This is a genomic window from uncultured Gemella sp., from assembly GCF_963525875.1.
In the GTDB taxonomy this organism is placed as follows: domain Bacteria; phylum Bacillota; class Bacilli; order Staphylococcales; family Gemellaceae; genus Gemella.
In genome coordinates this window covers 1-57671 of the sequence record NZ_CAURMG010000001.1, presented here as the reverse complement: position 1 = coordinate 57671, position 57671 = coordinate 1, and the positions used below count along the sequence as shown (strand labels likewise).

The 57671-nt window shown below is 30.7% G+C and carries 46 protein-coding genes, 1 pseudogene and 1 riboswitch (1 of these 48 running past the window's edge); of the genes and pseudogenes, 14 read left to right on the top strand and 33 right to left on the bottom strand.

The window, feature by feature from the left end; all coding sequences use genetic code 11:
* The 4 genes from RWQ73_RS00235 to gnd all read right to left on the bottom strand — a co-directional run.
* Positions 1-948, bottom strand: the 5' portion of a protein-coding gene (locus tag RWQ73_RS00235) for an asparaginase (RefSeq protein WP_314406103.1). It extends 15 nt beyond the left edge of the window; the window shows 948 of its 963 coding nt (coding positions 1-948); the start codon lies at positions 946-948; its stop codon lies off the left edge, out of view.
* Positions 949-964: 16 nt separating this feature from the next.
* Positions 965-1540: a carbonic anhydrase gene (locus RWQ73_RS00230; protein ID WP_314406102.1), complete on the bottom strand. Its 576-nt coding sequence runs from the start codon at positions 1538-1540 to the stop codon at positions 965-967.
* 162 nt (positions 1541-1702) lie between these two features.
* Positions 1703-3127 (bottom strand): glucose-6-phosphate dehydrogenase, encoded by a 1425-nt coding sequence (zwf, locus tag RWQ73_RS00225; RefSeq protein ID WP_314406101.1) that lies wholly within the window; start codon positions 3125-3127, stop codon positions 1703-1705.
* Positions 3066-4478 (bottom strand): decarboxylating NADP(+)-dependent phosphogluconate dehydrogenase, encoded by a 1413-nt coding sequence (gnd, locus tag RWQ73_RS00220; RefSeq protein ID WP_314406100.1) that lies wholly within the window; start codon positions 4476-4478, stop codon positions 3066-3068. Before gnd ends, zwf begins: the two co-directional genes overlap by 62 nt.
* A gap of 449 nt (positions 4479-4927) precedes the next feature.
* Between gnd and aldA the strand changes: the two genes are divergently transcribed.
* On the top strand, positions 4928-6379 hold the full coding sequence (gene aldA / locus RWQ73_RS00215) for an aldehyde dehydrogenase (protein WP_314406099.1): 1452 nt from the start codon (positions 4928-4930) through the stop codon (positions 6377-6379).
* 103 nt (positions 6380-6482) lie between these two features.
* On the opposite strand, the gene RWQ73_RS00210 is transcribed toward aldA, so the two are convergent.
* Entirely contained in the window at positions 6483-7214 is a 732-nt protein-coding gene (locus RWQ73_RS00210; RefSeq protein ID WP_314406098.1) for a hypothetical protein, read from the bottom strand.
* A gap of 702 nt (positions 7215-7916) precedes the next feature.
* Here RWQ73_RS00210 and RWQ73_RS00205 point away from each other — a divergent pair.
* From RWQ73_RS00205 to ribE, 5 genes are all read left to right on the top strand, one after another.
* On the top strand, positions 7917-9260 hold the full coding sequence (locus RWQ73_RS00205; protein ID WP_314406097.1) for a sodium-dependent transporter: 1344 nt from the start codon (positions 7917-7919) through the stop codon (positions 9258-9260).
* A gap of 106 nt (positions 9261-9366) precedes the next feature.
* Positions 9367-9491, top strand: a riboswitch (FMN riboswitch).
* A gap of 181 nt (positions 9492-9672) precedes the next feature.
* Entirely contained in the window at positions 9673-10728 is a 1056-nt protein-coding gene (gene ribD / locus RWQ73_RS00200; protein ID WP_314406095.1) for a bifunctional diaminohydroxyphosphoribosylaminopyrimidine deaminase/5-amino-6-(5-phosphoribosylamino)uracil reductase RibD, read from the top strand.
* Positions 10713-11324, top strand: a complete 612-nt coding sequence (locus RWQ73_RS00195) for a riboflavin synthase (protein WP_314406094.1) — start codon at positions 10713-10715, stop codon at positions 11322-11324. The genes ribD and RWQ73_RS00195 overlap by 16 nt, the downstream gene beginning before the upstream one ends.
* Entirely contained in the window at positions 11317-12492 is a 1176-nt protein-coding gene (ribA, locus tag RWQ73_RS00190; protein ID WP_314406093.1) for a GTP cyclohydrolase II, read from the top strand. Before RWQ73_RS00195 ends, ribA begins: the two co-directional genes overlap by 8 nt.
* 13 nt (positions 12493-12505) lie before the next feature.
* A complete protein-coding gene (ribE, locus tag RWQ73_RS00185; protein ID WP_314406092.1) occupies positions 12506-12967 on the top strand; it encodes a 6,7-dimethyl-8-ribityllumazine synthase in 462 nt (153 codons plus the stop codon).
* 58 nt (positions 12968-13025) lie between these two features.
* Here the strand turns inward: ribE and guaB are convergent, their stop codons facing one another.
* The 8 genes from guaB to RWQ73_RS00145 form a co-directional block, all read right to left on the bottom strand.
* Positions 13026-14489, bottom strand: coding sequence for an IMP dehydrogenase (guaB, locus tag RWQ73_RS00180; protein ID WP_314406090.1), 1464 nt, complete (start codon positions 14487-14489; stop codon positions 13026-13028).
* Between the two features lie 17 nt (positions 14490-14506).
* Positions 14507-15097 carry a xanthine phosphoribosyltransferase gene (locus RWQ73_RS00175; RefSeq protein WP_314406089.1) on the bottom strand — a complete coding sequence of 197 codons (591 nt, stop codon included), beginning with the start codon at positions 15095-15097 and terminating at the stop codon, positions 14507-14509.
* Between the two features lie 109 nt (positions 15098-15206).
* The gene (hslO, locus tag RWQ73_RS00170; protein ID WP_314406088.1) at positions 15207-16082 is read right to left on the bottom strand and encodes an Hsp33 family molecular chaperone HslO; all 876 of its coding nucleotides are present in this window, start codon (positions 16080-16082) and stop codon (positions 15207-15209) included.
* Positions 16083-16297: 215 nt separating this feature from the next.
* Positions 16298-16855 carry a TIGR00730 family Rossman fold protein gene (locus tag RWQ73_RS00165; protein ID WP_314406087.1) on the bottom strand — a complete coding sequence of 186 codons (558 nt, stop codon included), beginning with the start codon at positions 16853-16855 and terminating at the stop codon, positions 16298-16300.
* A 98-nt stretch (positions 16856-16953) separates the two neighbouring features.
* Positions 16954-17727, bottom strand: coding sequence for a type III pantothenate kinase (locus tag RWQ73_RS00160; protein ID WP_314406086.1), 774 nt, complete (start codon positions 17725-17727; stop codon positions 16954-16956).
* A gap of 163 nt (positions 17728-17890) precedes the next feature.
* Positions 17891-19069, bottom strand: a complete 1179-nt coding sequence (locus tag RWQ73_RS00155) for an AraC family transcriptional regulator (RefSeq protein WP_314086379.1) — start codon at positions 19067-19069, stop codon at positions 17891-17893.
* Between the two features lie 28 nt (positions 19070-19097).
* Positions 19098-19919 (bottom strand): ABC transporter permease subunit, encoded by an 822-nt coding sequence (locus tag RWQ73_RS00150; protein ID WP_314406084.1) that lies wholly within the window; start codon positions 19917-19919, stop codon positions 19098-19100.
* Entirely contained in the window at positions 19919-21145 is a 1227-nt protein-coding gene (locus RWQ73_RS00145) for an ABC transporter ATP-binding protein (RefSeq protein ID WP_314406083.1), read from the bottom strand. Before RWQ73_RS00145 ends, RWQ73_RS00150 begins: the two co-directional genes overlap by 1 nt.
* Before the next feature lie 517 nt (positions 21146-21662).
* Between RWQ73_RS00145 and RWQ73_RS00140 the strand changes: the two genes are divergently transcribed.
* Both RWQ73_RS00140 and RWQ73_RS00135 read left to right on the top strand, forming a co-directional pair.
* Positions 21663-22244, top strand: coding sequence for a 5-formyltetrahydrofolate cyclo-ligase (locus RWQ73_RS00140; RefSeq protein ID WP_314406082.1), 582 nt, complete (start codon positions 21663-21665; stop codon positions 22242-22244).
* A complete protein-coding gene (locus RWQ73_RS00135) occupies positions 22204-22974 on the top strand; it encodes a class I SAM-dependent methyltransferase (RefSeq protein ID WP_314406081.1) in 771 nt (256 codons plus the stop codon). Before RWQ73_RS00140 ends, RWQ73_RS00135 begins: the two co-directional genes overlap by 41 nt.
* Before the next feature lie 3 nt (positions 22975-22977).
* Here the strand turns inward: RWQ73_RS00135 and RWQ73_RS00130 are convergent, their stop codons facing one another.
* The 4 genes from RWQ73_RS00130 to RWQ73_RS00115 all read right to left on the bottom strand — a co-directional run bounded on the left by RWQ73_RS00130 (position 22978) and on the right by RWQ73_RS00115 (position 30306).
* Positions 22978-23244: a UPF0223 family protein gene (locus RWQ73_RS00130; protein WP_314086861.1), complete on the bottom strand. Its 267-nt coding sequence runs from the start codon at positions 23242-23244 to the stop codon at positions 22978-22980.
* An 8-nt stretch (positions 23245-23252) separates the two neighbouring features.
* A complete protein-coding gene (locus tag RWQ73_RS00125) occupies positions 23253-23927 on the bottom strand; it encodes a response regulator transcription factor (RefSeq protein ID WP_314086862.1) in 675 nt (224 codons plus the stop codon).
* Between the two features lie 104 nt (positions 23928-24031).
* Positions 24032-24400 (bottom strand): VanZ family protein, encoded by a 369-nt coding sequence (locus tag RWQ73_RS00120; RefSeq protein WP_314086864.1) that lies wholly within the window; start codon positions 24398-24400, stop codon positions 24032-24034.
* A gap of 467 nt (positions 24401-24867) precedes the next feature.
* Positions 24868-30306, bottom strand: a complete 5439-nt coding sequence (locus RWQ73_RS00115; protein WP_314406079.1) for a putative Ig domain-containing protein — start codon at positions 30304-30306, stop codon at positions 24868-24870.
* A gap of 654 nt (positions 30307-30960) precedes the next feature.
* On the opposite strand from RWQ73_RS00115, the gene RWQ73_RS00110 reads away from it, so the two are divergent.
* Positions 30961-31278 (top strand): DUF1904 family protein, encoded by a 318-nt coding sequence (locus RWQ73_RS00110; protein WP_314406078.1) that lies wholly within the window; start codon positions 30961-30963, stop codon positions 31276-31278.
* Positions 31279-31347: 69 nt separating this feature from the next.
* Here the strand turns inward: RWQ73_RS00110 and RWQ73_RS00105 are convergent, their stop codons facing one another.
* The 3 genes from RWQ73_RS00105 to RWQ73_RS00095 all read right to left on the bottom strand — a co-directional run bounded on the left by RWQ73_RS00105 (position 31348) and on the right by RWQ73_RS00095 (position 35532).
* Entirely contained in the window at positions 31348-33081 is a 1734-nt protein-coding gene (locus RWQ73_RS00105; protein ID WP_314406077.1) for an ABC transporter ATP-binding protein, read from the bottom strand.
* Entirely contained in the window at positions 33068-34831 is a 1764-nt protein-coding gene (locus tag RWQ73_RS00100; protein ID WP_314406076.1) for an ABC transporter ATP-binding protein, read from the bottom strand. The genes RWQ73_RS00105 and RWQ73_RS00100 overlap by 14 nt, the downstream gene beginning before the upstream one ends.
* Before the next feature lie 89 nt (positions 34832-34920).
* A complete protein-coding gene (locus tag RWQ73_RS00095) occupies positions 34921-35532 on the bottom strand; it encodes a ribonuclease H family protein (RefSeq protein ID WP_314406075.1) in 612 nt (203 codons plus the stop codon).
* 454 nt (positions 35533-35986) lie between these two features.
* Here RWQ73_RS00095 and RWQ73_RS00090 point away from each other — a divergent pair, with 454 nt between their 5' ends.
* The 3 genes from RWQ73_RS00090 (at position 35987) to RWQ73_RS00080 (ending at position 43934) form a co-directional block, all read left to right on the top strand.
* Positions 35987-41635, top strand: coding sequence for an LPXTG cell wall anchor domain-containing protein (locus tag RWQ73_RS00090; protein ID WP_314406074.1), 5649 nt, complete (start codon positions 35987-35989; stop codon positions 41633-41635).
* A 419-nt stretch (positions 41636-42054) separates the two neighbouring features.
* A complete protein-coding gene (murC, locus tag RWQ73_RS00085) occupies positions 42055-43359 on the top strand; it encodes a UDP-N-acetylmuramate--L-alanine ligase (RefSeq protein WP_314406072.1) in 1305 nt (434 codons plus the stop codon).
* 59 nt (positions 43360-43418) lie between these two features.
* Positions 43419-43934 (top strand): DUF948 domain-containing protein, encoded by a 516-nt coding sequence (locus RWQ73_RS00080; protein WP_314406071.1) that lies wholly within the window; start codon positions 43419-43421, stop codon positions 43932-43934.
* A 134-nt stretch (positions 43935-44068) separates the two neighbouring features.
* Here RWQ73_RS00080 and RWQ73_RS00075 read toward each other — a convergent pair whose 3' ends face one another.
* Complete coding sequence (locus RWQ73_RS00075; protein ID WP_314406070.1) at positions 44069-44938, bottom strand: LytTR family transcriptional regulator DNA-binding domain-containing protein; 870 nt, start codon at positions 44936-44938, stop codon at positions 44069-44071.
* A 324-nt stretch (positions 44939-45262) separates the two neighbouring features.
* Between RWQ73_RS00075 and mscL the strand changes: the two genes are divergently transcribed.
* Complete coding sequence (gene mscL / locus RWQ73_RS00070; RefSeq protein WP_314406069.1) at positions 45263-45634, top strand: large conductance mechanosensitive channel protein MscL; 372 nt, start codon at positions 45263-45265, stop codon at positions 45632-45634.
* Between the two features lie 266 nt (positions 45635-45900).
* On the opposite strand, the gene RWQ73_RS00065 is transcribed toward mscL, so the two are convergent.
* The 12 genes and pseudogenes from RWQ73_RS00065 to RWQ73_RS00010 form a co-directional block, all read right to left on the bottom strand.
* The gene (locus tag RWQ73_RS00065) at positions 45901-46899 is read right to left on the bottom strand and encodes a D-2-hydroxyacid dehydrogenase (RefSeq protein WP_314406068.1); all 999 of its coding nucleotides are present in this window, start codon (positions 46897-46899) and stop codon (positions 45901-45903) included.
* A 112-nt stretch (positions 46900-47011) separates the two neighbouring features.
* Positions 47012-47710 carry an HAD family hydrolase gene (locus RWQ73_RS00060; protein WP_314406067.1) on the bottom strand — a complete coding sequence of 233 codons (699 nt, stop codon included), beginning with the start codon at positions 47708-47710 and terminating at the stop codon, positions 47012-47014.
* Between the two features lie 101 nt (positions 47711-47811).
* Positions 47812-47958, bottom strand: coding sequence for a hypothetical protein (locus tag RWQ73_RS00055; RefSeq protein WP_314086469.1), 147 nt, complete (start codon positions 47956-47958; stop codon positions 47812-47814).
* A gap of 38 nt (positions 47959-47996) precedes the next feature.
* Positions 47997-48668, bottom strand: a complete 672-nt coding sequence (locus tag RWQ73_RS00050; protein WP_314086467.1) for a transaldolase family protein — start codon at positions 48666-48668, stop codon at positions 47997-47999.
* On the bottom strand, positions 48649-49326 hold the full coding sequence (locus RWQ73_RS00045; RefSeq protein WP_314086465.1) for an HAD family phosphatase: 678 nt from the start codon (positions 49324-49326) through the stop codon (positions 48649-48651). Before RWQ73_RS00045 ends, RWQ73_RS00050 begins: the two co-directional genes overlap by 20 nt.
* Positions 49327-49424: 98 nt before the next feature.
* Positions 49425-50222, bottom strand: a complete 798-nt coding sequence (locus tag RWQ73_RS00040) for an SDR family oxidoreductase (RefSeq protein ID WP_314086463.1) — start codon at positions 50220-50222, stop codon at positions 49425-49427.
* Positions 50223-50237: 15 nt separating this feature from the next.
* Complete coding sequence (locus RWQ73_RS00035) at positions 50238-50594, bottom strand: PTS glucitol/sorbitol transporter subunit IIA (protein WP_006364084.1); 357 nt, start codon at positions 50592-50594, stop codon at positions 50238-50240.
* A gap of 91 nt (positions 50595-50685) precedes the next feature.
* Complete coding sequence (locus RWQ73_RS00030; protein WP_314406066.1) at positions 50686-51693, bottom strand: glucitol/sorbitol-specific PTS transporter subunit IIBC; 1008 nt, start codon at positions 51691-51693, stop codon at positions 50686-50688.
* Between the two features lie 17 nt (positions 51694-51710).
* Positions 51711-52256, bottom strand: coding sequence for a PTS glucitol/sorbitol transporter subunit IIC (locus tag RWQ73_RS00025; protein WP_006364082.1), 546 nt, complete (start codon positions 52254-52256; stop codon positions 51711-51713).
* A gap of 19 nt (positions 52257-52275) precedes the next feature.
* Positions 52276-52716 (bottom strand): transcriptional regulator GutM, encoded by a 441-nt coding sequence (locus RWQ73_RS00020; protein WP_314086457.1) that lies wholly within the window; start codon positions 52714-52716, stop codon positions 52276-52278.
* A gap of 15 nt (positions 52717-52731) precedes the next feature.
* On the bottom strand, positions 52732-54642 hold the full coding sequence (locus tag RWQ73_RS00015; RefSeq protein WP_314086454.1) for a PRD domain-containing protein: 1911 nt from the start codon (positions 54640-54642) through the stop codon (positions 52732-52734).
* 205 nt (positions 54643-54847) lie between these two features.
* Positions 54848-56455, bottom strand: a pseudogene (locus tag RWQ73_RS00010) (1-deoxy-D-xylulose-5-phosphate synthase).
* A 510-nt stretch (positions 56456-56965) separates the two neighbouring features.
* On the opposite strand from RWQ73_RS00010, the gene RWQ73_RS00005 reads away from it, so the two are divergent.
* A partial coding sequence (locus RWQ73_RS00005; protein ID WP_314406065.1) for a DegV family protein occupies positions 56966-57671 on the top strand: 706 nt, incomplete at its 3' end.

Sequence of the window (57671 nt, the reverse complement as noted above, 5' to 3'; positions counted from 1 at the left end):
TAATCTCTCACGAGGGATAGCTGCCTCTAATAAAATCATTAATTTTATTCTAGCCTTTTGTCCACTCAAACCCGTTGTGAATATAACCCCATCTTGTTGAAATCTTTTCCCCCCACCTTCATAATCATAAACATCTTGAGTGACTCCATTAAATGCACGCGATACAAAAACTACAGGCATATCATTTTTTATACATTCTCTAATAGCTGATACAGTTTTTGGGGGTAAATTCCCAGCTCCTAAAGCTTCGATAACTAATCCATCTGCTCCTAATTTAAGCACTGCATTTATAAGTTCGTCTCCCATACCTGCATATGCTTTTAACAAATAAACCTTTTTCCCCACAGTATTAACATTATAATGCTCTTCTCTTACTAGTTTTTGAAAATAAATAACTTCATTCTTAGAGACTAATCCAATAGGTCCAAATGTCGGCGTTTGAAATGTTGCTACGTTAGTCGTGTGAGTTTTTGTTACATAAGTAGCTGTATGAACTTCATCATTCATAACTACTAGTACTCCTTTGTCACAGCTATCTTCACTAGTTGCAACCACTAAAGAACTCCTCAAATTAGCTAATCCATCAGCCCCTATTTCATTACTTGAGCGCATAGCTCCTGTTACTACAACAGGTATATCTATATTTAATGTTAATTCTAAATAATAAGCAGTTTCTTCAAGTGTATCCGTACCATGTGTTATGACAATTCCGTTATATCCTTCTTTTACCGCTTCTTCAATTCTATTTTTTATTCCCAGCACTTCCCTTTCAGTAATTTGAGGCGAAGCAAGGTGGTAAAGATCCTCTACATATAAATCTCCCATATAAGAAAATAAATTTCCACCTATTCCAATTGGATTACTATCTGTTGGAGAAACTTTTCCAGTTGTTTGATCTTCGCTCATAGAGATAGTTCCACCAGTATTTAATATCAATATTTTTTTCAATTCAAATAACTCCTCTCTATTTTCTTAGATTATCGTAACCATTAACTACCAACTCTACCTTCCCATTACTTGGATCTATCACTAATCCATGAACGGGTACATCTTTTGGAATCAATGGATGCTTAGTTATCATGTTTACATCGTGTCCGACGCTTTCCTCTACATCGTCAAATCCATGCAACCATGTATTTAAATCAAGTCCAGAATATTGTAAAATATCTAAAGTTTCTTGCCCTATACCCCTGTCTTTCATTTTTTCCATGATTAAGTTAGTATTAATATTTTGCATTCCACAATCATGGTGCCCCATTACTATAATTTCATCAGCTTTTAACATATATACTGCAATTATCAAACTTCTCATAATCGATCCAAATGGATGCGTCAAAATTGCCCCTGCATTTTTTACTACTTTAACATCACCCGAAGATAGATTCAAAGACTTTGTTGCAAGCTCAACCAGTCTTGTATCCATACAAGTAAACATCACTACCCTCTTAGCAGGATACTTATCTTCTGTTTTATATTTTTCATACTCTTCAAATTTTACAAAGTACTCATTGTATTCTAACATTGAATCTAACAGTCTCATTTTAACTCCTCATGAAAATCATTATTTATAATTTTACTTACATTTTCATTATACTATACTTAACGCTTAACGTAAACTTTCCTAACTAATTAACTGGTTAAAAATGCTTATATTCAAAAAGATGTATCGCATGACTTTAAGTCATACAATACATCTTAATAATTATTTAACCCAATTTACTAGCTCATCTGCCTCTTTTGGACCTTTTGAACCTTGTTCATATGTGTATAATGGAGAACCTTGCTCTTCATATCTAGCTATTAACTTATTAATAAATGTCCAAGATTCTACTATTTGATTCCATTGTGAGAATAATGCTCTATCTTCTCTAAAGCAAGCATCAAGTAATCTTTCATAAGCTTCCGGTGTATTTATTATATTTTCTAATATACAACTTTGACAGAAGTCTAATGAAATTGGTTGTAACTCTTGTTCTGTACCTGGCTTTTTAGCATTAAATTGGAAATACACACCTTCTTCAGGTTGAATTTTTATTATTAATACATTACCAGGAGAGTTTCCAACAGATTTGAACTGAACAACTACTTGAGTTTCACGTTTTTCTAATTTTTTACCAGTTCTAATAAAGAATGGCACACCTTCCCATCGCTTATTATCTACAAATAATTTAAGAGCAACGTATGTTTCTGTTTTAGAATCTGCAGGAATATTCTCCTCTTGAAGATATCCTTCATATTGTGCCATCACTAAACTATCATGAACATCCTCAATCGGTTTAATTGCAGAAAGAAGATTATATTGACTCTCGTGAATACCACGACTTCCTTCTTCTTTCGGTTCTTCCATAGCTACTAATGACAGAACTTGTAATAGGTGGTTTTGAACCATATCTTTTAAAGCACCACTCTTATCATAGTAACTGGCTCTAGTTCCAACACCAACCGTTTCGGCTGCAGTTATTTGAACATTTTCTACAAAATCTTTATTCCAAATGCCTTTAAAAATAATATTTTCGAAACGTAATGATAGAATATTTTGAATCATTTCTTTACCTAAATAATGGTCAATATGATAAATTTCATCTTGATTAAAGAATTTTGCAAGTTCATCATTTAATATTCCAGCTTTTTCTAAATCTTCTCCAAACGGCTTTTCAATTATAACTTTTGCATTATTATCTGCACAATGTTTTTTCAATCCATTTGTTATTGTTATAAAAAATGATGGCGCTACGGCAAAATAATATACATGATTTTCTATACCTTGCTCACCATAAAATGCCTGTAACATTTCATAATCATCTTCGTTTGTCATATCCATTTTGAAATAAATAATTCTTTTAGCATATTCATCAAATTGTTCATCGTCGAACTTAGTACGTGCATATTCTTTAACCCATGTACGAGCTATATCTATGTAATCTGATTGTGTATATGCCCTACGACCTATCACGACAACCTTAAAATCATCAGCTAATTTCCCTAATACATTTAGATTATATAATGCAGGTAACAGTTTTCTATATGTAAGATCTCCTGTCCCTCCAAAAAGTGTTATTGCTGTTTTATTTTCCATTGTTACCAACCCAGTCATAGTGATAATTTCCTTCTTTATCAGTTCTTTCAAAAGTGTGTGCTCCAAAATAGTCACGTTGTGCTTGAATTAAATTAGCTCCACTATTAGCAGTAGTATAAATATCTAAGTACGATACTGCTGAAGTCATAGCACTAAGTGGCAGTCTATTAGTAATTGCTAAGGCAGCAACTTCACGTAAGCTATCTTGTCTTGTTTCGATTATTTCTTTGAAGAACAGATCAAAAATTAAGTTTTCTAATTTCGGATTATTTTGGTACGCTTCTATAATATTTTGTAAAATTTTCGCTTGAATAATACATCCACCACGGAAAATTTTAGCAATTTGCGAATAATCAAATGTCCAATTATATTCTTTTTCAGCAGCTTGAAGTAGTTTAAATCCTTGAGCATAAGATACTATTTTTGAGATAAATAATGCATCTTTTACAATAGTTTTTAGTCTTTCTTTATCTTCTACAACTGCATATGGTTTACGTGTGAATTCTTGTTCCGCACGAACACGCTCTTCTTTAAGATTTGACATATATCTTCCATTTAAGGCAGCTGTAATAACAGATACATCGATTCCTAAGTCAATAGCTTGCTCATTAGTCCATTTACCAGTACCTTTTTGTTGTGATTTGTCTAATATTTTATCTACTAAGTAGCTACCATCTTCTTCTTTAACTTTGAAGATATTTGCAGTAATTTCGATTAGATATGATTCTAATTCACCTTTATTCCACTCTTCGAAAGTTTCTTGTAATTCTTCATTAGAGAACCCACCTAGATGTTTAAGTACTTTATATGCTTCTGAGATTAATTGCATATCTCCATATTCAATACCATTGTGCACCATTTTAACATAGTGCCCAGCTCCTCCTGTAGAAGTATAGCTACAACATGGAACATCGTTAACTTTAGCAGCAATTGCTTCTAAAATCGGACGAATTTCTTCATAAGCTTTTTCATCTCCTCCAGGCATTAATGCAGGACCAAATCTAGCTCCTTCCTCGCCTCCAGATACACCTACACCAAAATAGTTAATTCCTTTTTCTAATAATAAATCATATCTTCTTTGAGTATCTTTGAAGAATGAGTTTCCTCCATCAATAATAATATCACCTTTTTCAAGTAATGGTGTTAGTTGCTCGATTAAACTGTCAACAGCGAAACCTGCTTTAACCATTAAAACTATTTTCCTAGGCTTTTCTAAACCGTCTATTAGTTCTTGTAGTGAATATCTACCTACTACATTATTATGTGGGTGTTCTTCTAACATTTTATCAACTACTGTAGTTGTTCTATTGAATACTGCAACTTTAAATCCGTTGTCCGCAATATTCAAAGCAAGATTACTTCCCATTACTGATAAACCAATAACTCCTATGTTCTGTTTCATTAATGAACCTCCTAATTATTTCTTATGCTAAAATTATACCACTAAATACATTACTAATGGAAATAATTTTGCTCAGAAAAATTTTTTACTATTATTTACTTTAGTTACTTAATGCATTAAATAAATAATTCAGCACGTATCTGTAATAAATAAAAACTTTTTTCGCCGTATAAATAACTATTATTATTTTATAATATATGCGTTTTATTTGCTATATTACAGATAATTCTAATGATTTATTTTTAGGTAATTTTCTAAAATTACTACTTCACATTAAAATTGTATATACATAATTTTTTTAATAAAAATAGAGAGTGATATATTTAAATATACAAATATATATCAAAAAATACAAACAAAGCACTTGATTTACTCTTCCGGATAATATATAATGATAAAAAAGTAATGATAGCGTTTACTTTAAAAAACAGAAAAAGGAGTTTTATACTATGAGTGAAGTTAAAGTTTTAAAAAATTTTATCAATGGAGAATTTGAAAATATTTCGAATTATGATTATCTTGACGTGCTAAATCCATCAACTGAAGAAGTAATCGCAAAAGTGCCTTCTTCAACTAGAGAAGATGTAGACCGTGCAATTGATATCGCAGAAGTTGCACAACGAGACTGGGAAAAATTACCAGCAGTTGAAAGAGGCGCATACCTAAGAAAAATTGCAGAGCGTATTCGTGAACGTGAACCTGAAATTACTCAAACTATCGTTAACGAAGGTGGTAAAACTTTTGATTTAGCAAAAGTAGAAGTACTATTTACTGCTGATTATTTAGATTATATGGCTGAATGGGCTAGAAGATATGAAGGAGAAATTATCCAAAGTGATAGAAAAGACGAGCATATCTTCCTATTCAAACGCCCTCACGGAGTAACTACTGGTATCTTACCATGGAACTTCCCATTCTTCTTAATTGCTAGAAAAGCAGCACCTGCTCTATTAACTGGTAACTCAATTGTTATTAAGCCTAGTCAATTAACACCAATTAATGCTGACATTTTCGCTGAGATTTGTATTGAAGTAGGTTTACCAAAAGGTATCCTTAACATAATTCACGGACGTGGATCTGTTGTAGGAAACAGATTAGCTTCTAACCCTAAAGTTGGTTTAGTAAGTTTAACAGGAAGCCTAACTGCTGGACAAGAAGTAATGAAAGCAGCTGCTGAAAATATTACTAACGTATCTCTAGAACTTGGTGGAAAAGCTCCGGCAATCGTATTCAAAGATGCAGACTTAAATCTTGCTGCAAAAGCAATCGTAGCTTCTCGTGTAATTAACTCTGGACAAGTATGTAACTGTGCAGAAAGAGTATATGTTCACGAAGACGTTAAAGATGAGTTTGAAAAATTATTATTCGCTGAACTTGATAAAGTTAAATTCGGTGATCCAAATAAAGAAGGTGGTGTAGATTACGGTCCACTTATCGAAAAACGTGCTGTAGACGCTGTTTCTGAAAAAGTTGCTTACGCAGTAAAACAAGGAGCGACTCTATCTTACGGTGGAACTCGCGATGAAAATCAAGTTGGATACTTCTTTGGACCAACTGTACTTACAGATGTAACTAATGACATGAGAATCATGAAAGAAGAAACATTTGGACCTGTAATTCCAATCGCTACATTCAAAACTTTAGAAGAAGTATTAGAATACGCTAATGATTCAGAATATGGATTAACTTCATCAGTATATACTACTAATCTTAACACTGCATTTAAAGCAGTTAACGGTCTTAAATTCGGTGAAACATACATCAACCGTGAAAACTTCGAAGCAATGCAAGGATTCCACGCTGGACGTCGTAAATCTGGTATCGGTGGAGCAGACGGTAAACATGGTTTAGAAGAATACTTAACTACTCAAGTTGTTTACATGCAATTAGATAACGAATAAAAAAGAAAAAAACAGATTCTAGATTTCTAGAGTCTGTTTCTTAAATATTATTAAAAAGAATTATGAGTTTTAAATCCATAATTCTTTTCAACGTACTTTTTTATTAGTTAAAAGTTATTCCCACTGAGCCAGGATCAATTACAGATGTATCATCAAGTCTAAATACCCCGTTATTTCCAGGTTGTGATCCTGGAGTCGGTTTTGGTTCCGGTTTTGGAGCTGGCTGTATTCTTGGTAGTGGAACTCGTTTTGGTTCCGGTTGTGGTTCTGGGAACGAAAGTGGTTCCGGTTGTGGTTCCGGAGTTGGAGCTGGTTTTAATATATCTCCAATTCCTGGACGATCTCCTGGTGTTCCTGGGTCTACTTTGTGACCATCGTTTCCTGGAGTTGGTTTAATCACTGCTTTACCATCTTCATATTTGTAAGAAACTGTTGCTCTTACTAAGTGAGAGTTGACAGTTTTTGAGATTGTAACGTGATCAGCTACTACTGAAGTTTTTGGTAATGCTTTTGGTGCAAATCCCTTACCAGCTTCACCTTCAACGTTGAAAGGTACTAATTTAGTTTCACCTTTTTTAAGATCTCCTACACTTACTGTGTATTGACCTTTTCCATCTACAGAAATCGTTACTTTTGCAGCTAATACATCTTGAGTCGCTGTAACTTGCACGAAGTTACCTTCCTCATTTTGTACGAATTTAGCTAAAACGTGTTTTGATTGAGCTTGTTCTGCTGCATGCGCTGTTGGCGCGTAAGTTTGAGCTGCAACTGGTGCTACTGCTAATCCAGCAACAACTGTAGCTGCTACTACTTTTTTAATGTTTTTGTTCATCATAAACTTCCTCCTATTAATTATGAAAACATAATTTATGTATTAAATTTCATATAGGTATAATAATATCATATATTAAATATCAATGCAATAGTTTACGTAAATTTTTTAATTTTTTTTATAATATTTTTTAATTTATACCCTATATTAAATTAAGTAAGTTGTATTTTACCCGTTATAATAAGCTTTTTGTAACTTCATATAAACAGTTTTATAAACTTATTAAATTTTTAACATATCACATATTTGATAATATTTATCAATTAATTACATAAACTATATAATCTCATTAATTTTATATTTATATATTAACCTGCAACTTATATTTTACAACAATCATGTAAGTTAAATATATCATTCTCAATTTTTTTTCACTAATTATTTTCAAAAAAAGATTGACAAATTTTCAGATAAATGTTAATATTTTATCAACAATTAATAAAAGGAGCTACTCAATAATGAAAAATATTATTTTAACTAGTACAAGAGAATACTTTTTTGTGCCATTTTAGCAGCACTTATATCTCATAGCATTGTAGATATAAGTGCAACGATGTCTACAATGGCTAGTTAAGTTTGTTTTTCGGCCATTGGTAAAATACTAAATGGTCTTTGAGTATGATATTATAAATAATTAAAAAGCTATTTAGTATTTTCTAAATAGCTTTTTAATTATTTATAAATTACATTTAGGAGGAAAATTTTATGTCAGAAAGTTCGAAATGGAGTTCAAAAATAGGTTTCATACTTGCTTCTGCTGGTTCAGCTATTGGTTTAGGAGCAGTCTGGAAGTTTCCATATATGACAGCAGCAAATGGTGGAGGAGGATTCTTACTAGTATTCCTTATCTTTACATTATTAATCGGTCTACCCCTACTTCTTGCCGAATTCGTATTAGGTCGAGGGGCTGGAGTATCAGCGATTAAAACTTTTGGTAAATTAGGAAAAAATAAAAATTATAATATTATTGGTTATATCGGTGGTTTCGCCCTATTCATCTTACTATCATTCTACAGTGTTATTGGTGGATGGATTTTAGTATATCTTGGTATTTCGATTACAGATGCCCTTGGAGTACACACTACTACTGATCATGCGGCACTTTTCGTTAGCATCATTTCTAACACTTGGATCGCATTAGGAGCACAAGCTCTTTTCATCTTATTAAATATTTATATAGTATCTCGTGGTGTTCAAAAAGGTATTGAAAAAGCATCAAAAATTATGATGCCACTATTATTCATTATATTCCTAATAATTATCGCAAGATCATTAACTTTACCTAATGCAATGAGTGGTGTTACTTACTTCTTAAAACCTGATTTCACAAAAATCACAAGTTCTGGTATTTTATTCGCACTAGGACAATCATTCTTCGCATTGTCAATCGGAGTTACAGCTATGCTTACATATGCTTCTTACCTTGACAGAAGAACTAACCTAGTTCAGTCTGGTATCTCTGTTGTATTAATGAACATTGCAGTTTCTGTAATGGCTGGATTAGCAATCTTTCCTGCGATGAGTTCATTTGGAATGGAGTCTGAAGGTGGTCCAAGTTTATTATTCATCGTACTACCTCAACTATTCAACAATATGGCATTCGGTAAAATTTTCTACATCTTATTCTTAATATTATTCCTATTCGCTACTGTAACTTCATCAGTTGTTATGTTAGAAATTAATGTAGGAAATATTACCGATCAAAGAAATACTAACCGTACTAAATTTAGTGTGATTATTGGTATCTTAACTTTCATTATTGGTATTCCATCGGCACTATCTTATGGATCTCTATCTAATACATTAATATTCGGAAAAACAATTTTTGACTTAATGGATTTCTTAGTATCTAACATTTTAATGCCACTTGGATGCCTTGCTTTATCAATATTCACTGGATATGTGCTTGATAAAAAAGTAGCCCTAGAACAATTACACATTAATGAAAATAAAAAATCTAGCTTAGTATTATTCAAAGTATGGCTATTCTTACTAAGATATATACTTCCAATTATCATCCTTATTGTTTGTTTAGCACAATTCTTATAATAATATTAACAAAACTATCACATCATATAGATTATATTTTGTGATAGTTTTTTATTTTGTAATTGACAATCGCTTTCATTGGTGTTATTATTAAGTCATGAATTAAATATTTCTTCGGGGTCGGGTGCAAGTCCCAACCGGCGGTGACTAGTTAACTAGAAGTCCGTGAGCGCAAGCTGATCTGGTGAGATTCCAGAACCGACAGTAAAGTCTGGATGGGAGAAGAAATTAGTATTACTAGAAAAAATTACTAGTACATATAATAGTATTTATATAACCTGTTGTATTTAACAATACATTATGGTCTATTTATCGAATATAAAACTAACCATCAATCCCGATTAAATTTGAATTTCAAATATAATTGGGTTTTTTACTTTTAAAAGGAGTTGATGCTATGCATGAATATTTTATGAATCTTGCTCTTTTAGAGGCCAAACGCGGCACTAAATATACACATACTAATCCTTTGGTCGGAGCAGTTATAGTAAAAGATAATGAGATTATCGCAAGAGGTTCACATCTTCGATTTGGATGCGAACACGCTGAAAAAAATGCAATTTCCACTTGCAAAACTCCTGAAAAATTATTTAATTCAACACTATATGTTACTCTTGAACCATGCAACCATAAAGGTAAGCAACCCCCTTGCACAGATGCTATCTTAAAAATGGGTATCTCAAAAGTAGTTGTTGCTCAATTAGATCCTAATCCTATCGTTAGTGGAAAAGGTATCAAATATCTTCAAGACAATGGTATAGAAGTAATAACTGGTGTTCTTGAAAAAGAAGCTTATAACTTAAACTACGCTTATAATCTATTTCACACAGAAAAAAGACCTTATGTAGTTTTAAAGCAAGCCATTAGTCTCGATGGGAAACTAGCCTTTACTAATGAAAGGACTCAAATTACCGGTAAAGAAGTCTACGATTTCGTTAGAAATGAACGAGATAGTTATCAAGCAATTCTCGTAGGCGCAAAAACGGTATTAATAGACAATCCAACATTACTAGGTGCTAATACATCACTTTTCTCACCAAAAAGAATTGTATTAGATGCTGAAGGCTCTATCTTTGAACAAAGTAATCTAAATCTATTTAAAGATAGTTCATCTGAAGTTATAGTTTTTTCAAAAATTAGTCAAGAAAATCTACCTTCTCATGTAACTGTTATAACACCAAAAGAATTTAATATAAATGAAATAGTCGCTGAAATAGCGAAACTTGGTATCCAATCAGTTTATGTTGAAGGAGGTCCTTGCATTCACGATCAATTCCTTGCTAGCGGTTGTTGGGATGAGGTCATAACTTATATCTCTCCTATTCTTTTAGGAGGGAATAATACTTCATCATTCACTAGTAGTAGGATAACAAATGAAAAAATAGAACTTCACGATACTAAGGTAACAAAACTCGGTAATGATATAAGAATCTCAGGAAGGAGAGTATCTCAATGTTTACAGGATTAATAAAAGAACAAGGAAAAATAGTAAAAATTATTAAATCCAGTCATAGTATTAAACTAACTATTCAAGCAAGTAAAAATTTGCTAGAAACTTATAAGATTGGTGATAGTATGGCGGTGAACGGTGTGTGCCTAACTTGCGTCCAAAAAAGTTCATCTCAATTTACTGTAGATATTATGCCAGAAACATATAAAAGAACAACGTTTAAAGATTTAAAAGTAAATGATGCTGTCAATCTAGAACCTGCAATGGGCCACTCTGATAGATTTGAAGGACATATAGTATCTGGACACAGTGATGGTTTAGCACAATTAGCCGCAAGACAAAAAGACGAAAATGCTATCCTACTTACTTTTTCATATCCTAGTAAATTCCAAGGCGAAATAATTAACCAAGGGTCTATTACAATTAATGGAATTAGTTTAACAGTAGTAACTTGTGATAACAACAAATTTACGGTATCGCTAATTCCACATACAGCCAAGCATACAAATTTAGAGAAATTAAAAATTGGAGATAGCGTAAATATAGAGACAGATATATTAGCAAAATACATAAAAGCTCAATTAAAACTATTTGGAGGAAAGTTTAATGATTAATAATGTAAAACAAGCAATAGAAGATTTAAAAGCTGGAAAATTAATCGTTCTTATTGATGATGATGACAGAGAAGCTGAAGGAGATTTAGTTGGAATAGCGGAACTAGTTACTGGTGAAACTGTTAACTTTATGGTAAAACATGCACGTGGATTAATTTGTGCACCAGTTTCAACTGAGATTGCAAAAAGATTGAATTTACACTCTATGCTAGATAAAAACACAGACCCTCACGAGACAGCTTTTACTGTAAGTGTTGACTATAAAACATCAACTACAGGAATATCAGCTTTTGAGAGAGCAACAACTATAAAAGAATTAGCAAATCCAAATTCTAAACCAGAGGATTTTAATAGACCTGGACATATGTTCCCACTTATTGGTCGTGATGGCGGAATTAAAGTTCGTCGCGGACACACAGAAGCAAGTTTAGATTTAGCTAGACTAGCTGGTTGTTCTGAAGCAACATATATCTGTGAAATTATGAATGAAGATGGAACTATGGCTAGAAGAGATGACTTGTATGAATTCGCTAAAAAATGGAATTTAACAGTCGTGGATTTAGATGAGCTAACACGTTTTTTGTCATTTAACGACAGTGTAAAAGTAAAATTACCAACAGAATTTGGGGATTTTGATTTACAGCTGTTCGAAGACGAATTTAATAAAGAACACTTAATTATTAGTAAAGGTGATTTAACTTCTGAGGAACCATTATTAATACGAGTTCATTCAGAGTGCCTAACTGGAGATGTCTTCACTTCTCATCGATGTGATTGCGGAGAACAACTACACACTGCCCTTCAAAAAATTTCTGACTTAGGGCGTGGGGCAATTCTTTATCTTCGACAAGAAGGACGAGGAATAGGATTAAGAAATAAACTTCTTGCTTATCAACTGCAAGAACAAGGAGTTGATACATACGAAGCTAATGTTCAACTAGGTTTTGCTCCCGATGAAAGAGACTACACTATAGCAGTAGACATGCTTGATTACTTAGGTATTAAATCAGTAAAACTTCTTACGAATAATCCAGATAAAGTAGAACAGCTAAGTTCTTTAGGAATAAATGTAGTAGACCGTGTTCCAATAAACATAAAACCACAAAAAGAAAATAAATACTATTTACAAACAAAAAAAATTAAATTTAATCATTTATTAGATGTATAAGGAGAATATTATTATGACAACATTTGAAGGAAAATTTATAGGAAAAGATATTAAAGTGGCGATTGTAGTAGCTCGTTTTAACGAATTTATTACTTCTAAATTATTAGGTGGAGCTAAAGACACACTTATTAGAAATGAAGTAAAAGAAGAAAATATCGATGTATACTGGGTACCAGGGGCATTTGAAATTCCATTTATTACTAGAAAATTAGTAGCTACAAATAAATACGATGGTGTTATTACATTAGGAAGTGTTATTCGTGGAAGTACTAGTCACTATGACCTAGTTTGTAATGAAGTTGCAAAAGGTGTTGGTCACATTAGTCTGCACAGTGATATTCCTGTTATGTTTGGAGTTATTACTACTGAAGACATCGACCAAGCTATCGAAAGAGCTGGATCAAAAGCAGGAAATAAAGGTAGCGATTGTGCTCAAGGTCTTTTAGAAATGATAGACTTAGCTAAACAAATCTAGGAAATTAAACAAAGCTAGGAACTTGAATTTCAAGATCCTAGCTTTTCTATTATTCATATTATTTAGAGTAGTTTGGACTTTCTTTTGTAATTTGAACATCGTGTGGATGAGATTCAATTAACCCTGCTCCAGTCATACGAACAAATTGTGAATTTTCACGAAGTGCACGTAAATCGCGAGAACCAGTATACCCCATACCAGCACGTAATCCACCTATAATTTGATAAATTGTTTCTGATACTGCACCTTTATATGGTGTACGTCCTTCAATACCTTCTGGTACTAATTTTTTACCATCTTCTTGGAAGTAACGATCTTTAGAACCTTTTTCCATCGCTGAGATTGATCCCATTCCACGATATGCTTTGAATGTTCTACCTTGGAAGATTTCTAATTCACCTGGTGATTCTTCACACCCTGCAAGCATAGACCCTAACATTACTGCATGACCACCAGCAGCAATAGCTTTTACTACATCACCTGTGTATTTAATTCCACCATCGGCGATAATTGTTTTTCCTAATTCACGAGCTACTGTCGCACAATCATAGATAGCCGTTATTTGTGGTACTCCTACCCCTGCAACTACACGTGTAGTACAAATTGATCCTGGTCCAATACCAACTTTAACAACATCAGCCCCAGCTTCGAATAAATCACGAGCAGCTTCTCCTGTTGCAACGTTCCCTGCAATAATATCTAAGTCTGGATAGTTAGTTCTTAATGTTTTAACTGCATCTAATACCCCTTTAGAGTGTCCGTGAGCAGTATCTACTACGATAGCGTCTACCCCTGCAGATACCAAAGCATCAACACGTTCAACCGTATCATTTGTAATCCCTACAGACGCTGCAACTAAAAGACGTCCTTTAGCATCTTTTGCTGAGTTAGGGTATTTAGCTAATTTTTCAATATCTTTAATAGTAATTAATCCTGTTAATTTACCTTCTTCATTAGTTAAAATTAACTTCTCAATTTTGTGACCACGTAGAATTTCACTAGCCTCTTCTAAAGTAGTTTTCTCTGGAGCAGTAATAAGGTGCTCTTTAGTCATAACTTCGCTGATCTTAATATCGAAATCTGTTAAAAATCTCATATCACGGTTAGTAATAATTCCTACTACTTTCATGTCTTTTTCATTGTTTACAATAGGTACACCTGAAATTTTGTATTGTTGCATTAAATTTTCAGCTTCATAAACTAGGCTATCTGGTGTAAGATAGAAAGGATCTGTAATAACTCCACTTTCTGAACGTTTAACTTTTCTTACTTGTTCAGCTTGTTCTTCAATACTCATGTTCTTGTGAATAACACCAATACCACCCTCACGAGCCATTGCAATCGCCATTTTATGTTCTGTTACTGTATCCATAGCAGCAGAAATAACAGGTACTGATAATTTAATTTTCTCCGTTAAATTAACTTTTAAGTCAACCTTTTTAGGTAATATATCACTTTTAGCTGGAACTAAAAGTACATCATCGAATGTTAAACCTTCTTTTTGAAATTTATTTTCCCACATTTTATTTATATCCTTTCTTATTTTTCATCATCAGCTATATTAAATTTAACTTCATTATTCTCAAGAGAAGCAATTCTACATAAAGAACAAACATTAACATTTCTCTTATCTAACTGTTTACGACCATCTTGGAAACTTTTTTCAACTAAGATACCTACACCTACGGTTTCTGCTCCTGCTTGAGCAACAATCTCCATAAGACCCAAAGTAGCTTGACCATTAGCTAAGAAATCATCCACAATTAGCACCTTATCTTCTTTATTAATGAATTTTTCTGAAACAACTATAGTATTAGTTATATTTTTTGTGTAGCTATGAACTTCTGCAGTATATACATCATTATTCTTTAATGTTGAAGGTTTACTTTTTTTAGCAAAAACCATTGGTACATTAAATAAACTAGCAACCATAATCGCTGGCGCTATACCACTCGCCTCAATCGTCAGAATCTTAGTTATCTTCTCTTTTTTAAAATACTCATAAAAAGACTCTGCCATTTTCATCATTAATCCAGCATCGATTTGATGGTTTAAAAATGAATCAACTTTTAGGACATTATTATCATAAACTTTACCATCGGTAATAACCATTTCTCTTAGTAATTCCATAACTCCTCCTGCGTAAACTTTCGAGTAATTTTACTTATGATACCAAACTTTCGTTAAAAATTCAAGAGGCTAATGAAATGTTATTCATTAACCTCTTTTATTCATAATATTATTTTAAATTTTCTAATAACTCAGTTATTTCCTTTTGAGAAAAATGATATTTTTCTTTACAAAATGCACAAACTAACTCTGTCGTTTCTTGTTTCGCTATATCTTCTAACTCTTCTTTACCTAAAGTTACCAAGGCATCACCATAGCGTTCTTTAGAACAAGTACATTTAAACACAACATCATTTTTATGAAGTATACGGTAGTTCTCCTCTCCTCCGAAAATTATATTCGCTATTTCTTCTGGAGTTTTCCCTTCATGAATAAGTGTAGATATAGGTTTAATATTACTAATCGCCTTTTCTATTTTTGTAATTGTTTCATTCATAGCATTTGGAAGTACTTGTAATATGAATCCCCCTGCCGCTATAACAGAATTATCTGTTTCAACTAATACTCCTAAAGATACTGCAGAAGGTACTTGCTCACTAGCTGCAAAGTAATATGTAAAATCTTCAGCAATTTCTCCTGATACTATCGGCGAAGTAGTAGTATATTTTTCGTTTAAACCTAAATCGCGTACTACAGTGATATTACCGCCACCTACTACTCCTTTTACATCGAGTTTCCCTTGTGCATTACTAGGAATATGCACTTGCATGTTTTTCGCGTATGCTGTAGTTTCTCCAAGTTCATTTGAAGATGCGTAAATAGTCCCTACAGATCCATCACCTCTAACTGCTACATCAATCTTATCACCACTTTTAAGCATGGCACCCATCATTGTAGTAACTGTTGCTGTTCGACCCACTGCAGCTATCGCAGTCGGATATGCATCATGTCTTTGTCTAATTTCTTCTACTAAATCTGTAGTTTTTGTTACAAAAAATCTAATTTCATCATTAAAGGCTAATCCTCTAATTAAATAATCTTTCATTAAAATTAATTCCTTTCAAATTCTTATACTTCAAAAAATTTCTTACGATTTTCTATTATACATTTAATTTTTCTTATTGTCTATTTTTTTATGGAAGTGACTCAAAAATCGTGATTTCGAAGAAACAAGATTTTATTGAGTTACCACTGCGTCTACGAGTTCTCATATACACTTTTTTAAAATTTAGGACTTTTTGTTTAGCCTGACTAAGATAACTACTTCTTCTCTTTTCTATTTATATAGATTACTATAAACTCTTGCATTTCAGCTATACTATCAGTAAACAAGGTTCTTTCTCTATCTTTTTTAGTTAAAAAGCCTTCTTCAACCATCTTATCAAAATATTGTTCCAGAAAATCATAATAACCATTAACATTCATTATTATGCACGGTGCATCTTTTTTTCCTACTCGAACCCATGAAATTACCTGTGATATTTCTTCTAATGTTCCAGGACCTCCTGGCAAAGCAACAAATGCATCACCTAAATCAACCAGTTTATCCTTCCTTACAGACATATCATCAACAATAATAAACTCAGTGATACCAGTATGACTTATTTCTCTATCGACTAGAAATTGTGGCATTATTCCTATTACTTCACCCTTATTTTCCAGAACAGTATCAGCGATTACTCCCATTAATCCAATTTTCCCACCACCATAAACTAAGGTGTAGTTATTATCAGCAATCCATTCCCCTAATTCAGTTGCATTTTTTATATATGATTCACTTTTTCCATTATTAGCTCCACAAAAAACCGTTATTTTCACGACAACTAATCTCCTTTTTTAAAATATCTTTGTTCTTTTCATATAAAAGATTTACCACTCAGTTTAGAACGGTAAATCTTCAGTTTCTATAACAAAAATTATTTTTCTTTATTCATTTTATATAATTCAATGATACCTTTTAAAGTTAGTTCTTCATCTACTATATCCACTACATCACTGTACTTGGCTATGAATTTAGATAAACCTCCTGTTAAAACAACTTTATAATCTTTTCCTAAATCTAGCTTCAAATGTTTAATAATATTTTCAAACTGTCCTAAAAAACCATAAAATAATCCTGCTTGCATTTGACTAGTTGTATCTAAACCTAAAGAAGTGCTCACAGCCTCAAAGTCAACCCTTGGTAATTTTGCAGCTCTTGAATATAAAGCTTCCGCGCTGATGTTCATTCCAGGACAGATTATCCCACCTTTATAATTTAATTCTTCATCTACACAATCAAAAGTTGTCGCTGTACCAAAATCCACAACAATTGCTGGTAAATATGAGCTAACCTTAGCTCCTACAATATCGACAACACGATCTGCACCTAGTTTACTACTATAAGGTTCTGGAACTTTTATACCAGTATTAATCTCAGCAGATACTATAATAGGTTCTTTTCTAAAATATTTTCTGCTTAACAATTCTAAAGCAAACATCATCTTAGGAACCACACTAGATATAACTACTCCATCAAAATCTTCAAATTTAATTCCCTTATCTATAAAGAAATTTCGGATAATAACATATAATTCATCTTCTGTTTTAGTATTATCAGTTGCAATTCTCCATGAATGAAGCATTTTATAATCATTTCCAAAAACTCCAAGTACTATATTCGTATTTCCAACATCCAATGCAAAAATCATTTTTAATCTCCTATGATTAACTTATTTTAAGAATGATTATATTATACCACAATTACTCTAATGCAAGTAGTAAAATACAAAACACATATAACATGTCATTAAGATCATAACTACAAAAAAGATTATTGACTAACTTATTAGCCAACAATCTTTTTCTATATTATTATCTTCTAGATAAAGATTCTCTGTATTTCAGAGGTGTCATTTTCACTAAAGTTTTAAATATTCTAATGAAATAACTTGTATCAAAATATCCAATATAATCTGCTACTTCTGAAATTGAAAAATCAGTGTTTGCAAGTAAGTAACAAGCATTAGAAATACGTTTATCATGAATATAATCTACAATACTGATTCCCATATCCTTATTGAAGATTGAAGATAAATAACTCTTATTCACTCCAAGATAATCACTTACGTTATCTAAGCTGATTTTTTCTGAGATTCTATCATTAATATAAGCTATACAGTTACGAACTACCGCTTGTTTATCTTTATATTTATTTCTATCTACAAGCAAGCAATAACTTCTAATAACATCTTCAGATAAATCATAGTTATCTAGTTTATTTTTAATTTTAACCCATAATTCTTCAATTCCTAAGTAATCATCATTATGTTGTTCTAATGCATAACGTAATAAATCATTCATATTATATGAACGTCTACGACGTACATTAATCCCTTGTTCAACATGTCCTTCTTCTACACCATGATTCCTTTTTCGAAGATCAAAAAGCATATTTACACGAGAAATATTCCCATCAACTACTGCCTCTAATATTTCACGTTTAAATTTAACTTCACTTTCTAAAATACCATTTAAATACGAATTCTTTCTTGAAGCTGCTCTTCTTACATTTTTAACACTTGAATCTTCTACTAAAATAATCGCATCTAAGAAGTCTACATTTTCATCTTCAACTAATAATTCTATCAAATAGTTAAATTTCTTTCTTGGTGTAATTGGTAATGAAAAATACACATCACAAATTAATTCACTGATACTAGCTCCATACTTAATTAAAGACTCTTGGAATAATTTTGTCGGTATTAAATACTCTAAAAATGGAGTAATTAAATAGAATTCTTCATCATTTTCACTCGGTATAAATAAACATGAAATCCCTAGTCCACTTTGACATTTTACTAATTTACCCTCAACTAATCCTTCTTTAATCTTAGGAAGATTTCTTTTAATAAATCTACTAAAAATACTACTTAATTGCTCTTCTCCCAAATCAAATCGTATTTCTTCATCTGAATATTTAAAAGTTAATACATCTCCATTTAAATCTAAAATATCCTTAATTCGCTCAATTTTTTTGAATGAACTTCTCATTTTACCTACCTCCTAACAACTTTTAATTTTAATCTATTGTAATATCACGTCTTGCATTCACAATGTAAGAAATTGTAAAGAAAACAAAACTATATGCTACTAGCATAATAATTAATGCATTTGCATTATCGAATTTAAATATCTCTTTTACAGCATGACGCCCTGCTTCATTTCGATAATAATCACTAAATAAAGGTACATCAAACATATGATATTTCGCCCATGAATATTTTGAAACAGCAAAAACTGTTAAAGACTGTATTAATCCTGTTCCTAAAAGTGATAACATTACTAATACAAGTGATAAAATTTGTGTTTTAAACACTACACAAACTAGTACTACCATAGCTACGAAGAAAATAAATACCGCTAGTTCTGCTAAATTCATAATTATTATTTGTTTAGCTACTGTTCTACCGAAATATCCTTCTTCTATTGTATCTTTTAAATGATTTAAACCTAGTTTTTTATTAAAGAAAACATAGTATTTTGTTACAAAATCAAATACTGTTCCTACTACTAAGAAAACAATGTAATTAATAAATGCTAAAACTATTTTCGCAGTTAGTATTGCAGAACGTGATTTAGGTTTTGTATATAAAAACTTAATAGTTCCTTTTGAATACTCTTGAGATAAATTATTAGCCAACATTATTAATGAAAATACTAAAGCTAATGCAGCTGAAACTACTGTTATTCCACTTAATATTTTTACAGCATCAATACCATCTTCAAATTGTTTTTTTGTAAAATAACTATTTAACAAAATAATACCAAATGACAGTAAGAAATATAACCATGTTGTTTTCTTTTTATAATCTTTTATAAATTCATTTATCAATAATTTCATTATTTTCTCTCCCCTCCTGTAATTTGTAGGAATCGATCCTCTAATGATGCGTGTAATTCACGAACTGTGTCTAATTCAACATTGTTATTCACTAAATAAGAGATGATTCTTGATTTTTCTTCACGACTAAGATTTTTAAATACGAATCCTTCTTTCGTTAGTTCATATCTTATTCCTAATTCTCTTACTAACATTTCAGATTTTTCTACATCATGAGTTGCTATTAATGTTTTAACAACTTCTTCTGAAATTAAGTGTTCTAATTTATCGTCGGCAATAATTTTACCTTTTTCTATCACGATAACTCTATCACATAGTTTTTCAATTTCATCTAATAAATGAGATGAAATTAAGATAGATACCCCAGTTGCAGCGATTTCTTTAAGTTTATTTCTAAAATCCTGAACTCCTTGTGGATCTAATCCATTCACAGGCTCATCAAGAATTAGAATTTTAGGATCATTAAGTAATGCCTGCGCTAACCCTAAACGTTGACGCATTCCTAATGAGTAAGTTTTAACTTTCTTTTTAATTACTTTACTAAGCCCAACAAATTCTACTAATTCTTTCATACGAGCTCTCGTAACCTTTTTACCACAAACACGGGCTATTTGCTTCAAGTTAGACCATCCTGACATATAGTTATAAAACTCAGGAGTTTCTATCATTGAACCTACCTCTTTAAGCATAGTATTTTTACCAAGTCCTAGAGGTTTTTCAAAACAATAAACATCACCTTTTGATATTTTTGTTAATCCGACCATCATTCTCATTATTGTAGTTTTACCACTTCCATTTGGTCCAAGCAACCCTATAATTTCACCCTCACGCATATCAAAAGTGATATCCTCAACTATTATTTTTAAACCAATACGTTTTTTTAAACCTAATACCTCTAATACAACTGGTTTTTTCGATGCTTTCTCTTCTTTTTTCACTTCTTCAGTAGTAGTTTCTTTTTCGACAGCCTGAATCAATTCATTCCTATCTAATACTACTGTCTCTGCATATTCATCGTTTACTTCTTCAGTCACCACAGGCATGACTACTGTTTGTTTGTTACTTTCTTGTTCACTATACGATTTTCGTGTATAAGTAGAAGAATTTTCTATATCAAGTTGCTTTCTTATTTTTTCCAACAAGTTAGCATAGTCTTCTGATGTTTTTCTATTATTAGTCAATCCATCGTTACTTAACATATCTTTATTTTTTTCTGAATTTGTCATTATTTGTAGAAGATTCCTTTCTTATAAATTTTCTTTTATATTATATCATATTTATACTATTATTTCCATTAAATAATTAATAATTATTTTTTATTTTACTACTTTTATTTATTAGATAACTCAAATCATTATTTAAGATTTTTTTATTTATCTCCCTCGAATTCGCATATGAAAATTTGAAATCCTTTCATAACAACAATCATTTTCTGTACATTAATTTATATTTTCTTAAAATTTTGATTATACTTGTACATACATTATTATAAAAATTCTAAAAATAGATATATAATATAATTAAAGTATATATAAGAATTTTTATAGTTAAAAACCATATTTGTTTTTATATTAACTTTCTTTAAAGCCATAACAACAAAATTCATATTACAGATATAATGTACTTTTTTTCATTTACATAAACTTATAATGCTGTTAGTTTTTTTAATATTTCCGAACATTAGAAATTAATATAAATATACAATTTTTGAATTTATGATATAATACACTTGAGGTGAAATTTATGAAAAAGGAACTTAGAAAAAAATTTATTACTGAGAGGAACACACTTTCAGAAAACTATAGAATTTCTGCCAGTAAAAAGATATTTGAAGCACTAGAAAAGCACGAGGCATTCTTACAAGCGGAAAAGATATTTATTTTTGTTGGATTCGACACAGAAATACAAACAGAAATTCTTATAAAAAAATGGATAAATAAAAAGAAATTGTTTGTTCCAAAAATTGAGAACAATACAATGCATTTAATACAAATTACCTCTTGGGATGACTTAGAACGTGGTAATTTTGGCATATTAGAACCAAAATACTCAAACTATTACACTGGTAAAATCGATTTAGTCATTACTCCTTCTATAGTTTTCGACAGAAATGGTTATCGTCTTGGCTATGGAAAAGGATATTATGATAAATATTTTTCTTTAAGCAATTATAACTTTAGTATTGGATTATCATACGACAAACTTCTTCAAGAAACTATTCCAATCGATAGTCATGATAAGGCTGTAGACATAATAATAACCGAGGAGGAAATACTAGTAACTAATGAAAAATATAATAGTAACAACTTGCGTAAAGACGACTAAAGCGCTTGACTCCGCTGCAAAGCTACTAGCAGATAACTTAACACTTCAGTATATTCCTAGAAACAAAAAAACTATTAAGCAACTACTATCGACAGCTAGAGGAGTTTTAGTTATCTATAAAGAAAAACTGAGTTATTTTGAAAATGACTCCGAACTTTTCTTTCACTTAGACACCACCGCTTTAAAAATAAAAAATTCAGATAACGAACCTCTACTAGAGATAATAAACGATGAAAAACAAGATATTCTTGATTGTACAATGGGGCTCGCTGGAGATAGTGTATTGCTAAGTTACTACAATCACAATGTAACATCGATAGAAAAAAATAAGATTATATATTTAATCACGAATACCGGTCTAAAAGAATATAACTCTAAAAATGATAAAGTCAACAATGCTATGAGGAAAATTACAACTTATAACTGTGATTGCCTAGATTTTTTAGAAAATAGCTCAGACAATTCTTACGATGTAATATACATAGATCCTATGTTTTCCCACAATATCGCCGAATCAAACAACCTAGATGGAATCACTACTCTCGCTGAAGCTTCATTTCCGTTCGATGGTTTTATTAGAGAAGCTTATCGTGTAGGAAGAAAAAAAATCATTATAAAAGCTCATTTTAAAGACGATATATTTGAAAAATATAATTTTACAAGAATAATAAGAAAAAACACAAAATTTCATTATGGATTTATTGATATAAATCAAAAAACCAAAAACTAAGCATTAAAGCTTAATTTTTGGTTTTTCATTCTTCATTTCTTTTACCGCTAGATATCCATCATACCCCGTAATTTCTTTAAATTCACGATATAATGAATTTTCTTCCGATTTAGCTCGGACTACACTTTTAAATTCTTTATATGTTGATTTAAATTGTATTAATTCAACTCCTGATAAATAACATTCCTCAATTAAATCTAAAAATCTAATAATTATAGTTATTTCCTCAGTATTATATAAAGTGTAATCTATAGGATAATTAAATTCCATACTTGTACCTACTCAAAAGTATATCCAACACCACGAACAGTTCTTAAATTCTTATCATAACCAATTTTTCGTAGTTCTTTTCTAAGACCCGAGATATAAACCTCAATCGCATTAATAGTCGTTTCAGAATCAACACCCCATACACGATCAAATATCTCTTCTTTTTCTAATACTATATTATTATTGATTACAAAGAATGATAATAGTTCAAGATACTTTCCTTTAACAGTGTCTAATGTACCAGCATTAGCAATAACTAATTCATTTTTTAAATCTAATACTAAATCTTTATATGTAATTTCGTTTTCGCCTTTCAAATTACTTTCACGTTGAAGTAAATTAGACATAGTCGTCAGTAAAAGAGAAGCATCCGCAACACGTGGTAGATATTCTGTTACTCTATGTTTCATAACTCTAGCCTTTTCTTCAGTTGATTCAGCTATCGTTATCACAATTACTGGTATTTTATATTCTTTTTCTTCACGAATATAATCTAATAAATCGATTCCACCCATTCCTGGTAAAATACTGTCAGCTATTACAAAATCATATACATTTTCATCAACAAGTCTTTGTCCATCTAATCCATTATAGCAAACATCAGCATCAAATTTCTCTGCAATTGCAGCTTTTAGCGATGCAGCTAATAATTTATCATCTTCTACAATAAGCGCTTTAAGCATTAATAACTCCTCCTTATATTTTCAATTTAGTTTACCTAGGTTATTATTTTATAACTTTTCTAAAAAAAATACAACTAAAATACAACTGAAAACTAAAATTTTTTTTAGATTTTTTTGATTAATGTGTAGTATAAGATACCAGAAAGCAATATTCCAAAAAAAGCTCCACTTCCATCTATCAAAACATCAACAACATTTCCATCTCTACCATCTACAAAAGTTTGATGAAATTCATCGCTAGCGGCATAGAAAATAGAGAAAATTAAACTCACAAGTGCAGTTCTCTTAAAATTTTTACATTTATTATTTTTCAATAATAAGTTTGAAAAATAAGCAAACGAAAAAAATCCTAGAGTCAAATATTCACTAAAATGACCTAATTTTCTTATAACTAAATTGCTTGAAATCTGAGATGATTCCGAACCTACCTGGTTAGAAAATAAAAATATGGCAATACATACCAAGATTAACATTATTAATGAAAAGTATTTTTTATATAAAAGTTTAATAAAATTTCCTCCTTAGTATTTAATTTTATATTTTTTTCCTACTTTCTATCATACCACATTATTTTAATAATTGGTAATATTTGTAAGTAAAATAATCAAAAAAATGTATTTTAATTTATACTAACCATCCAAAAAACATAATATTTTCAAGAAATTACAGATATAGTTACATTTATCTTCATTTATTATAAATAGAAATTTAATTTCATAAAGCTCAAGATTATAAATTTCTATAAATTTCAAATCTTCTAAATATAAATAAGGGATGACTCGTAAATTATGATTTCATTCTAATCAATTTAATCGAGACATCCCTTTATAATTAGTTTTGCAAAAGAGTTTTTAATACTAATTGCGTGATTAACTAGTCACTAAATACTAACTTTTTGATAAACTTATTTTATTAAATTTAACTACTAAAGTATATCATTTTAATTTTCTTTTTTTCTAAGCAGATAAAGCGCAAGTAATACCGTGCTTCCTAAGAAGACTGATGTATCAGACTTCCCTTCACCTGTCTTAGCTAACATTCCTTTACGAGCATCCACTTTAATACTGTCTATAGTAGGTACTAATTGTTCTGGATTTCTCGTTAGAACTTGAGGTTTGTCTTCACGTGGTTGCTCTGGTTTATCACCTCTTGGCTCTTGTGGTTTATCTTTACGTGGTTGTTCCGGTTTGTCCTCTTTTGGTCCTTGTGGTTTATCTTCACGCGGTGTTTCTGGTTTATCACCTTTTGGTTCTTGTGGTTTATCTTCACCTGATGTTACCGGTTTGTCCTCTTTTGGTCTTTGCTGTTTATCTTCACGTGGTTGTTCTGGTTTGTCTCCACAAGTACAGTTGCCATCTTTTCCGTCGCGTCCGTCTTTACCATCTTTACCATCACGACCGTCTTTTCCATTCTTCACTACGAACTCTTGCTTAGTTCCGTCTGAATTTGTAATAACAATAGTAAGTGTTCCATCTGCATTTTCTTTTGTAGTAATCGTAGCTGATTTACCATCGATTCCATCACGACCGTCTTTTCCATCTTTACCATCGCGTCCATCTTTTCCGTTCTTCACTACGATTTCTCGTTTTGATCCATCTGGATTTATAATAGTAATTGTGTATGTTCCACCTTGATTTTCTTTTGTTTCAATTGTAGATGATTTACCATCAATTCCATCACGACCATCTACTCCATTATAGATATCTTCCTCACTGATCACAGTATCTCCAGCAGTATATGTTAAACTATTATCATTATCATAATAAACCGTAATATGAACCCCGATTGGTTTATCTGTCGGTTGAGGAGCCGGAGTAGAGTCCACACTTCTTGCTCTTCTTGCACTTCGAGGTTGTGCAGAATAAATCGGTTTTAGTTCAACACGTGGTGCACGACCATCTTTTCCATTTTCTCCATTTTTAACAGTTGTTGTGATTGGTTCTTTACCATCTGGTTGAGTAATTGAGATTGTATGACTTCCGTCTAGATTTGTTACGACACTAACTGCAGGTGTGAAGCCGTCTTTTCCAGCACTTCCTACATCACCCTTGTCACCTTTCGGTCCGGTTACTCCATCTTGACCGCGTTCCCCTCGAAGACCTTGGTCACCTTTGTCACCTTTCGGTCCAGCGGCTCCTGTTTCACCTTTTTCACCCTTAGCTCCAGCGGCTCCATCCTGTCCATCTTTAATAACAGATGTTCCTAGAACTGTATCTGTCCCTTCATCGAACTGATTATTTGCATTCTTATCGCTATAGAACGTCAATGTCGTTTCTTTCGTAGTTTCATCACGAGCTACTTTTACTTTTGGAGTTTCTCCGTCTTTACCATTTTTGATAATTGTTTCAACTGGTTGACCATTCGGTTGTGTAATTTTAATCGTATGAGTTCCATCATTATTTTCTTCCACTGTAATTGTCGGAGTCGATGGTGTTGGCGGCGTTAAGTCTACAACATCAATTGTAATGTCTTTTGTTAGAGACTTGCCTCCTGTACTTGTTACGGTTACTGGTATATCAAATGCTCCAGCTACTGTCGGTGTTCCTGAAATAGTTTTACTTGCTTCATCATACGTTACACCCTCTGGAAGTTTTGTTTTATCAAACGTTAATGTGGCACCCGCTGGTACTGCAAACGTAATTGGGCGAAGTCTTGTTTTTCCTAGTGCAATCATTTGACGATCATTTTTGATGTCTAATGATACTGGATCATCTACTACTGTTACGGTGATAATTTCTTCTGCGCTACCTTTTCCTAAATTCGGTGAATCGATAGAAGCTTTCAAGCGAATTTTGTATAGCCCAGGCTTGGTTGGAGTTCCACTAATTGTATGCGTTGCAGAATTATAATTTAATCCTGCAGTTGATTCAAGGTAAGAATCTATATCTCCTTCTGGTAAATCTACACTTAAGTAACGAGCTCCTAAGTTCGAGTGTTCACTGTGCGAAATCACCATATTTTTAATAGTTTCACCAAGACGAATCGTCTGTTCTTTATCTGTAACATTGATACTTACCGGAAGTGGGCGAACATTAATTTTAATATGTCCCCCATCAACTGGTGATTCTGCCATTTCTGGAAAAATCGCTTTATATGAAATTAAGTATTCTCCCACTTTAGATGGTGTTCCGGAAATAGTTCTTGTATCTGAATCATAAGTAACTCCTGGCGGTAATTGACTTGTATCAACATCTAATCTTGCTTTAGCATCTGAAGGAGTTAAAACTATATTGTCTATAGCAGTTAGAACAATCTTTTCTTGCTCCTTATTCTCAACACCTACACTTAAATCACGTGACGTTACATTTATCGTTAACGTTGCACTTGCTGTTGAATTTCCACTAATCGTTGGACTTGTTGCTGTAAAGGTTGCTGTATAAGTACCTATTTTTGTAGGAGTTCCTGAAACTATTTTAGTTGTAGCATCATAGTTTACACCTGGAGGTAGTGAACCTGAAGTTATCGATAACACTGCTCCATCTGCTTGGAGGTTAATCGGTGACAGTTCATCTAAAGCTTTTACTGTTTTTGTATTATCAGGAATAGAAAAGTTTAGCGGTACACTTTTTACTGTGATATTTACATTAGCATATGCATACTGATTATTCCCCGATTTATCAGTTCTATAAACATAAGCATATGTTTGGAATGTTCCTACTTGAGTTGGTGTTCCAGTTATAGTTTTATTATCCGCAGACCAATTTAAACCTCTTGGTAAACTGCCGCCTGTGTAACTTACACCTGCATTTGCAGGAATCTTAAGAGTAATCGGTGGTATTTTTTCTCCTGCTGTAAACGTGTAATCAACCGTTGGAACACTAAAGTTTCCTGGTGTTACTGTAAGGTCGACTAACTTAGTAACCGACTTATCATCTTTAGTAGCCATTACCGGAATAATATAACGACCTTCATACTGTCCTTTCCCTGATAATGTCTTAGTACTTTCATCATAAGTTATTCCCTCAGGCAACTTGGTAGGATCAACTGTAACAGTTGCTCCCTCACTAGCTGTGACAACCATATCTTTAAATTTAGTACCTTCTACAACCATCTGTTTATCATTTGTAATAGATAAATCTAAATCTGTTACTGGTGAAGCATTTATCTCATAAGTAAACTTAGTCTTAATCTGACGACTTTGACCTTCAGTATTGGTATATGTAGCTGTGACAACCGCTTCTTTTCGACCATCAGTTTTCTTCAGAGCATACCCTACTAAACCAGTATTGTCCGCATTAGTACTTAAATGAATATAATCTCCATCTGATTCAATCGTTAATTTAGTAATCTTACTGCCATTCGTCATTGAGATAGGAATATTTGGAATTTCTTGACCTTCAGTCCATGTTTTATGATCAATATTATTTATACCATCCATCACTTCGAACTTATATGTACGAGATGGAACATTAGCTGCAAAGTGCCCATCTCGAGCTGTAGCAGTAATTGTATAGACACCCGCAGCCAAAGTCTCACCATTTTGTTTTATTACCTTAAATCTAGTAGGATTTTCTGTATCTTTTGTAATCTCAACTCCATCAGGTTTACTATTGATTTCTAGCGTTGCATTAGATTTATTAAGTACTAAATCTCCGATTTTTTGTTCCTTATCAGAGATAGGCACAGCTACTGGAATTGGATTAGTAACTCGATAAAGCTTATCCGCATCGAACATAACATCGGCGTTAGTAATAGTATAATTTGAACTAGAAGTATTTTTTTTACTTGGAGTAGTTTGAGAAACTTCCTTGGTAACTAAATTTAAATGATAATTAGTCACTCTACCGATATTATCCGTTATTTGAAAATTAACAAAGTAGGTTCCTGCTTTATCCGGGAGACTTTTAAAGTTCAATCGATACGGTGATATATTGGTTGAACTCCACCAAGCAGCGCTTGTTGAAGAAACCATATCATTATTTTCTGTCAAGACATCTGAATTAGAAGTTGCAGAATTAATGAATATATTATCCCCTGTTGCTGGACCATCTTTTATAAGCTCTACTTTAACACCTGGACTACCACCTGTTTGTTCTAATTTAGTAATAGTTATCGGAGCCACATTATTGACAATATTATATTCATTTCTGCTCCCTGGCAATGATAACCAAAGATTAGATGTATATTGTGGACTTTCTGGTGTAGCATCTGCTATTGTCTGAGGTTTACTAGAATTCAGATAATAACCAAAAGGAGTAGAGGTCATATAAGCTGTATTAGTACCACTATTATATGTAACCGAGTCTCCATAAGAATTGTTCGTAGATTCATAATAATTAGAATTTTCAACCACTTCAAACACTGGTGGCTCTTCTATCGTTAAATTAGCTACAACTCTAGTATATGGATCTATTTTAGACTGCACTCCAATAATATAATTTCTACTTTCTATTGAATTATTTAGAGTGACTGTTTTAGTTATATAACCTGCTTCTTTGTCCAATGTATATCCTAATACCCTAGCATCTGGGGTTAATTCTATATCATCCCAACCTATGTTCGTCAATCCAACCTTATACTTTAGTTCAACTGTAGAACCATCTTTTTTCAATTTATAGTCGCGTATGTTGCGATCAGAATCATCCCCAAAGTATCGTTCTAAGGTCATATACGGCGCTTCACTAGCTGTTGTTGTCTCCAACCTATAACTAACTTTCCCTGAATGTCCTGCTCGTCTAAGCTCTAAGTATAATATCTCAAGCGCCGCTTCTATAGTTCGCACACTGTTATTTAATTCTTCTAGAGTAGCTTTATCTTTTGTTAAAAGTTGTTGTGCTTTATTTTCTTCTTGCTTAGAACTTTCTAAATTTTTTGTCAGCTTAGCTCTAACTTCTGCACTAACATCTTTTCCAGCTAAATATTTTTCAGCTTCTTGGCTAACTGCCTTAGATTCCAAAAGTCGATTTGATAAAGTATCCTTAGCTTCTTGAACTTCTTTTTTCTCTAAAGATTTTTTATCTTCTTTTGCTTCCGAAGTTTTGTCTGCTTCTTTTTCTTTCTTCTCTGTAGATTTTTCAGCCTGTTTTTCTTTAGCGTCTACTTTATCGGCAGTCATCTTATCAGCATTTTCTTCAGATTTTTTTGGCGTTCCTAAATTTGCAGAATTTGGATTTTCTTCTGATTTTGATTTTGTTTCTACGTTAGTCGAATTCTCAACTGTACTACCTTGTTTTTTACCTATAACCTCATCTTTTGTATCTTTAGGTTTCCCGGTTGATACATCGGCTACCTTATTTGCTACCTCAGTACCAACAACATCTCCAGCTTGCACTTCTGGAACGTCTGACATAGTACCCACATAAAACTGTGCAGCAAGAACCGATGCTACACCGACACTAAGTTTACGTATTGCATATTTCTGTCTTTTTTCTAACTTCATATATTCATATAATTAAATGATCTCCTTCTATAAATATATTTCTTTAATTCTTCTTACATATAGATAATAACTAATAAAAACTTAAAAAGCTCTGAAGATTTATTATACCTTAAAGATAAATTCTTTATTATTTAACTTATCACTATAAACTCAATAAAAAGCTATTAAATTCTAGATATTCATTATCTCTATTACACATAAACAATACTCCAAAAGTATACCACGAATTATAATCCTAAGTAAATATTTTTAATATAATTTTAATACAAATTTAATACAAATTTAATATAATTTAATATTTGGCTTTAAATTATTATAATCTTACTAAGTGCTAATTAGAGAGTTTTTTCCTTTGCTTTTTATTTAAAATCTTCCACTAAATAACTTTAGAAAATAAAAATATAATAATTTAAATTAAAATGATAACATACTTTTTAAATTGTATTTTATTTCGATAAGTTTATCCCATATATTTATTATTAATACTAATATATCTATTTTTAATTTTATATATTAAATGATTTTAATATCGAAATTCTCTTTAAATCTTATTTTTTTATTGCTTTAAAATTTCTTTTAATCTATTTTCCAACAAAAACACACTATATTATGATATAATATAAGAAAACGAATTCAAAATAATGGAGGTCTATTATGCCACGTATAGTTGCTAGAGGATTTAAAAAAGAAGATTTAAAAAAAGTTAGTGCTGAGCTTTTCGACACTATTGCAGAAATAATCGAAAGACCACGTGAAGCTTTCACATTAGATTTAATTGAAAGTGTTGCTATTCTTGATGGAGAAGAAATTAGTAGGGCAAACTTAGAAATCGGATGGGTTCACCGTCCAGTTGAAATATGCGAAAAAGTCGCTAATGCTGTTAACGAACTTTTCAAACCACTTGGATATGAAACAGTTATGATTTCATTTAAAGATATTGACTTAGCTTACGAATTTGTATTCAAAAAATAATTATTAAAAAAAGGAGTAATTCGAAATCAAGATTTAATTCAATCTGATTTTTCGAATTACTCCAATTTTTTATCCTTTTACTTGAGTTTCATACATTTTCTTATAACTTCCATCTAGGTGCAACAACTCTTCGTGTGTTCCACTTTCAATTACTTTCCCTTTTCTAAGGACATAAATCATATCGGCATTTTTTATCGTCGATAATCTATGGGCTATTATAAGTGTCGTTCGCCCTTGTTTTAATTCTTCTATAGCTCGACTTACATTTTGTTCTGTTTCGCTGTCGATATTAGCCGTTGATTCATCAAGAATCAGAATCTTAGGATCTTTAGCTAAGGCTCTCGCTAGACAAATAAGTTGTTTCTCTCCTGTAGAAAAGTTACTTCCACCTATTTCTACCTTCGAAGCTAACGAACGACTTCCTAAAATGAAGTCACCCCCAACTCTAGACAATGCCTCTTTGGCAATTTTTTCATCGTTAGAAGTTGTAATATTTTCCAGTAAAGTACCTTCAAATAAAAATGAGTCTTGAAGTACTATCGCTGTTTTTTCTCTTAGATATTCCTTACTATAATCATTTATATTTCTACCATTAATTAAGATGTTACCTTTAGTCGCACTGTAAAACTTAACAATTAGGTTCATAATAGTACTCTTACCGCTTCCCGTATGTCCTACAAAAGCTACAGTTTGATTTTCTTTAATTTCAAGATTCAAATCACGAAGTACATAAAAATCATCTTTATAAGAAAAATAGACATCTTCAAATTTAATATTTCCTCGGAAATCATCTTTAATAATATCTTTACGGTTATCTTTCTCAACTTCCAACTTAAGTATCTCTTGAATATTTATAGCTGCACCTTGCGCTCTTATATAATTAGAAATCCCCATCGTAAAATCCGCAATTCTATAAATTATATCGGTAGTATAATTTATAAATAGATATACCATTCCCAATGTAATACCATAAACATTATTAAAGTGTGAATACGAATAGTAATAAACAATACCTATGAAAATCACAATTCTAAATATCCCTGTTATATTATGAAGTAATAGACTATCTACTAAATTTAATTTTTTCCAATATTTATAACGTTCTTCATTATGCTTATTCCAATCTTCAATACTTTCTTTCTCTTTATTGAAAGCTTTGATGATTTCTAAATTTTGATAATTTTCATTTATAATCCCATTACTTTGAGAAAATTTACGTCTGTATCCCTTAATACTATCTATAGATAACTTGTTGTAAATTTTTAATACTATAAACATCACTGGGAATAACGCTAGCATAAATAATCCAAAACGTACATCTACATAAAATAGCACAACATAAGAAAAAATAATCTTTAGCACGATTATTAATATCTGCACAAATGTCGAAACGAAAAATGTTCTAATTTGGTTAACATCACTCGTTATCCTAGATACTACAGAGCCAGCTGGCATATTATCAAAATACTTAATAGGCAGGCTTTGAATATGATCGTATACCTGCATCTGGATTCTAACATAAACCTCATTAGCTCCTTTAACTAAGTAAACATTTCTAATATAGTTAGATATTCCTGAACATAGTAATATAAGTCCATACCCAGCTATTACTACCAATGATTTTAAAATTATCTGACGTGTTAAATCTCCAGTTATACCATCAAAAACTTTCGACAACACATAAACTCCAGCAACACCTAACCCGACATTTAGTAATGAAAATACAAAACCAAGGACATATGATTTTTTTGCATATCTCATATAAGGAAGGAATTGAAATAACGGATTTTTATTCTTCATCATCTTCTACCTCCTTATTTTGATATTCATCTAGTTGTTTATACCAAGGACATTTCTCAAGTAGTTCATCATGCGTTCCAAAATCTAATATCTTCCCATTGTCTAATACAACTATTTTATTCGCATGTCTTACTGCGGAAATTCTATGTGCTACTATTATATTAGTCTTACCTTCTCGAGTTTTCTTAATATTTTCAATAATAGTTTTTTCAGTATTAGAATCTACAGCACTCAAACTGTCATCAAGTATTAAGATTTCAGGATTAGATAACAATGCTCTTGCTATACCTAGACGTTGTTTTTGACCACCCGATAGAGATATACCATTTTCTCCTACAAGAGTATCAATACCATCTTTAAATCTACTAATATCCTTTTTAAAATCAGCTTGTTCAAGAACGTCATCTAATTTATCTTCTAAATCATATCGATAAAAAAGAACATTTTCCTTTATAGATTTTGAGAACAGCTGATATTCTTGTGGTGCATATCCTATCTTAGCCCTTACAGAATAGTCATAATATCGCTCAATACCTTTACCATCAAGAAGTAGTGTATTTTCTTCTATTGGATATAGATGTAAAAACTGTTTAATGAAAGTTGTTTTCCCACTTCCTGTCTTCCCAACTACTCCTATAGTTTCACCTTTATTAATTGTAAAATTAATATCTTCAAGTACATGATTATTTCCCTCATAACCAAAATTAAAATCTCTAAATTCAATACTACTATTAAATTCAAAATCACTTTCGGCTAATTCATTATTAACATCAGCCTTCTTATCAGATATTTCCAATATTCTTTTAGTAGCCTGTCTAACTTCTATAAGCATAACAACTAGCTCTGATAAAGCAATATACGGCCACTGAATCATACCTATAACTACACAGACAGATATTAACTCCCCTAATGTCATCATTCCTAAATTAATAAAGTAAAAACCTCCGGCCACAGCTATAATATAACTTGTCGCTAAAGATATAGTATTTAACGGCTGATAAACGAGTGTTCTCTTCATGTATTTTTCATTACTTTTAGCATAGCTTCTAAGTTTTCCTACAAAACTATTTCTTACTTTATCTAGCAAGCTATAAGCTCTAATTACACGAATACCCTTAACATTTTCTAAAGTCTCTTCTGTAATTTCATCCATAGTTTTTGCCATTTTATTATAGTATTTTTCTTGTACTTTTCGTCTGCTCACTAAATAAATAGTCTGAAGAATCAAAGGTATATGAATCAATAATAAATACACAATGTTAGACTTATTATATATTAGAATACTTATAAATAAATTGTAAATTATTCCATCAAAAATTAATAAAATGCCATAACCAAAAAGTGGAGCTATGTAGTTCGTAATATCATTCGTAGATCTACTAATTACTTCACCTATACTGAATTTGTTAAAAAATATCGGAGTGTGCCTATAAATATCGTGTTGAATATCATATGTCATATCTTTAATGACTTTGTCATAACCTATAAAAGTATAGTATTCTTTAAAGAAGTAGACAATATACAATGCAATTCCCGCTAAAATAATTTTAATAATCTCATTAATTACACCGCTAAAATCAATACTCCCACCTGCTATACCATCGACAATATAACTCAACCTATCAGTCGGATATAATGTAAAATAATACGATGCAATAGAAACTAGCAAAGCAATCAAAATACGATTTCTATCTCTATAAATAAGATCAGCTATTTTATTTAGTATCTGCTTATTATCAATTGTTTTATTCATTTTTCACCCTCCTTCTTTTAAATTCTAATTACATTTTAATAATTATAACACATTTAAATACTTAAACAACTATCTTGTGAACTTATTTCTTAATTACTTTTATTTTTAAACTCTTCGATTGCATCCTTCGCAAGTTTATCAACAACTTCATTAAGTTCAACTCCAGTGTGTGCCTTTACTTTTACAAAATTAACCTTCACTACTGTTTTTACCTTATTATAAAATTTTACATAATCCTGTGTATAAGGTAAGTTCGCTTGCCAATCTCCAGTTGCCCACGCTTCTATTCCTTGATAATCATAAAACAATGTAATTTCACTAATTTTTTTATCTACAGCATACCACATAACAAATTTAGCTGCCTCTATTTCCCCAGCTACGTTATGTAAATTTGTATAATCTTCTCGATTTCCAGCATGTTTGTATTCATATTTTTTATCCCCATCTACTATGACTACACCAGAACCATAGATACCATTTATTCTATCGAAGCTACCATCGATATAAGCATATACTCCGTTAACTTCTTCTATATTCGCTATTTTTTCTTTATTACCTTCTAAGAAAGCTTCGGCTTCTGATAGTGTTTTAAAACTCTTATAAATTGCCCCCTTAAATCCAAAAACCTGTTCTTTGCACTCATCCCAAGTAGAAAATATACCCGTCTTTTTACCATTTTTTACTGCATAAAATTTTGACATCTTGCTCTCCTTATAAAATATTCCCTTATAGATTATACTACACAGAAAAAATATAGTAAATTTTTAAAAAGAAAATTCAAAATATACTAAGAAAAATTATTTTTTTAGTTTAGATACATTTTTGAAATAAGAAAAAACCATAAACAAGCCTATACAAATATTCTCTTAACTATTTTCACAAATAATAAAAAAACTAAATTTAAAATATTATTTTAAATTATCAAGTATAATTTTTATTAATTCAAGAAATTTTATTTTATTTTTTATATAAAAGATAGTGATAATCTATTTCAATTGAAACGTTTTTATGTTATAGTATAGGTGTCTATTATTTTTAAAGGTTGTTTTAATAGTGTTTATGTGAGCAGTTCAAAAAATTTAATTCATCTTTAATCAACCTTAAAAAATTAATTTAAAATAAGATTATTATATAAATATAAAAGGAGAATATTCCATGAAAACAAATAAATTATTAAAATCAAGTATGAGTGTTGCATTAGCACTTACTATATCTTCTATCACAGCTCAAGCTTGGCCTACAAATAACAATATAGCAAAAGCTGATTTCGGAGATACTGCAGCAACTCAACAAACTAAAAATGAATTAAATGCAGTCATCGATAAAATATTTAACGATCAATCTATCACAAATAGATATTTAGGAACTACATTTTTCCACAAAACTTCTAACTTCCCTTATTACCATGTGACATTTGAAAACCACCAAGTCCCTGATGATGTTATTGACACTACGCCTTGGTATAACATGTGGAGTGAAGCTGCTGCTGCAAAAGTAAAACTAGAGGCAAACTCTTACACAGAAAAAACAGCAAGAAATGCCATTAATACACTAAACTATTATATTCAACTTTATAACTTTGAAGTTAGTCATGATTTACACGACGATGGTTTCTACACAACAACGGATTTTAAAACACCTACAATGGTTTCTGTTTCTAGCGATGGTCAACAAGATTTCTATAAAAAAGTAGTTGACAATAAAGAAGAAATAAAAAATCTATTTAAAGAATCTTTAGTTGGTATTTACAAACAAGGGCAAGATATCGAAATCAATCTTGTAGCCAACCCAGATAAGGTAAGCAAAATTACAAGCTTTGTCGTTAATAAAGTATCTGGTTTAGATACAAACGTTAAATTAGGACCTTCTGCTGAAGATCAACGTATCATAGCATTTAGTGTTCCTGGCGAATTAAAAGCTGAGCAATTGGTAATATCTAACATGACTTATTTAGATAAAAATGGAAATAAACAACAAACTGGACCATTTGCATTAGATATAAACTATTCATCTGCACAAAAAAATAACGAAGCAATCCCTAAATATAGAGAAAAATTAAACGAGAAAATTCAAAACTGGATTGATCGTGGTAATAAAGTTAATGAATGGTTGCTAACAAAAGAGAACACTTCAGACACCGCTTCAGATTTCTCACAAAGAGCTAAAATTACTGAAGCTGTAACAAAATTACAAGAGTTGAAGCGTTCTGAAAATGCTAATTACGATAAACTTTATGAAATTTCTACACCAATTCACGAAATGGAGGATATTGCAACCTTACGAGAAGTATTAGATATTAAAGTTGCTAAACTTCTAGAATACTTCGAATTATATAACGAAAAAACATATACAAAAGAAAGTATCGAAAATTACAAAAAATATATTAAGAGCGTTCCTGCATTAAAAAATAATAAAAATATCAAAGAACTAGTTCAATTAATAAAAGATTTTGATAATGCGAACTTCACTTACTTGAAATACAATACTGCGGAGCTAAAAAGAATAATTGATATCGCTGATAGAAAAATAAAAAGTGAATACGAGCCTGTAACTCTTGAAAAATTCGAACAAGCATTAAATCACGCTAAAGACTGGATTAAGCAAACAGAAAGCTATAATCCTCAAATTAACGATACATCAGATCGTGTAAAACAATTAACAGATGCTATAAATAACCTTGTTAAAAAAGATGGACAAAAAGGAGATCCTGTCCCAGCTGGCCCTGTTAAAAACACTACAAAACAAGTTGCTCCATATAACGTAACAGCTAAATTCGTAGATAGAGGAGCAAAAACTCCTATAAAAACTATATATAATAGAGATCTGTCTGAATTAATTACTAATGTAGAGGTTCATGAACTAGGAAATGGGAAAAATGAAGTGATATTATCATTAGAACCTAAAATCATGGGAGGCTCAGTTGATTTTGCACTAGCTGACACTTTTAAATATAATAGCTTAGGTAATCCCGATACTGACGCTATTGTTTTAGAGAAAAAAAATATTGGTGGTCGTGATTATCCTACTAAATTAAAACTGATTGTTGACGCTACTAAAGAAAATATAGAGATAGCACTTTTAGGAAACTTCAACTTCAAAGACTCTTATTCATTAGGGAAAGACGGTATTGATAATTTCACTAGAGCCACAGATTTGTACATCGATTACTATTCTAAAGTTGAAGCAAAAAAAGAATCTCCTTTAAAAGCTGCTTTAAGAAATAAAATTGATTATTACAATAGTGATGCTGTACAAAATAATTATAAAGATTTAAAACAAGCATTCAAAACATCATTTAACCAATTGATTCTTCAAGTGCAAAATCTATTATCAAGTGACTCATTAACTCAACAACAAGTTGACAATATTATAAATAAACTGCTAGATGAAACTACAAAATTAGATTCTCTTGCTAACCTACATAAATCGCTACAAGGAGCAAAAGATTCTTACGAAAACGAATGGAAAAATAATACACATTATACGAATGAAAGTAAAGCACTGGTTAAAGAAAAACTAGATGCAGTTGAAGGTAAAATAAACGCTCTTGACCCAATTGATATAGAAGGTAAAAAACAAACATACTTGAGTGAATTTGAAAAAGAAGGTACCGTTATAGTTTATGAAAAATTGGATGAACTAACAGGTGAAGTGCAGCATTTAAGTGATTATCTTCGTATAAATACAGAAGAACTTTCAGGAGAAATCAAAAAAGCTGAAGAAGCATATAATAACTTCAATAAAGTTACTCAAGCTAAACTTAAACTTAAACAATTAATCGATGAAGCAAAATCTTATGTCGCTAATGCTAAACTAACTCCTGAATCTCCTAATACAGATGATCAAATTAATACAGATTTAACAGATTACTACAAAGAACAATTCAAGTTTGCTATTGCTGACTTAAACGGTTCCCAAGCCACAACAGAGACTATTTCTGCAAAAGAACAATTAAAAAATAAAATAGCCGAAGTTGAATTAATAAAACAAGGCAAAAAAGATCCATCTGCCTTTGTTACTTTAACAAATGAATTATCTAAAGCTAAAGAACTATTAAAAAATGATTCTGCTAGTGAAGAAACATTATTAACAGAATTAAATAAACTTACAAATTCAGTAAATACATTCAATAATTCTGCCGATACAACTCAAGAAAAACCAATTAATCCAACAGAATCTCCTTCTACAGATTCTAATAATAAAGTTCAATTGGATGGATCATTATTAAAACAAGATTTAACTAGCCCTTCTATGGCTAATGGAATAATTAAAAATGTATATCTAGTAACTGAAAACGGGAAAAATTATTTAGAATTAGATCTTATTCCTATGAATAATGGAACAACTAATGTTGCCGTTATGAGTAAACTTACATACTTCGATGGCGATACTGAAAAAGATGTTCAAGTATTAAAAGAAGATACAGCAAGTGTAACCTACAACAATCAAACTAATTCTTATAAATATCCTTCAAAAATTAGAATACCTATCGAAGGAAAACCAGCTACAATAAAACTTAACACTTTTGCAAGTAGTACACTATTCGGTACAGATAAACATGAAAACGTAGCTATATTATCATTAAAATATCCTAAAGAAAATGCTGCTATTACTGCGGATAAAAAACAATTAAGCGCGTTATTTGATGCAACAACAAGCAAATATTATGACAGTTGGAATAATGTATTTAAAAATGCAAACGTGAGTCAAGACATGGCAGTAATTAAAAACTTCGGTAACAAAATAAATGCTGCACAAAGTGTTTTAAAAAATAACACTGCTAGCACAGAAGATATTTCTACTGCATTCACAGAATTATCAGATTTAAAAAATCAATATGATCTACTTATCCAACTTAGAACTTCAAATGCAGAAGCTGAAGCTAACTTTAATTCTGATAAAGACAGCAAAAAATATAGCAAAGAAAGTATCAACGCTGTAGATAACTACCTTCAAGGAAAAATAGATAAATTAGAAGATTTAGTTCATAACAACCCTAAATCTAATGAAATATTGAAGCTATTTAATGACGTTCAAACATACTCTACTATGCTTAGATATGATACTTCAAAACTAGAAGAAGCTGTAAAAACTGCACAAGATAAAATCGCTACTAATAAATACTCAGAGGAATCTAAAAGCAATTTAACTGCAGTTATTACTAAAGCTACAGAGTTCATCAATAAAGCTAAAGAAACTAGAAACTTAGAAGACACTCGCTCTACTCTTATAAAAGAGATTGAAGATGCAGTTAATGGATTAAAAGAAGCGACTCCAGCTGAGGAAAACAAACCTAACGACAAAGTCGATAATCCTGTCAACAACGAAGGAAATAAACCTAACGACAAAGTTGATACACCTACTAATAACGAAGGCAACTCTTCTAACGGTAATGGCGAAAACTCTAACAACGAAGGAAATAAACCTAATGACAAAGTCGATAATCCTGTCAACAACGAAGGAAATAAACCTAACGAATCTGAAGCTGATCAAACAGCTAAAAAACTTGCTACTGAAAAAGCAAATCTTCTTTTACCTCTAGAAACAGCTAAAATACTAGTTAACGATGATAAAGATAAAACTGAGATTAATAAAGAAGAATATACTAAATTAAAAGAAGCTACTGAAAAAGCTCAAAAAGTATACGATGAAGAAAAATCTGTAGAGAAAATCAAAGAAGAAAAATCAAACTTAGATAAAGCCTTAGAACAATATTCTAAACATAAAACTGACAAAGAAAATAACTCTAACACAGGTAATAACAATTCTAATGTAGTTAAACCTGATGATAACTCTAACTCAGGTAACAACAATTCTAATGTAGTTAAACCTGATGATAACTCTAACTCAGGTAATAACAATTCTACTACAGTTAAACCTGGTGATAACTCTAACTCAGGCAACAACAATTCTAATGTAGTTAAACCTGATGATAACTCTAACTCAGGCAACAACAATTCTACTGTAGTCACACCTAGTGATAACTCTAACTCAGGTAACAATAATTCTAATGTAGTTAAACCTGACGATAACTCTAACTCAGGTAACAACAATTCTAATGTAGTTAAACCTAGCGATAACTCTAACTTAGGTAACAACAATTCTAATGTAGTTAAACCTGACGATAACTCTAACTCAGGTAACGACAATTCTAATGTAGTTAATCCTGAAAACAACCCAAATCCATCTGACAATATTATAAATAATATATTCTCAAACGATGCTTTTGGAGTTAAAGTTACCCTAACAGACAAAACAAACACAGCAAAACTATCAGTAACACCAGTAGAAGATAAAGCCCTAACAACTACAGTTTTAGAAAAATTAAATTTACCAGCAGATAATCAAATCAGAATATTAGACTTGAAACTTCTTGATAAAAACAACACTGTTGTTGACTCAAACTCAAAACGTACTGTAGCTATAGTATTAAAAGAAGGAGAAAAAGATGTCGCTATCTATCACATAAAAGATAACGGGGAGTTAAAATTAATAGACTCTACTATAAAAGATGGTGTTGTAACATTTGAAATAGATCACTTCAGTAAATTCGCAATAGTATCTAACGCAAACAAACCAAGTAATTCTCCTAGTGAAAATTCTACTTCAAATCATAATCCTGCAGGTAATACACCTACTCAAAGCAAGCAACAAAGTGAAGTTACACAGCCTAATACTAGTGCATCACTTAACAAATTATTACCTAAAACTGGATTAACAAATTCTAACTTAGCTTCATTAGTCACTTTAGGATTAATTTTAAGTGGAGCAGCAATCTTCTCTAGAAGAAAACATAGAAGATAATAATAGTATATGCATTATCTACTTTAAATAAAATTGTTTAACTTATTAACAGCATTAATATTTTCATTACATTACAATATAAACAATAACTTTGTAATAATATGATAGTAGATTATGTATAACAAATATTATTTAAATCTTCTTCAACACTAAATATAAATACATACGAGCAACTCTATTTAATCGATTCTCTAATGTCGTTAAACATGGGTTGCTCTTCTAATATCATCAACTTAAAAATATCCTAAATATAATATTATTACTTTCAAATGAAAAATTAAGAAAATTTTTGAAAGTATTCATTTATAAAACATCCCTATTAATTGAATTTTTATCCATTTTGGTGTAAAATTGAATTGCTTATGGAAAAAAATAAGGAAATTTTTTATGTTAATATAGACAATTTAGGAGATAGGTTAATGAGTAAATATCATTTTATAGGTATTAAAGGTTCCGGTATGAGCTCACTTGCACAGATTGCTCATGATATGGGGCACGAAGTACAAGGTTCAGACGAAGAAACATACTTTTTTACACAAGAAAAATTAGAGCAAAGAAACATTCCAATGTTTTATTATGGAGCAGAAAATATTAAAGAAGGTTATGAAATTATTCTAGGGAACGCCTTTAATGATACACATATTGAATTTAGAAGAGCAAAAGAATTAGGTTTAAAAACTTATACTTACGCACAATTCCTTGGTAAACTTCTTTCTGATGTACCGTCAATCGCAATTACTGGAGCACATGGAAAAACAACTACAACTACAATGACAAGTTGTATCTTTAAACATAGTCACGTTACATCGTATTTAATTGGAGATGGGACTGGTCATGGTGAAAAAAATTCTGAATATATAATTGCAGAAGCATGTGAATATTACAGACACTTCCTTGCATATCATCCAGATTATGCAGTTGTAACAAACATAGATTTTGATCATCCTGATTATTTTAATGATGAACACGATATGTTTGATGCCTTTCAAAGTTTTGTAAATCAAGTTAAAAATACAGTTGTTATATGTGGAGATGATCGATTAGCATCTAAACTTAAACCAGCTAATGCAAAAACTATTAAATATGGATTTAATGATGGGAACGACTATCAAATTAAAAATATTCGAACTACATCAGAGCACAGTGAGTTTGACATATACAAAAATTCTAAACTTTTAGGAACATTCACTATGCCTATTTTCGGATTACACGATATTTCTAATGCTACATCAGCAATAGCTTTAGCTGATATAAATGGAATCAGTATAGAAAAAATCCAAGAATCTCTTAGTCAGTACAAACCTGCAGAAAGAAGATTTAGTGAACACAAACTTGGAAATAATGTAATAGTAGACGACTACGCTCACCATCCAAGCGAAATTAGAGCAACTATCGACAGTGCACGTAGAAAATATACAGATAAACAAGTTATCGCTATCTTCCAACCACACACTTATACACGTACAGCTAAATTCTTAAATGAATTCGCTGAAAGTTTGGAAACAGCCGATCGAGTATTCCTTTGTCCAATTTTTGCTTCTGTTCGTGAAAAAGAAAAAATCGTGGGAATAGAAGATTTACAAAAAGTAACTAAAGGAGCTCAAATAATAAATAGAGAAGACGATTTTGATAAACTTAATTTTGATAATAGTGTTTTCCTATTTATGGGGGCTGGAAATATAAACAAACTTTGTCATAAATTTATAGAACAAAAATCAAAATAATTAATTATATTATCATCAAATTTTAATTATAATTAATTATATTCAAGGAGGAAAATTTTATGTTAGATATAAACTGGTTAATTTTAGCATACGCTGGAATCTTTTTAGCAGGTGTAGGAGTTCTAATCCTATGCATAAGCACAGCAATTACACTTGGAACTGTTAGAAAATCTTTAAATGTTGCTACAGAATGTGTAGAGGATGTCACAAATGTCGCTGAAGAAGCGCTTGTTCTTGCTAAAGATTTAAATAACACAGTTAAAAAAGTTGAAGGTAACTTAGAACCAATTATGGCAGAAGCTAATATATTACTACAAAATACAAATATCTTAGCTGAAGACTTACAAGTTAAATCTGAAAAATTAGACCCTTTATTCAACTCTGCCGAAGGATTAGCATCATCTATCAATGGACTACAATCTTCAGTAGATAACATGAAATCTAATGTTACTGGATTCAAAAAAAACACAGATCAAAAAATCGAAAATCTTTCTGGAAAAGTAGAAGAAAACAAAGCTAAAGCATCTAATCTACTTAACAAATTCTTAAAGAAAGATAAAGTAGAAGAAAAATAATATTTAAAATAAAAATTAAAAAACATTTCTATGTCAGGTATTCTTTAAAAAGTATTTTATAATCTGTTATAAAATTTAGAGGAGCAACACAAAATCATTAATTTGTGTTGCTCCTCCTTTTGGACAACTGAATCTTACATATTCTCTCTTAATTTTATATTTATCTCACTTATACTATTTTTAATACTAAAATATCGAACTATTCCTATTAAAACATAAACCACAGTAGCTGTAATCAGCATTAAAATTAAAGTAGTAAGACTACTAAACCATTTCAAATAATAACCCGCTAACACAAGTGGTAACATAATAAGAAAATAATGTGATACAAATACTATTACTATGTTATCATTTAACTTACTTTGAAATACTTTACCAGCTAATCCTTGTAATAAACCTAAAATAGCATATACTAAGGTTTGAATTAATACTGCCGTATTTAGATTATCAAAACTCTGAATATACAATGGCATGCCAGGATAAAACTGACCATACAAAATACCAAATATTAGATTAATAACGTTTCCTACTCCTACCCCTAACAACATAAATATTATAATTTTTTGAAATAATTTCATTTTAATACCTCCTATAACTTTTAACATCCTACGTGATACATAACTTATGTCCGAATTTTTATAATTTATAACTATTGTTCCTCTCAATCCTAAATCTAAGCTATGAATATATTTAACATTAGCTATTTCACTTTGAGATATTTTTATAAAATCCTTAGTTAATGTACTCTGCACTTCATATAATTTTTTTCTAACAATAAATCTACCTTCAACTGTAACTACATATACTTTTCTATCTTCAACATATACCCTTATAATATCCTCCGTATTTAATAAACGTACTTTCCCATCTAAAACTCCTATAAAGTAATCTTCCTTATTTTCTATATAATTCACTAAATTTTGAATCTTATCATTCACTTTATTTGCTGATATAGTAACTATTATTTCTTCAAATTTCTTATCTATATTTAATTCTACTTTCACATTTTCACCTCCTTTCATATATTTAATTCAACTTTCATATCTTTAGCTCCTTTCATAATTATATTTTATATAATAAATATTTAAAAATCTATAGATAATGCATATTCGGTTAGTTTTCTTGTTTATTCGGTAAATTATGTGCTAATTACAAATACTTAGCAAATACATATATAATTTATAAAAAAAATATTTAACTAATATAATAACTAAAATCAAAATACGTTTTCTTTTGTTTTTTTCATAAAAGTGAGTTCTTATACTTGATTTTATTGATATTTTGATATAATATACTCTAGTATTAATTTTTAAAAGGAGATATTTTTTATGTTAAATGAATTCAAAAAATTTGCATTTAAAGGAAATGTATTAGATCTTGCTATCGGGGTTATCATGGGGGCTGCATTCGGAAAAATCGTTAGTTCATTAGTAACCGACATTATGATGCCTCTAATCGGATTACTTTTCCCTGCTAAACCAGACTTCACTAACTTAGCGTGGAATAACATTAAATACGGTAACTTTATTCAAATTACAATCGACTTCTTAATTACAGCAATCGCAATCTTCATTTTCGTTAAAGCTATCAACACAGCTAAAGATAAAATGTCTAAAGAAGAAGAAGCTGAAGAAAAAGCATCAGAGGTTGATGCTAAAGAAGAACTTCTTAAAGAAATCCGTGATTTATTAAAAAAATAGTAAATTAAAATTTTAAGATCTGACAATGTCGGATTTTTTTTCTATATTCACCCTCCTAAAAAATTTTTTTTATAAGAAAAAGGGAGTGACTCAAAAATCGTAATTTCGCAGAAATCGATTTTATCGAGGCACTCCTACACATTTTATTGATTTCAAAAAAGCCTTTATAAAGCTATTTTTAAAATCAATAAACCACTGCGTCTATGAATTTTCATATGAACTTTATTAAATTTTAGGGCTTTTTAGATAGCCCCTTCAACTATATTTTATTTATTTACAACATTTGCAGATGTCCCAGTTGTAATTACTTCAACAGCCGCTTCTAATCCACCTTCTACAAGGTTTTGGATTGCAGTTTCTGTATAAAACGCTGTATGTGGTGTGTAGATTACATCATCACGATCTATTAGCGTTTGTAATAATTCATCATCAAACTCTTTTCCTTCAAAGTTTTTAGGAACATATTTACCTTCATTTTCGTAAACATCTAACCCTGCACCAAGAAGTTTCCCACTATCTAAAGCACGTAATACAGCCTTTGTATCAACTAGCATACCACGAGCCGCGTTTAATAAGATTGAATTATCTCTCATCTTAGCAAGAAATTCATCATTTACCATGTGGTTGTATTCTTTAATAGCCGGCATATGAATAGTAATGATATCAGAGTTCGCTATTAAGTCATCTAGATTCTCAACATAATCTAGTACTTCTTTTGCCGCTTCATTTCGATATACATCATAACCTATAACTTTAGACCCTAAAGCATTGAATAATCGAGCAGCTTGAGTACCTATTCTTCCAGTACCTATAACACCTACTGTTAAAGTTCTAAGCTCACGAGATAATATCCCTGGATTCCAAGAGAAATTATGTTTTTCTATATTGCGTTGAATTTTATTTGTATTTCTACTAATACGCAACGCAGAAGTAAGAACATGTTCAGCAATAGCATTTGGTGAATATGATGGAACATTGGTCATTTTAATCCCAAGCTCTGACATTAATTCTAAATCATAAATATCAAAACCAGCAGAACGTGTCGCAAAAACCTTAACTCCTTGATCCTTTGCATATTCATATACATCGCGTTCGAAAGGTTTGTTTTGAGCTAAAACTACACCTTCTTTTCCTTCTAATAAGTGCTTATTAGCTAATGAAAGCTCTTCAGTATAAACATCAACTTCAACCTCAGGGTGAGAATTTCTCCAACTTTCTAAAGCACTCTTTTCATCTTCTCTTAAATTAAAAAATACTAATTTCATACTTTTTTCCTCCTTAGACAAAGCACTAGTTCAATTTTATTCTAGTAAACTTCTAATAAAATCAATATAACTAATTTTACCATAAAAATTAACTAACTAAAACTATTTTATTTTACTTTTCAAAAATTTTTTCAATAATTTCAAACAATTCATTATTATTTTCCGCTATTTTATAAATATCTACTTCCTTTGGTGATTTTTGCTTATAACGATTTATCCAAATAGACTTCCAGCCTGCATTGTTTGCTCCAACTATATCATTTTCTATTGAATCTCCTATATAGTATAGAGAATCATTAGGAAGTTGTAGCTTTTCTTGCATAATCTCAAATATTCTAACATCCGGTTTATTTATACCATAATCTCCAGAGACTATAATATTCTCCTTAGCAATCCATTTTTCAACGCCTAATGCTTTTGTCTTAGCCCATTGGTGTTCGCTTGGTCCATTAGTAATAATTCCTAGCTTTACATTATTCTCTTTCGCCAGTTCTAAAATACTTATAGTTGTATTAGACATTTGCAATTTTTGTTGATTCTTTTTATATTCTTTTTGCATACTGAGTGCCTGTTCAGCAGTCAAACACACACCTAAATCCTTAGCCGCTTCTTGAATCCTATAAATATGATATTCATCCATAGTCATCTCCCCATTTCTTGAAGCCTCAAATTTTACATCGCTATAATATCTACTTAAAAGATAAAACTTCTCGATATCAATATCCATATCGAATAGACTCTTATACGCATTCTCAAATGGAACTATCTGTTCATACAATGTATCATCCACATCAAAAACAAGACCAATCATTTTATTCTCCTTATAATAAAATCAACTCAATATCATCATAATCACTAGGCTTCGCTCGAAGGTTTAGACTTTCTAATTATTTATTGAGTTGATTCTAAAAATTATTTCATTAGTTTTTCTATTTTATTTTTTGCTTCTTCTAGCGTTTCACTATTTTCTATCATCTCTAAAACTAACTGCAGAAGTATCTCTTTATAAGCCATAAACTGTTCATCCGTCATACCTTCTACGTTATTCATATTATTCATACTATTCTCCATTTCTAAACATATTTTATTTTTAATTATTATATCATATCAACAATTTTTTTATCACCAAATTTATTTTTCCAATCAATTTTAAAGTCTATAACAGACTTATCTGTATAAGGATGCCAAACACTTGTTTCTATTAATTCAGGAGATATAGTTACTGCTCCAGCTCCTTGAAGCAAGACTTCTTGAATCTGTTTTATATTTTTAAAACTCGCAGCCAAAATCTCTGTTGGATAATCTATTAATAAATCACTTATTACAGAAATTATTTCTGTTGCGTCTTGTCCGACATTTTCCATTCTATTCACATACGGCGCTACATAACTTGCTCCATTCATGGCAGCAGCCAATGCTTGCATAGGACTTAGAACTGCTGTAGCTGTCACCTTAATCCCCTCGCTTGAACAGAGTTTAATAGCTTCTAAACCAGCCTTTGTTACAGGAATTTTTATATAAAATGTTTCTCCAAAAAATTTTCTAAGTACTCTTGCTTCACTTAATATTCCTTCAACTTCACTTTCTGTTGTTTGTATATGAATTTCATATTTATCATAAGTAAATTGCTTTAATTCTTTTAAAATATTTTTAATATTTCCTTCTACTTTCGATAAGATTGTTGGATTAGTCGTTATTCCTGTTATCTCTCTATATTTCGATATTTCTTTAATTTTTTCTACATCTGCACTATCTATTAAAATTTTCATTATTTTTCTCCTCTAAAATACTTATAACCTCTCCCAGATTATTAACAATTCTATAAGCTTTTTCTTTACAAACTTCATCTGGTTTAAACATATCAGGAACCATAATAACTTTAGCTCCTGCCGAACTCCCCGCTATCACACCAGCCTTAGAATCTTCTAAAACTAAACACTCTTCTGATTTTACACCTAAGCGCTTTGCAGCTAATAAGAACACATCCGGTGCCGGCTTCCCATTTTCAACCTCAGCTCCACTAGCAAACTCATCTATATATTTCTTCAAGTCAGTCTTTTCCATATTATTTATTATGTGGTTCATACTAGATGATGATGCTACCGCTACTTTATAATTACTATTTTTCAAATATTTTAATAACTCTTCGATATATTGCATTTTCCTTGGCCCTGTGGTAAATAAAATATCTTCTATATATTTATAATGATCATCTACTAGTTGTTTTCCACTAACATCAGAATTTTTGAAATAATTTTCCCAAAAATCATAAATACTTTTAGTAGTAAATCCTAATACTAGAAGTGTCTCTTCTTTTGTCATATCATATCCTTGCTTTTTCGCACTATGAATAAACGCTTCAGTCGCCAAACTTTCCGTATCAACCATTAGTCCATCCATATCAAATAACACAGCTTTTATATCCATTTAACCAACCTCACTTTTTGTTCTTTACAGTTATTATAATAGAAATAATAAAAAATCACAAACTACAAAAAATAGGGGAATCTCCCCTATTTCATCTATTAACCTCTTGTTTTTCCACCTGCTACATTATACGTAACACCATGAACATAACTTGCTCTATCACTTGCTATGTATGTAACTAAATCCGCAACTTCTGATAATTTCCCATCTCTTCCTAGTGGAGTAGTTTTTGTACTTGTATACCCCGCACGAATTTGTTCTACTGTTACTCCACGAGTGTAAGCTAACGCTTCTTCGTAAGCTAATGTTCTAAGTCCTGTCGCTTCTAATATACCTGGTGCTACACCTACTACTCTAACTCCTAATTTACCCAGTTCTTTTGCCCAAGAACGTGTAAGTGAGTTTACAGCATTTTTACTTGCAGCATAAATACTTTGCCCTTCTGATCCTTCTAATCCAGATTCTGAAGACATGTTTACTATTACACCACTACCTTTAGCAACTAGTATACGTCCAACTTCTTGAGAGAAGATAAATAGACCTTTTACATTTATATCCATAATTTTGTCGTATACTTCGTCACTAAACTCATATTTCCCTTCAGGATCATTTTTATCTACTAATAAACGAGGAATATTAATTCCAGCATTATTTACAAGAATATCGATTGTTCCAAATTTTTCTAAAGTTTTAGCTACAACTTCTTTAACATCGCTTCTCTTAGTTACATCACATTTAACATATAGTAATTTATCATTATCAGACTCTTTTTCTGCTAAGTCACTTACTACTACATTACATCCTTGATTTAAGAATTCATCAACTACTGCTGCTCCAATACCTGATGCTCCACCTGTTACTACTACTGTTTTTCCTTCTAAATTTAACCAACTCATAATTATTTCTCCTTATTATTTTTCTATTGTAATTTTTGTATTAATATCAATTGCTGGACAGCTTTTTTCTTCCACTACGATTGCCCCTGGTAATAAATTATCTAAATCACCAGAGAAATGCACTGTTAGATGTCCTAAGTCTACTAGATTTTTCTCAGCTACATCACCTACACCAAGAATTTCAAACTCTTCTCCATCTACTTTTAATGTTTGACCTACTTCAATAGTTGTATTAGTAGGTACTACATCAATTCCATAACAATAATCTTTTAACATATCTGGTGCATTATCTCCAAAAAGGATAAACATCCCATCACCAAATTCACCTACAAGACTTCCTTTACTTTTTATTGTATTTTCATAAATTATCATACTCATTCTTCCTTTGCTTATATTTTTATTCATTCATTTACGGTCGACTATGTCGTTAATGTAGGAAGCGAAGACCGCTTCCTATAAAATTTTAAGAGTACATTCCAAAGCTTGCTAACCAAGCTACGATAACCCTTGGCACCCCAATAATAAATCTTGAGTAAAGTACAGATACTACCCCTACTTCTACTGTTTCTGGTTCAGCTTCTGCAAGACCTAAACCAACTGGGATAAAGTCACAAGCACATTGTGTATTGATTGCAAATAATGCAGGTAATGCTAATTGTGGAGGAATAGTTCCTTTTCCGATTTCAACCCCAATTAATGTACCGATAATTTGTGCAATTACTGCACCAGGTCCAAGTAACGCTGATAATAGTGGAATAGAACATACAAATCCTAAAGCTACTAATCCAAAGATGTTTCCTGCTAACGGAGTTAATAATTTAGCAAACCAGTTACCAAATCCTGATCCTTGGATAACCCCTATTAACATCGCAACAAATACCATAAATGGTAAAATTGTTGTAATCATTGATTGAACTGCATCTCTTGCAGCTTGGTATAATGTATGAACTACTTTACCAGCACCCATACCGATTTTTTGAATAACAGATGATTTAGCATTTTCTGCTAAACTTTGTGAAACTTTTTTATCTGCACTATATTTAAATTCACGTTTTGGTTCTTCTTGAGTTTTTTCCTCAACTACTACTTCTTCACTACCTTCAGCTAATGAGATTTGATCTAATCCTACAGCTGAAACATAAATATCTTCTTTAATAAATTTAGCAAGTGGTCCACTTGGTCCAACAGGCATAATGTTAACTGTTGGAATTCTTTTTTGTGGATAAATACCACAACGTAATGTTCCACCACAGTCAATAATTGCTAAGAAAATTTCTTCGTCTGGTACTGATGTTTTAAATCCATTAACCGCTGTAGCACCTGTTAATTTTACGATTTTTTCTACGATTTCAGGTTCAGCTCCACCACCTGTGATATATAAAATTTTATCTTTTCCTGGTTTTGGAGTTACTACTAAAGGTCCACCGAAACCACCACTACCTTTTTCTATTTTAATTGTTCCGTATGTCATAATTATTTCTCCTAATCCTACGCTTTTAATTCATTACTTAATTCAATTTTTTGTTGTTTCATAACAATTTTTGTTGTGAAATCTGTAACCCATCCAGCAAAGAAGTTCATTACTAACCCTACAAGAAGGTATCTAATTGCTAATGGTGTAACGTCTAATCCTAATTGAGTAATTCCATTTGCAATACCTAAGTAGATGAAAATTTCACCAACGTTAATGTGTGGAAATATCCCACTGTTTGTATGACAGTGATATGATGCAGATGCATAATAACTAGGTTTCATACGTTCTGGTAAAAATTTACCCATTGATAATGCCATAGGGTTTGCTAACATAAATGCAGAAACGAATGGTAAAATTCCGTAAGCTAAAATTACATTTTTAGAACACACTTTAGCAAATTTTTCTACTCTGTGTGGTCCAATAAAAGCAACTAATGCATTCATAAATACAAGTAGTAATAATACTTTCGGTACGATTCCTCCAACCCAACTTACGAATACTTTTGCACCTTCGTCAAATAAACCTGTAAAGCCTGATGCTAATTTAACAATATAATCCATATTGTCCTCCTTATAATATTTAATTTAATTTTAATTTTTTTGCTAATTTCCCAAATGGACTTAGCTCCATTTCAACCTGTCCACCAGCAGAAATTGTTTTATAATTAACAACTCCGTCAAGCACTGCACTAGTTAAAGATGCTGATAGTTTTATCGCTTTACAATCTTCTCTATTTATAGTCCCTACTTTAAGACCATTGAAATATTCAAATTTTTTAAATCTAGCAAGTACTGTTACTCCTTGCATAGCTTCTCCAGTGATAACCTTATCATTATCGTCTATAGCTAGCATAACAATTGCTCCCGCACGTGCAGCACCTTTTTTTCTTCCTATTACTACTCTACCTATTCGTCTAAGTTTACTATAGCTTCGTTTGAAACTATTTAACTGAACATAAGTTAAAGCATATTGTAAAATAAATGCTAAAATAAAGAGTATTCCTAAAACTATTAAATTCATATGTCCTCCTAATTGCTATCTATATAAATTAGTATTTTTTATAAAGTAATTTACTAATAAGTCATAATTATCTATTTTAGATATATCTGTAATTAATTTTTCATCTTTAATAATAGAAATTAATTCATCATAGGTTTTAGCTAAAATCAACCCATTTTTTTCTCCTTCAGGTACACACGCCATAAATATTAGTTTTAAGTCTTTATTATCCTTAAATCCTTTTTCGCTTACCCCTAGAGCAATTATTAAATCATCTCCCAGTTTATTTATCGTATGTGGAAATGCTACATTTTTCTCAAAAATCATAGACGATTTTTTTTCTCTTTCTCTGATTCTCTTTAAAAACTTATCATCTACTAAATGCTGTTTTATTAACTCTTCTATCATAAAATCAATATTTTCAGCATATGTTTTTTTGCTATCACATTTGAAAAATGTCTCTTCTCTCATCGAGCTTAGCAATACTGATTCCATTCCTCGAATACTAGGATTATTCATTTTATTAACATATTGTAGAAAATTAATTTCTTTTTTCAAGTACATCTTATCTAAAATTTCATTTTGATAAATAACCGGCATTTCTGTTTCAAACTTCATATCCTCAGTAGAAATTATAATATTAAATTTACTATAATCAACTTTTTCAAAAGTGGTGTATGCTGATACTTGTGAATTTACTATTATACTTTCTATTTCATTTATCATAAGTTTGCTATATGCTGGTCCTGAATTAGTTATCAACAAGACACTTAGATTTTCAGATTGAACTTTTATTTTCTTCAATAACGTTTCAAAATATATTGCTAGATAACTAATTTCATCTTCTGAAACTATATAGTTATACTTATTGTTAATTACTTTACTGGCAGTTTTAGCAATTTTATATGATACCGGATATTGTTCTTTAATTTTCTCTTTCATATTGTTGTTATATCTAACACCGTATTTTAATCGTTCCATTAAGAAGTATATATGATAGATAAATTCTTCAATTATATCCGAAGTATCAAATTCAAGTCCATACTCGTAAACAACTGTTTCTAAAATTTCCTGAACAAGTTTTGTATACTCTTCAGTATATTTTAGATTTTCTCTTATTTTATTTATTTTTGTAGGAACTCTCATCGTAGCAAAGCAAATCGCTAAAAATTTGATTTCATCAGTAGATAAGCTTATCTTATATTTATTCTCTATATAATCACTTATCTCGTTAATAAAAGGTTGTGCGTAGTTGTTTAATAATTCTTCATATTGCTTTTCTTCAAAGTTTAGATAAAAGCCATTAGCAAATCGATCTAAAGACACTGTTAAGTATCTGAAAAATTCAGCTTTTGCCTGTTTATCAATTTTGTACTTTTCAAATGTTTCATCAAAAAACATATTATCATCTTTATCAAAAATATCTTCCTTGTACATATAATTAAAAATATTTTCTAAAATAAAAATTCTAATATCTTTTTCTAGACCAACTACTTTAATACCTGTATTAGGTTTTCCTTTTATAACAAGATTATAACTACTTATAATGTCATTTAATTTTTTTATATCGGAATTTAAAGTTGTTCTACTAACTATCATTTCAAAAGCTAAATCGTCTATTAGTGCACTTTCGCCCGATGAAACTAATGTCTTAAATATATATACTAGCCTTACCTTACTAGAATCAAAATTAACACTAGCTTCATATATAGATCTTTTTCTCTTTAAGTATTCTTCTAACTTTGTAATAAAAAGACTATAATTTGAATTTTTATTTTCTATGTATGCACAGTCTTCAAATAATTCATTTAAAGATTTTATTTCATTACTAATAGTTTTTGAACTTACCTTTAATACATCTAGTAAGTATTGATCCTGAACTAAAAAGTTAGATTCTAGTATATTTAGTAGTCTCAAACTTCTATTATCATAATTAAAAATCTCCATTTGCTTCACCACCTACATTTATTATAATGTTAGCGTTTCAAAAAATTAATACAGTTATTTTCTCTTAAAAAGAAAAACGCTTTAATTTTTTATAAAACCCTACTCTCATGAGTTTAACTACATATATTTCTAAACAAAATAATTTATATAATATAGTTTTAAATAGAAAAAGCACCCTCAAAAATTTAAGATGCTTTTACTTATTTTATAGACTTTCTATAATATTTTTTACTATATTATCTACGGTTAAACCATTTTCTTCCATTAATTCTTCTACTTTATATCTATCATAGAATTTTTTATTTATTCCATAGTTTTGTACTTTTAAGCCTATATTTCCTAGGAAGCTTGCTACAATTTGACCGTATCCACCTTCTACTATACCATCTTCAATCGTTACAACTAACTTATGATTTTCTTCTAAAGAATTTAATAATTCTTTATCCAAACCTGTTAAGAACTTTGGATTTACTAATGTTGCTTCTATATTATGTTTAGATTTCAGTTGTTCAACGACTTTTTCAGCTAAGCCATAAAAGTTTCCAACTCCAAATATCGCAATCTGTTTTCCAGCTTTAACTACTTTATTCTTATTTAATATAGAATAATCTGTTGTATCTTCTTCGCTAGTTTCCACAACACTTCCTACAGGAACTCTAATAGCTACTGGATGATTATTTTGATTAATTGCCCAATCTAACATCGCTAAGTGCTCTTCTTTATTAGTAGGTGCTAAATAAACAAAGTTTGGTATATGAGATATAAATGGTATATCAAAAAATCCTAGATGACTTTCATCATTCATTGATTTTATTGATGCGCCGTAGACTAATACTACCCCTGCTTGATTATTTAATGCCATATCATGAGAAAGTTGATCATATGCTCTTTGTAAGAATGTAGAAAATACTGACCAAATAGGTTTTGCTCCATTTTTAGCTAATCCTGTTGTCATAGTTGCTGCTTGTTGTTCTGCAATACCAACATCTACAAATTGATTTCTAAATTTTTCTCTTATTTCTCTATCGAAAACTATTCTTGGTGTCCCTGCATTTACAACAATAGCTAATGAATCTTCTTCTAATTTTTTAGCTAAATATTGAGATGTAATACCATTGTATGTTTGAGAAGAGGCCCCTTGATTTTTATATTCTCCAGTTTCTAAACTAAACGGTCCACCAGCATGGAATTTTTCATGGTCTTTTTCTGCCGGTTCAAATCCTTTACCTTTTTCTGTGTAAATGTGTAATACTACCGGATGATCTATATCTTTTACTTCTTTAAATAATGAAATTAGTTCTTCTAAGTTATTACCATCTTCTAAGTAGTGATAATCATATCCTAATGCTTTAAAAATATTGTTTGTTACCTGACCTTTATTTTCACGTAGCTCTCTTAATGCAGTATATATACCACCTTTAGGATTTTTAGCAATAGATTGGTCATTATCATTTATTATAGTTATTGCATTAGTTCCTAATGTAGCTATTGTATTTAGACTCTCATAGGCCATTCCACCTGATAAAGAACCATCTCCAATAATTGCCACAACATTTCCTTTTTCTTTCTTTAAATCTCTTGCGTGCAGTATACCACTTGCTAACGATAATGAAGTTTAGGTATGTCCAATAGTAAAAAGATCATGCTCACTTTCTTTTGGATTCGTATATCCAGAAATATCATCATAATATTTAGGGTCTATAAATGCCTTTTGGCGTCCTGTTAGCATTTTACGAATATAAGTTTGATGCGATACATCAAAAATTATCTTATCTACAGGTGAATCGAATACATGATGTGAGGCAACTGTCATCTCCACCATTCCTAAATTCGGTCCACTATGGCCTCCGTGAGAACTAATTTTTTATAATAATACCGTTCTTGTTTCATCGGCCAGAGTTTGTAATTCTTCTATTGTTAATTTTTTTAAGATCCTGAGGTCCTGAAATTTTTTCTAAAATCATATTTATCCCTCCTATTTCTATCAATTTGTATTAATATCATTATAACATAAATTAATCTAGCCTAAGTATTCATTTTTATTATAGGTTTAGTAATACTTTTTATTATTCTTTGATAGTTATTAAATGCCTCAATCAATAAATATAAATATAATTAGAGATAAAGTGTGTAACTTTCTAAATTAATTCCAACATTATCAAAGCCTTAACATCTTATTTTATTAACCTTTTAATACTTACACTTTGTATAAAAGTGAATTTTTTATTTCACTTTTCAGTTGAAAAAATTTTATTTTTATTATATCATATAAGAACGTAGTTAAATATAACTATTTAAAAACAATGTACAAGAGGTTAATTTTATGAAAACAGCTTTTGTGTGCGATTCAGCACTACAAATTAATAAAAACTTTGAAAAAAACAATCCAATTACAGTTATCCCTGTTGAAGTTCGTCTTGATGATGAAGTTTTCGAGGATAACGTTACTATAACTCCTGACGAATTTTATAAAAGAATACATAATGGACAAAAGCCTAGCACAAGCCAACCTGCAGTAGGGAAAATCTTAAGAATTTATGAAGAACTTAAACAACAAGGCGTAGAGCGCATCGTTGCTTTCAGCGTCTCTTCAAAACTATCAGGGACATATTCTTCTTTCGTACAAGCTAAAGAACTTATTGATGGTATTGAAATCAAGATAATCGATACTTTTCAAATAGCACGAATGGTAGGAATTGCTATCGAGAAAATAATTAAAGAATTCGAAGAAGGTAGTTTATCCTTTGAAAATATTGAAGCTAGATATACTGAGCTTTCCGCACAACACAATGTTCTTGTAACTGTAGAAACTATGGAATATGTATATGCTGGAGGTAGACTTACTAAAACTCAATTCGTCCTATCAAACCTGCTAAATATCCTTCCTATTATTACCATCAAGGATGGACTTCTTACTGTCAGCGGAAAACACAGAGGAATGAATAAAGTTCTTTCAAAAATGTGTGAAGAAATTAAAGAAAAAAATCCAAAGAGTTTATTTGTTCTTTATACAACTGATGAATTATTAG

Bases quoted from the DNA above. Each gene is read 5' to 3' on its own strand.
- gnd (WP_314406100.1), bottom strand. From the start codon at position 4,478: ATGAAACAGAACATAGGAGTTATTGGTTTATCAGTAATGGGAAGTAAT.
- mscL (WP_314406069.1), top strand. From the start codon at position 45,263: ATGTTAAATGAATTCAAAAAATTTGCATTTAAAGGAAATGTATTAGAT.
- murC (WP_314406072.1), top strand. From the start codon at position 42,055: ATGAGTAAATATCATTTTATAGGTATTAAAGGTTCCGGTATGAGCTCA.
- RWQ73_RS00090 (WP_314406074.1), top strand. From the start codon at position 35,987: ATGAAAACAAATAAATTATTAAAATCAAGTATGAGTGTTGCATTAGCA.
- RWQ73_RS00195 (WP_314406094.1), top strand. From the start codon at position 10,713: ATGTTTACAGGATTAATAAAAGAACAAGGAAAAATAGTAAAAATTATT.
- RWQ73_RS00065 (WP_314406068.1), bottom strand. From the start codon at position 46,899: ATGAAATTAGTATTTTTTAATTTAAGAGAAGATGAAAAGAGTGCTTTA.
- RWQ73_RS00105 (WP_314406077.1), bottom strand. From the start codon at position 33,081: ATGATGAAGAATAAAAATCCGTTATTTCAATTCCTTCCTTATATGAGA.
- RWQ73_RS00050 (WP_314086467.1), bottom strand. From the start codon at position 48,668: ATGAAAATTTTAATAGATAGTGCAGATGTAGAAAAAATTAAAGAAATA.
- RWQ73_RS00015 (WP_314086454.1), bottom strand. From the start codon at position 54,642: ATGGAGATTTTTAATTATGATAATAGAAGTTTGAGACTACTAAATATA.
- RWQ73_RS00030 (WP_314406066.1), bottom strand. From the start codon at position 51,693: ATGACATACGGAACAATTAAAATAGAAAAAGGTAGTGGTGGTTTCGGT.
- RWQ73_RS00145 (WP_314406083.1), bottom strand. From the start codon at position 21,145: ATGACAAATTCAGAAAAAAATAAAGATATGTTAAGTAACGATGGATTG.
- RWQ73_RS00205 (WP_314406097.1), top strand. From the start codon at position 7,917: ATGTCAGAAAGTTCGAAATGGAGTTCAAAAATAGGTTTCATACTTGCT.
- RWQ73_RS00115 (WP_314406079.1), bottom strand. From the start codon at position 30,306: ATGAAGTTAGAAAAAAGACAGAAATATGCAATACGTAAACTTAGTGTC.
- RWQ73_RS00055 (WP_314086469.1), bottom strand. From the start codon at position 47,958: ATGAATAATATGAATAACGTAGAAGGTATGACGGATGAACAGTTTATG.
- RWQ73_RS00120 (WP_314086864.1), bottom strand. From the start codon at position 24,400: ATGTTAATCTTGGTATGTATTGCCATATTTTTATTTTCTAACCAGGTA.
- guaB (WP_314406090.1), bottom strand. From the start codon at position 14,489: ATGTGGGAAAATAAATTTCAAAAAGAAGGTTTAACATTCGATGATGTA.
- RWQ73_RS00125 (WP_314086862.1), bottom strand. From the start codon at position 23,927: ATGCTTAAAGCGCTTATTGTAGAAGATGATAAATTATTAGCTGCATCG.
- RWQ73_RS00110 (WP_314406078.1), top strand. From the start codon at position 30,961: ATGCCACGTATAGTTGCTAGAGGATTTAAAAAAGAAGATTTAAAAAAA.
- RWQ73_RS00150 (WP_314406084.1), bottom strand. From the start codon at position 19,919: ATGAAATTATTGATAAATGAATTTATAAAAGATTATAAAAAGAAAACA.
- RWQ73_RS00060 (WP_314406067.1), bottom strand. From the start codon at position 47,710: ATGATTGGTCTTGTTTTTGATGTGGATGATACATTGTATGAACAGATA.
- RWQ73_RS00210 (WP_314406098.1), bottom strand. From the start codon at position 7,214: ATGATGAACAAAAACATTAAAAAAGTAGTAGCAGCTACAGTTGTTGCT.
- RWQ73_RS00045 (WP_314086465.1), bottom strand. From the start codon at position 49,326: ATGGATATAAAAGCTGTGTTATTTGATATGGATGGACTAATGGTTGAT.
- RWQ73_RS00130 (WP_314086861.1), bottom strand. From the start codon at position 23,244: ATGGAATTTAATTATCCTATAGATTACACTTTATATAATACTGAGGAA.
- RWQ73_RS00135 (WP_314406081.1), top strand. From the start codon at position 22,204: ATGAAAAATATAATAGTAACAACTTGCGTAAAGACGACTAAAGCGCTT.
- ribA (WP_314406093.1), top strand. From the start codon at position 11,317: ATGATTAATAATGTAAAACAAGCAATAGAAGATTTAAAAGCTGGAAAA.
- RWQ73_RS00080 (WP_314406071.1), top strand. From the start codon at position 43,419: ATGTTAGATATAAACTGGTTAATTTTAGCATACGCTGGAATCTTTTTA.
- RWQ73_RS00040 (WP_314086463.1), bottom strand. From the start codon at position 50,222: ATGAGTTGGTTAAATTTAGAAGGAAAAACAGTAGTAGTAACAGGTGGA.
- aldA (WP_314406099.1), top strand. From the start codon at position 4,928: ATGAGTGAAGTTAAAGTTTTAAAAAATTTTATCAATGGAGAATTTGAA.
- RWQ73_RS00020 (WP_314086457.1), bottom strand. From the start codon at position 52,716: ATGAATTTAATAGTTTTAGGAATACTCTTTATTTTAGCATTTATTTTA.
- RWQ73_RS00155 (WP_314086379.1), bottom strand. From the start codon at position 19,069: ATGAGAAGTTCATTCAAAAAAATTGAGCGAATTAAGGATATTTTAGAT.
- RWQ73_RS00230 (WP_314406102.1), bottom strand. From the start codon at position 1,540: ATGAGACTGTTAGATTCAATGTTAGAATACAATGAGTACTTTGTAAAA.
- RWQ73_RS00160 (WP_314406086.1), bottom strand. From the start codon at position 17,727: ATGATTTTTGCATTGGATGTTGGAAATACGAATATAGTACTTGGAGTT.
- ribE (WP_314406092.1), top strand. From the start codon at position 12,506: ATGACAACATTTGAAGGAAAATTTATAGGAAAAGATATTAAAGTGGCG.
- hslO (WP_314406088.1), bottom strand. From the start codon at position 16,082: ATGAAAGATTATTTAATTAGAGGATTAGCCTTTAATGATGAAATTAGA.
- ribD (WP_314406095.1), top strand. From the start codon at position 9,673: ATGAATCTTGCTCTTTTAGAGGCCAAACGCGGCACTAAATATACACAT.
- RWQ73_RS00025 (WP_006364082.1), bottom strand. From the start codon at position 52,256: ATGGATTATATTGTTAAATTAGCATCAGGCTTTACAGGTTTATTTGAC.
- RWQ73_RS00175 (WP_314406089.1), bottom strand. From the start codon at position 15,097: ATGGAATTACTAAGAGAAATGGTTATTACCGATGGTAAAGTTTATGAT.
- RWQ73_RS00035 (WP_006364084.1), bottom strand. From the start codon at position 50,594: ATGATAATTTATGAAAATACAATAAAAAGTAAAGGAAGTCTTGTAGGT.
- RWQ73_RS00140 (WP_314406082.1), top strand. From the start codon at position 21,663: ATGAAAAAGGAACTTAGAAAAAAATTTATTACTGAGAGGAACACACTT.
- RWQ73_RS00095 (WP_314406075.1), bottom strand. From the start codon at position 35,532: ATGTCAAAATTTTATGCAGTAAAAAATGGTAAAAAGACGGGTATATTT.
- RWQ73_RS00100 (WP_314406076.1), bottom strand. From the start codon at position 34,831: ATGAATAAAACAATTGATAATAAGCAGATACTAAATAAAATAGCTGAT.